Source organism: Pseudofrankia sp. EUN1h (assembly GCF_001854645.1).
GTDB lineage: Bacteria > Actinomycetota > Actinomycetes > Frankiales > Frankiaceae > Pseudofrankia > Pseudofrankia saprophytica.
On record NZ_MBLN01000077.1, the window covers coordinates 57672 to 115342 of the forward strand.

Sequence of the window (57671 nt, forward strand, 5' to 3'; positions counted from 1 at the left end):
ACTTCTCAGACCCACCGGGACTTCTCAGATCACTTCTTGGCTCCCACGGAACCTCTCATGATCCCTGGGAACGGACATGATCTCGCGCCGACCTTCCCGGCGCCCGCGACGGCGGCAGAACCGCTCCGGACCGGCATCACCCGGCGCCTCCCGCGGATTGGCCAACTATCCCGGCCGGTGGCCATCTACTGGCCAACCATCACGGTGAGTGGCCATCTGTCCGCGATCCCTACACCCGCACTTCCTGAACCTCGGCCGGACGGCGGCCAACGCTGGTCGCGCCGGCTTCCCATGGTCGTGGTGCCGGTCAATCTCCCGGCCACACGCCGGTCGCGCGCCGGAAGCCGTGCGCGCCGAGGCGGTTGACGGCCGCGCTGGTCGCGGCGAACACCGCGCCCTGCAGAGCGGCGGCGAGGACCACCTCGACGAAGGTGTGATCCAGCCGCAACGCGCCAGGAGTCTCGTCCTCGCCCGCGGCCTTCGACCACACCCTCCGGACGATGGCTCCGGACACGGCTCCCGCCAGCAGGCCGCTGGCCATGCCGACAGGCTTGTAGGCGATCTTCTTCCCCACGCTCACACGCGCTTCCTCCTCACGGCCAAGATCAGGACGACCGCCGCGCCGGCCACGGCCGCGCCCTTCTGGGCGGCGGTGAGCTTGCTGCCGGTGCGCTGGTCGAGCTGGGCCGTGAGCTCGGCCGTCTTCTGCCGGGCTGGCGCGGTGACCTCGGCGACCTTGTGCATCGCCGGGGCGGTCACCTCGGCCGCCTTGTGCCGAGCCGGCGCCGTGGCCTCCGCCGCCTTGTGCATCGCCGGAGCGGTCACCTCGGCCATCTTGTGCATCGCCGGGGTCGTCACGTCGACGGCCTTCTGCCGGGTGGCCGCGCCGAACTGGGCCGCCTTCTGGCCGACCTCGGTCGCCTTCGTCCGGGCCTGGGTCCTGACGTCGAGCTTGCCGGTCAGAGCGTCGACGGTCTCGCCAAGCTCGGCGCGGGTCCGGTCCCGGTCTGCGCGCAGTACGTCGGGATCAGTAGCGGACGCGGTCTGGTCTGTCATCGCTGTCGTGCCTCCTTGACGGTGTGAAGATCGTCCTTGACGCCCTCGATGGCGTCGACGGGCAGCGGCKGGGTCGCCTGGCTGACTTCCTTCTTGCCGGTCAGTGCGAGGCCCGCGGCGATCGCGACCAGGACGGCACCCACGATCAGCGCGGCCAGCCACGCGGAGACCGCGGTCGCCAGACCGAGGACGGCGGCCGTGATCAGCACGCCGGTGCCGAACACGCTCACGACTCCGGCGCCGCCCAGCATTCCGCCGCCCAGCGCCGCCTTCTTTCCCTTGCGGGTCATCTCCGCCCGTGCGAGCGCGAGCTCGTCGTGCACGAGCCGGCTCACCTGTTCGGACAGGCGAGACACCAACTCCCCGGCGGAGGCATCGCTGACCGGGGCCCGGACCTCGTTACCGACTGACATGGCGGACCTCGACACTCCTGGCTGGTATGAACAACATCTCGATGATCGGGCTCTGCCCCGAGCGAACCGTGATACACCTGCTAGCGCCGGATTGGGCCCCACCGGGCCGCCGGACCCACCGATCGGGCCAGTCCATCGGCCACCCGGCGGCCCGCGACTCCCAGCCGGCCGGCCGCCGCCGTTTCGGCCAGTCGAACCGGGCTGACCAGCGCATGTTCACCCGCGCTTCATCAGTCAGTTCTACGGTTCTGGGATGACTACCGCCCACCACGTGCCCAGCTGGATCGAGCTAGCCGGGGCCCACAACGTGCGGGACCTCGGCGGGCTGCCCGCCGCCGGGGGGACCGTCCGCCCTCGCGTGCTGCTGCGCGGCGACAACCTGGACGGCCTCACCACCGAGGACATCGCGTTACTGCGTGACGACATCGGGCTGCGTGGCGTCGTGGATCTACGCGCGCCCTTCGAGAACCCCAGGGCGGCCGAATGGTTTCCGCGGCTCGGCGTCACCTGGCTGCACGAGCCGCTCCTGGACCTCACCGGTCTCTCGGACCAGCAGGCGCTGCGTAGCCGCATCGGCGACGACTACGCCACGTTCTACGCCTTCATGCTCGAAGGGGCCGGCCCTGGACTGGCCCGCATCCTGGAATTCCTCGTGTCGGGCCCGCGCACGCCCGCTCTCGTGCACTGCGCGGCCGGCAAGGACCGCACCGGCATCGTGACCTCGGTCCTGCTCGCCGTCGCCGGCGTCGACCGCGACGCGATCGTCGCGGACTATCTCGCCACGGAACAGCGGATCCAGGCGGTCCGGGAGGCGCTGGTCCAGCGGGAGGAGTACCGGCACCTGCGCGAACGGGCCGCTTCGGACCAGTCCACCGGATCCCTAGGGTCTCTCGCGCTCGACCCGCGCGCCATCATCCGCATCCTGGACATCGTCGAGGCCGCGCCCGGCGGCGTGGCCGGTTTCCTCGTCGCGAACGGCGTGACCGAGGAGCAGATCAGCCGCTGGCGCGACATGATCATCGAGCCGAGCTGACCGGAGGAGAACTCCGTGGCCGGTTTCCGCGGCGGGTTGCCGCCAACCCGCCGTGTCATCGGCCACGCCCGGGCGGGCGCGCTGCCCGCCCGGGCCCGGCCGGACCGCGCGGGAGCCGGCCGTACCCGCCCGCCGCGGGTACCAGCCGCGTGTTTTAGTGGCCAGGTGACCGACTCGACCGACAACGCGGTCCGTTTCGTGGCCGTGTCGCTGGACTGCGCCGATCCGCAGGAGCTCGCCAGGTTCTACCTCGAACTGCTCGGCGGCACGCAGCTGTGGAGCAGCGAGAGCAGCGCCGGCGTGCGGGTGCCGGGCGTCGTGCTCGTTCCGCAGCGGGTGGCCGGGTACCAGCCACCGGTCTGGCCGGGCAGCTCGATCGTGCACCTCGACCTGTCCGCCGGCCCGGACCTGGACGAGACCGTCACCCGCGCGGTCGCACTGGGGGCCCGCGTGGCGGAGCCGCAGTCCGATCCGCGCTGGCGGGTCATGCTCGACCCGGCCGGCCATCCGTTCTGCTTCACCACCCTCGTCCCACCAGACCTGTAGAGGTCGCCGGCCAGGGCGAACATCGCGCGGACACGCTCCCGGTGGATCGGGCATTCGGACCGGTGAACCGTGCTCCGATCATGGCGACTCTCGGTCCTCCGCGACCCTGATGATCGTCTTGCCGGKGGTGCGTCGGTCGGGGGCGAACGCCCAGGGGGCTTCCTGGAGTGTCCGCACGGCCCCGACGATCGGCTTGAGGCGTCCGTCCCGGAGTCGCTGGGCGAGGTCCGCGAGCCGGGCGCGGTCCGGTTCGACGACGAAGAAGACAGCCCGCCCGTCCCGAGGTTGGGCCCTGGGTGGCGCGGCGATGGTGACAAGTGTGCCGCCGGCGCGCACCAGCGCGACCGAGCGGTCGAGGACGTCGCCTCCGATCACATCGAACACCACGTCGACCTCGCCGGCGTCTCTCAGTTGATCAGACCGCAGGTCCAGGAACACATCAGCACCCAGACCGAGCACGGTGTCCCTGTCCGCGGCCCGCCCCGTGCCGATCACGCGGGCACCCACCTCGCGCGCGAGCTGCACCGCGATCGAACCGACACCGCCCGCGGCACCGTGGATCAGGACGGTCTGGCCCGTCGCGAGGCGGCCGTGGTCGAACAGGCCCTGCCATGCGGTCAGCCCGGAGATCGGCAGCGCGGCGGCCACGATGTGGTCGACGTCCGCCGGAAGCGGAGCGAGATTGCGGGCCTCCACCGCGGCGTACTCGGCCAGTGAGCCGTCGCGGGTCCAGTCGGTCAGTCCGAACACCCGCTGGCCAACGGTAAGGCCGGTGGTTCCGTAGCCCAGCGCGGCGACGACGCCCGACAGCTCATGTCCAGGCACGCTCGGCGTCCGGTCGCGGCCGGCGCGGTCAGTCCAGGTTCCCGGCCAGTCAAGCTCCCCAGGGGTGAACCCGGCGGCATGCACGCGCACGATGACGTCGTTCTCGGCGGCGTGGGGGTATGGCATCTCCGTCAGGGAGAGTCCGCGGGCGCCGGCGGCGCGGTCTCGAACGGTGATCGCTCGCATGGCAGTCCTCTCAGCGGTGCGGGTCGTCGCCTGCCCGCCCAGCGCCGATATGCCGGGCGTACACCGGCTGACTCGTCCGGTGGCCCGGGAACGGGGAAGGCGACCCGCGGACGACAGGAAGGGGTGCCCCCCGTGTTTCCGGTGACTCCCGCCGCCGAGGCCGCGCTGTCCGTGGCCACCCGTTTCTACTCACCCGCGCTGCGCAACCACTCCATCCGGTCCTATCTGTGGGGAGCGATGTACGGCACGGCGCACGGCATCGCCTTCGACGACGAGCTGTACTACGTCGCGGCGCTGCTCCACGACCTCGGGCTCACGGAGACGTTCGACGGCCACAGGCTGCCGTTCGAGGAGGCTGGAGGGCAACTGGCCTGGGTCTTCGGCGTGGCGGCCGGCTGGCCGGCGGAGCGGGCCGCCCGGGTCTCGGAGATCATCGTGCTGCACATGCGCGATGACGTGGCCCCGGCCGACGACCCCGAGTCCCACATGCTGCAGGTCGCCACAAGCTGGGAGGTAGTGGGCCGGCGGCCGGAGGAGTTCCCGTCGGACGCGAGGGCCGAGATGCTCGCCCGCTATCCACGGCTGGGATTCGGCGTGGAGTTCCTGGCGTGCTTCGAGGACCAGGCGAGGCGCAAGCCGGGCAGCGCCGCCGCCGCATCCGTCGACAAGGACGCGGCCCGGCGGATCGCCGCGAATCCCCTCGAGAGCGACCCACCCGCCTGACCGGATCGCCGTGGGCCTGTCGTCGCCGTCGCGACCTGGCCGGATCCGCGACGACGACCCGGAAGTAGCGATCCGCCGGTTGACCTCAAGCTCACTTGAGGTTCTACGGTGAACGCATGATCTTCAGCGACGCCGAGCAGCGGTTTCTGCTCCGCCAGCCTCGAGGCCATCTGTCGACCATCGGACCGGACGGCGTGCCGCAGGTCAAGCCGCTCGGTTTCACCTATAACCCCGTTCTGGGAACCATCGACATCGCGGGGTACGCGATGGCGTCCAGCGCCAAGTACCGCAACGTCCAGGCCAATCCGCGGGTGGCCTTCGTCGTCGACGAGGTGACCGAGCCGACCATGCAGGGCGCGCACTTCCTGGAGATCCGCGGCGTCGCCGAGACCGCCAGCCACCCGCCCACCGACGCGCATCTCGCCACGGAGATCATCCGGATTCATCCGCGGCGGGTGGTCGCCTACAACGTCGATCCGGACAGTCCCGGCCTGCACACCCGCGACGTCACACAGGACGGCACGCGCGACGGCGACCTGCCTGGCCGGGTGTGAGCACATGCGCGCGATCGAGGTGTCCCGCTTCGGCGGCCCGGAGGTTCTCGTACCCACCCAGCTTCCCGACCCGGTTCCCGGGGCGGGTGAGGTCCTCGTCGCCGTCACCGCCAGCGACGTGATGTTCGTCGACATCCTGGTCCGGTCCGGGGTGGGCAAGGACTTCTTCCCGATCCGGCCCCCTACGTGCCGGGCAACGGGGTCGGCGGACAGGTCGTCTCGGTGGGCGACGGCGTCGAGGACGGCTGGCTGGGGCGTCGGGTCATCACCCACACGGGCGGCCCCGGCGGATGGGGAGGTTACGCCGAACGGGTCGTCGCCCCGGCGGCGGAGCTGGTGGCCGTGCCCGACGGCGTCGACCCGCTCGACGCCGTCGCGGTGCTGCACGACGGACCCACCGCCCTGCGCATCACCGAGCTCGCCCGCGTCGAGCCCGGGCAGCGGGTCCTGGTCCTGGGGGCCGCCGGAGCGATGGGCATCCTGCTCGTCCAGCTGCTGCGCGCCCGCGGCGCGCGGGTCATCGGCGCGGCCCGCGGCACGGCGAAGCTCGACGCCGTCGCGGCCGCGGGCGCCGAGGCCGTCGTCGACTACAGCCACCCAGGCTGGACCGACCAGGTACTGGAGGCGACGAGCGGCACCCGCCCCGACGTGGTGCTCGACGGGGTCGGCGGCGGCCTCGGCCGGGACGGCTACGGCCTCGTCGCCGACGGCGGGCACTTCTCCGCCCACGGCACGCCCAGCGGCTCCTTCGCCCAGATCGACCCGGACGACGCCCGCCGGCGCGCCGTGACGACCAGCGGCATCGGTGACCTGCAGATTCCAGCCGCCGAACGGACCCGCCTCGTCCGCGAGCTGCTGCCCGACCTGCGTCATCGGCTGCGACCCGTCATCGGGCAGACGTTCCCGCTCGCGCAGGCGGCGCGGGCCCACGTGGCGCTGGAGAACCGAGACGCGATCGCCAAGACGGTGTTGACCGTGGACTGAGGACCGAACGCTGGTCAGGTCGGCGGCAGCCGCGGCCCGCTCCCACGGAGAGGGAGGAGCACGGTGACCACGGCGCCGCCGTCGGGATGGTTGGCGGCGGTCACGTGGCCGCCGTGAGCCGTCGCGATCGCGGCCACGATGGCGAGCCCGAGACCGGCGCCGCCGTCGACGCGGCCGCGAGCGGCGTCGGCGCGGGTGAACCGTTCGAAGGCGCGCGGAAGGAAGTCCGGTGGGAAGCCCGGGCCACGATCCCGAACCTCGATCATCACGGCGGGCGCGGCGGGCGCGGCGGGCGCGGCGGGCGCGCCGTTGCCGCTGAGGTCGAGGGGACCGACGCCGGTCGCACCGACGCCGGTCGCACCGAGGTCGGTGAACTCGACCCGGACGTCGATGGCGGAGCCGGCGGGCGTGTGCCTGATCGCGTTGCTCAACAGGTTGTCGACCGCCTGCCGGACCCGGTCCGGGTCGACGTCGAGGACGACGGCCTGCGCGGGGGCAAGCCGAAGCGTGGTCCCGGCGCCCCGGGCCGCGGGCATGGCGGCCCTGACGGCGCGTTCCAGAAGCGGCGTGAGYGGCGTCCGCTCCCGGTGGACGAACTGGTCGGGATCGGCGTCATAGCGGGCGAGCGCGAGCAGCGTCTCGGCCAACCGGATCAGGCGGTCGGTCTCGACGGCCGCGTTGGACAGTGCCTCCGTCAGGTCCTCACGGGTCCGGCCCGGCCGCAGGGCCAGGTCCACCTCCGCCTTGAGGTTGGTCAGCGGGGTGCGCAGCTCGTGGCCCGCGTCGGCGACGAAGGCCCGGTCGCGCGTGCGCGCGGCGTGCAGGCGATCCAGCAGGTCGTTCATGGTCGTGGCCAGYGCGGCGAGCTCGTCGCGGGTGGGCGGGATCTCCAGGTGGCCGCCGAGGTCGGCCCCGCCCATCGCGGCGGCCTGCTGGCGCATGCGCTCGACGGGTCGCAGCGCCGCGCCGGAAAGCCACCACGCCGCCAGGGCGGACAGCGCGATCAAGGGGGCGCAGGCCACCACCATCACGTCACGGATGCGGTCTTCGGCGTCGTCGGTGATGTCCTGGGGCGCGCCGACGACGAGCACCACCCGGCCGGCCGACGCGAGGTCGACGGGCTCCGCGAGGAGCCTCGCCTTCTCCCCCTGTATCCGAACGGTGACCAGGATCGTCCCGCCCTGGGCCTCTCTGATCACGTCGGTGCCGACCAGCGGCCGCATCTGCGTGGTAGGAGACGCGGCGAGCACCCGGCCGTCCGTGCTGACCAGCTGGGTGAGCGGACTCGCGGGCGCCAACGCGCGTTCCGGCGACGTGTTCGTCCCCGCGATCCGGGTGCGCAGCGCCTCCGCCCGGGCCGACAGCGTCGCGTCCAGCGACTGCGACAGGCTGGCCCGCAGCTGCACGTAGAACAGCACGCCCGCGCCGGCGAGCACGAGCGCCGTGCCCAGCCCGAACAACGCCGCGAGCCGGATCCTAAGAGGCATCGCCCGACCGGTCAGACCGGCCGGGCGCCGGGCGGCTCGGCGCCGGACGGCTCGGCGCCGGGCGGCCGTTGCCTGGTCCATGCCCCGTCATCCAGCAGCATGCTCGCACGATAGGACCACCGAGATGTGGATTCGATGTGGACGCGGATCGGCCAGCCGGTGCGGACACTGGTTCGACGCGGTCCGTTTCGAAGTGGTCCGTCGCGGCGCCCAGGGCCCTCACACGGTCCTCACATCCCCGGCCCGCTAAGTTCCCGGTTCATCACGACGAGGCCGCGCGCCTCGTGGCGAGGACGTCTGGCGGGCCGTCGCGCCCATGAACGTCCGCGTCACGACCGCGCCACCGCCATACCGCGGACGCCTCGCCGCCGCGAGCGCGTGGCGCGAATACACCTGAACCAGCGGAGGACCCGATCACGTGAGTGCGATCAGTGCCGGCCAGGCCGTCGTCCTGGGGATTGTGGAAGGGCTGACGGAGTTCCTGCCGGTATCTTCCACCGGCCACCTGAAGATCACTGAAGGGCTGATGAACATACCGGTCGACGACACGTCGGTCGTCGGCTTCACCGCGGTGATCCAGGCAGGCGCGATCCTGGCCGTGCTCGTGTACTTCTTCAGCGATATCCGGCGCTTCGCCGTCGCCTGGGGGCGCGGCCTGGCCAGCGCTCCCGCCCGGAGCAATCCCGACTACAAGTTCGCCTGGTGGGTCGTCCTGGCGACCATCCCGGTCGTGCTCGTCGGGCTCGCGGCCAAGCCGCTCATCGACGGCCCGCTCGGCTCGTTGTGGGTGGTGGCCGGTTCGCTCCTGGTCGGCAGTGTGTACATGTGGGCGGGTGACCGATTCGGTCGGCACAAGCGCGGCGAGCTGGACATCCGACTACCCGACGCGATGATCGTCGGATCGTCGCAGATCCTCGCGCTGCTGTTCCCCGGGTTCTCGCGATCCGGCGCGACCATCAGCACCGGGCTCTTCCGCGACCTCGACCGGGTCGCGGCCACCCGGCTGTCGTTCTTCCTCTCGATACCGGCGCTGACGGGCGCGGGGCTGTACGAGCTCAAGGACGCGACCGGCGGCTCGGTGTCCACCACCGCCCTCGCGGTCGGCACCCTGGTGTCCTTCGTCGTCGCCTACGCGTCCATCGCCTGGCTGCTGAGGTTCGTCGCCGGCCACACGTTCCGCGCGTTCGTCGCCTACCGCGTGGCCGTCGGGGTGCTCCTCTTCGGGCTTCTCCTCACGGGGACCCTGAACGCCTGACCACCCGAACGCCCGACCACCGCGACGCGCCCGAACCGGCCCACGTACCTGGCCGTCGTTCCCGAAAGGACATATCCCATGCCAGGCCCACTGGCCGTCAACGTTCTCGATCCGGCGTCGCTCGCCTCGGCCTTTGGCCTGACCGGGCTCATCCTGGTCATCTTCGCCGAGACCGGGCTGCTGATCGGGTTCTTCCTGCCCGGTGACTCGCTCCTCTTCCTCGCCGGCGCCTACAGCGCGACCGCCGCCGGCGGTGACCGCCCGCACTTCCACATCGGCGCGGTGCTTCTCGGTGTCGCCGTGGCGGCCCTTCTCGGCGCGCAGACCGGCTATCTCATCGGCCGGCGGACCGGCCCCAGGCTGTTCAACCGGCCGGACTCGCGGCTCTTCAAGCAGGAGAATGTCGCCCGCGCCCAGGAGTTCCTGGAGCGGTACGGCTACGGAAAATCGATCATCCTGGCACGGTTCGTTCCGATCGTCCGCACCTTCATGAACCCCGTCGCCGGCGTCATCGGCGTGCCGGCCCGCACCTTCCTGATCTACAACATCGTCGGCGGCCTGGTGTGGTCGCTGGGCGTGACGCTGCTCGGATACAGCCTCGGCCGGTCGATTCCGATCGACCACTACATCATCCCCGTCACCCTGGTCATCGTCCTGCTCTCCGCCATCCCCGTCCTGAAGGAGCTGGCCAGCCGGCGCTCGGCGAAGGGCAAGCACCGCTCCCCCGAGCACACCGACGACATCGATCGCCAGCCGGCCAGCTGACCACCCCGGTCAGGAGGCCATCAAGAACGTGAGGCCCGGCCTGTCGTCGCCGACGGACCGGGCCTCAGGACAGACGGTGCGGGCGAGCGGAGCACCTGCGCCGAGGAACCTCGCGTCGAGGATCCAGTCTGGGCCGGCGAGGCATCCCTGGCCGGTCAGAGCGCCCGTCGCCGGACGAGCACCGCGCACACGACGGCCGACGGGGCCAGCGGCAGCCACACGGTGACGAGGCGGTAGCCGAGGACGGCGGCGAGCGCGGTCGCGGTCGGCGCGCCGACCGCGGTGAGCAGGGCGACCAGGCTGGCGTCGAGCGAGCCGAACCCGCCGGGTGAGGGTACGAGGGCCGCCGCGGCGCTCGCCGCCAGGTAGGCGACGGCGACCTGCCCAACGCCCAGGGACACGTGCAGGGCGGCGCAGACGGCGCACAGCGTGGCGGCGTGCAGCAGCGGGATCGCGGTCGACCCGCACCACAACAACGCACACCGGGCCCGGCTGCCGCCGCCGCCGAGCAGGTGACGCTGGCGAGCGACCTGGCGGCGCACCCATCCGGCGACGCGGCGCCCCGCTGGCAGGAAGGCCGCGTCGGCTCACATCGAACTCACATCAGCCCGGTCCTATCGTGCGCCTATGCGGGTGCTGGTGGTCGAGGACGAGACGCGCACCGCCGMGTTGCTGCGCCGGGGCCTGGCCGAGGAGGGGTTCGCGGTCGACATCGTCGCCGACGGCACCGACGCGGTGTGGCAGGCGGGCGAGGTGACGTACGACGTGATCATTCTCGACCTGATGCTGCCGGGGCTCGACGGGTTCGAGGTGTGCAAGCGCCTGCGGGCAGCGGGCCGCTGGGCGCCGGTGCTGATGCTTTCCGCCCGGGGTGACGTCACCGACCGCGTCCGCGGGCTGAACGTCGGCGCCGACGACTACCTGCCCAAGCCCTTCAGCTTCGACGAGCTGTCGGCCCGGGTACGCGCACTGATCCGACGCGGCTCCCACGAACGCCCCGTCGTGCTCGACGTCGGCGGGCTGCGGCTGGACCCGGCCGGCCGGGCCGCGAGCCGCGACGGCGTCGGCCTGGACCTGTCCCCGAAGGAGTTCGCGCTCCTGGAGTACCTGATGCGCCATGCCGGTGAGGTCCTCAGCCGCACGGCCATCCTCGAACACGTCTGGGACTTCGCCTACGACGGCACCTCCAACGTCGTCGACCAGTACATCGCCTATCTCCGCCGAAAGATCGACAAACCCTTCAGGGTCTCGCAGCTGGAAACCGTGCGCGGAGCCGGCTACCGCCTCAGGACGAGCGCCCAGCCCGACTGACCCGCCGTCCGCGGCCGAGGGCGGCGCGGCCGGTCAGTGGTCGCGCAGCGCACGCCATTCTCTTTCCAGGATCGCAAAGTCGATCTCGGTGCTCCATCTGCCCTTGAACCACTCGTTCTCCACCAGCACCGCCTCCCGCCGCATTCCGAGCTTCGTGAGCACCGCCGCCGAGGCCGGATTCTCGGCGTCTATTCGGGCGGTCACCCGATGCAGCCCGAACTCGTCGAAAAGCAGCGCGAGCAGCGCCCGGGCAGCCTCTGTCGCATAACCCCTGCCGTGGTGATCCGGGTTGATGATGTAGCCGATCTCACYGCCGCGGTGCTCAGTGCTGCGCCAGAAGATGACCAGGTCGCCGATCAGCTCCCCCGTCTCCTCGAGGACGACGGCGAGCGCCAGCACCTGCCCCTCCCGCTCGAGCTCCGACCGGACGAGGTCCGGGTTGGCGAGCCGTTCGGCGAGCTGCTCCCGGTTCATCGGCTCCGGCGGGATGTAGCGGCACACGTCCTCACGGGATCGGTAGGCGTGCATGGCGTCGACGTCACCGACAGGATCGATGGGACGCAGCAGCAGCCGCTCGGTCCTGATGGGGTAGGTCGGCCGGAGCGGCCCGAGCGCGGAGCTGGATGAGGTCATGGCGGCGACCCTAAAGACTGTCGCCGCGGCGACGGCGGCCGGGTTTCGGAACGCTCACGACCAGACCTCGGGAGGCCCTGACCGCGGCGGTGGCGTACCGTCACGATCCAACGACACAAACAAACAACGCGGAAAGCCGGGAGGACGTCCCGAACATCGCCGTTTCCGACTCTCGAAAAGTCCGGGTTGGGGCGGCCGCCGCCGGGTATGACAGCAGTATCGTCATAGGAGGATGTTATGGCTCTCATCGTCGCGGTACTGATCCTCGCGTTGCTCTTCGGCGGGCTGGGATTCGCCGTGCACGCGCTGTGGATCGTCGCGCTCGTGGTTTTCGCGGCCTGGGTCCTCGGTTTCTTCATGCGCAGCGCCAGCGGCAGCGGAAGCAGTCGTTGGTACCGCTGGTAGATCCTTTCCCCGTCCCATGGTTCCAGGGGAACATAGTTCCAGGGATTTCTTTCCGCTCGACGACCCCATCGCACGTTCCACCCGGCACCGCACCGACGGCGCGGTGCCGGGCGGTGCCGCGGTCAGTCCGAACGGGCCTGCTCGATCGCCGCGGCGCCGACCAGGACGACGGCGAGGGCTCCCATCGCCGTCAGGCTCTCGATGCCGGCGGCGAGGGGGGCGCACCCGAGTACCACCACCGCCACGGCCAGCGGCCACCAGGCCCGGTGGCGCCGGACCCGCGCGCAGCAGGCGGCCAGGCCGGCGAGAAACAGGGCCGGGCCGCCACAGGACACGAGGGCGCCCGCCAGGTGCAGCTCGTCGTGGGGGTGGGCGATCACCAGCTCGAGGCCGACGGCCGAGAGCACGATGCCGGCGATGATCGGCAGATGCAGGTAGGTGTAGACGTCCCGGCCGAGCTGGCCGGCCTCGGTCGGCGCGCTGCGGCCGATCCGCCGCGCCACGACCTCGGAGACCTGGCCGAAGTACAGCCACCACAGCGCCGTCGACAGGATGAAGGCGACACCGAGAGCGACGACGACCGCGACGGTGAGGTCCGACTCGGACGCGGTCGCCCCGGCCAGCACGATGCTCTCCCCGAGCGCGATGATGACGAACAGCTGGAAGCGCTCGGCGAAGTGGTTACCGTCGACCTGCCACTGGCTGGTGGGTGTCGATCCCATCCCGGGGATCCAGTACAGGACGAGCGGCGCGATCAGGTCCACCAGCAGCGCGGCTCCCCACGGCGCCCAGCGCGCGTCGCCGTCGACGAACCCGCCCACGATCCACAGCGGCGCCGACAGCACACTCCAGGCCAGGATCTGCACGAAGTTGCGGTGGAACGCGCCGGCGGGGGTGACCGCGACGACGAAGACGTTGCGGCCCAGTTGCAGCGCCACGTAGCTGGCCGCGAACAGCAGCCCACGCTCGCCGAACGCGTCCGGAACCGCGACCGCCATGAGCAGGCTCGCCAGCATGACGAACACCAGCACCAGGCGGACGGCGACCGTGCTCGGGTCGAACCAGTTCGCCATCCAGGTCGTGTAGTTCCACGCCCAGTAGATGACGACGAGCATGAACGCGGTCCGGGCGGCGCCCGCCCAGGTCAGGTCCGCGAGCAGATGGTGTGAGAGCTGCGTGACCGCGAGGACGTAGACGAGGTCGAAGAACAGCTCGAAGAACGTCGCGCGCTGCTCCCCGCCAGTCCGCTTGCGGATCAGCCGGATATCCGGGACGACCAGCTCGGAGGCCGCCACGGGAACCCTCGGCCCCGGGACGGCCGCGTCGCCGGCGCGATCCTCGCCAGGCCGCGGGCCTGGATCCGCCGAGAACGTTGCCGGCGAAGCCGGGTCCTGACCCATGTGGCCGAGCATACCCAGCCAGTGATCTTCGCCGCACCCAGTGGGCGGGATGGCCGAATGTGACATAGCCAGGTCCTTGCTGCCGCCCGGAGCCGGTTGCGAGGCTCGGACACCGTGGACAGCGTGGTTCCCGCCGGTCCGGCCCCGGCTCTGGCTCCGGCCCCGGCTCCCCAAGGGGCGCCGGCTCGGCAGGTGATCGTCGCGGTGTTCGACGGCGTCGAGCTGCTGGACGTCACCGGGCCGGCGGAGGTGTTCTCCGTCGCCGACCGTCTTCGAACGCCGGGCTCGCCCGGGTACGTCGTCCGGCTGGCCGCGGTGCGCCGCGGGCCGGTGCGCACGTCGAGTGGTGTGCGGCTCGTCGCCGACGTCGGGTTCGGCGCCCCCATGGGCGCGGTCGACACCGCCATCGTCCCCGGCGGCATCACACCGCAGACGGCGGGCAGCCTGCCGATCGTCGAACCGGCGGTGGTCGGCTGGGTGGCCCGCCGGTCTGCCGCCTGGCGACGGGTGGCGTCGGTATGCGCCGGCGCGCACATGCTGGCGGCCGCCGGTCTCTTGGATGGCCGGCCGGCGACGACCCACTGGTTCACCGCCGGCCGGCTGGCGGCGGAGTTCCCGGCCGTCGCCGTCGACCCGGACCCGATCTTCATCCGGTCCGGCCGGATCTGGACCTGCGCGGGGGTGAGCGCGGGGATGGACCTGGCGCTGGCCATGGTCGCCGAGGACCACGGCGACCAGCTCGCCCGCGAGGTCGCCCGTTGGATGGTGATGTACCTGCGGCGGCCAGGTGGGCAGAGCCAGTTCAGCGCGCCGCTCGCCCCGGCGGCGCCACGCACCGACCGCATCCGGGACGCGATCGCGTGGATCGTCGAGCACCCCGGGCGGGACCTGTCGGTCCCGGCCCTCGCGCGGCACGCCCATCTCAGCGAACGCCATTTCGCCCGGCTCTTCGCCCGGGAGGCGGCGACCACGCCGGCGGCCTACGTCGAGACAGTGCGCGTCGAGGCGGTCCGCCGGGCGCTGGAGGAGACGGACGACACCCTCGACGTCGTCGCGGCCCGGTGCGGGTTCACCTCGGTCGAGACCCTGCACCGGGTGTTCCGCCGCCGGCTCACCGTCATCCCCGACGACTACCGGCGGCGTTTCCGGCTTCCGTCCGCCGGCTGACCCGAATCCGAGCCATACGCGACCACGGCGTCCTCTCCTACCCACTACCCGGCCTACCTGGTGACCGGCCCTGCCCCTGGTCGACTCGCCGTCCGCACCGCACTCGCACCCCGACCGCTGGAGGCATCCTGTGCCGTCGCCCCTGCCGACCCTTCCCGACAGCGCGCTCGCCGTGGCCGCCGACGAGCTGCTGACGACCTGTTCACCGCCGCCGCTGGTGAACCACTGCCGGCGGACGTACCTGTTCGGCACGGCGCTGCTGGAGAGCAGGCACCGGCCGTACGACGCCGAGGCGCTGTATGTCGCGGCCATGCTGCACGATCTGGGCCTGACCGAGCTGTGGGGCGACGAGGTCACGCCCTTCGAACAGCGCGGCGCGCTCGTCGCGGAGATCACCATGCTCGAGCGGGGGGCGAGCCCGCGGTTCGCAGGGCTGGTGCGGGACGCGATCGCGCTGCACCTGGAGCTCGACACCGCCAAGGATCCCCGTCCCGAGGTCGCCGGCGTGCATCTCGGCGCCGCCGTCGACGTTCTGGGTCTGCGGCTGGACCAACTGCCAAAGGACCTGGTCGCCGATGTCCTCGACGGTCTCCCCCGGCTGGGCCTCAAGGACCTCCTGACCACCGTCCTGCGGCACGAGGCCGAGGCGAAACCCACCTCCCGCATCGCCGGGCACGTCGCCCAGCTCGACTTCGTCCGGCTCGTCGCCGCGGCCCCCTTCGACGGCTGACGTCCGCCTGCGGGTCATCAGCCGCCGCCGCCGGCGACCTTCCCGCGCCGCCCAGCACGCGCGCCGGGCCTCGTCGCCACCGGCGTCGAGCGACGCCGCGGACGGCTCACCGGTCACCGGTCACCGGCGGCGGCGCGGGTCGCGCGCTCGGCGACGGCGTACTGGTCGGTGCGCGCGTCGTAGGACCAGAAGCCGCGCAGCCAGGCCGCCGTCGCGCCGACGCCGACGACGCAGGCGAGGCCGCCGGAGGCGATGCTCCCGCGGACGCTCCACAGATCGGCGGTGACACCGGCGCGCACCTGTCCGCCGAGCGGGCCGAGCGAGTAGGAGAGCAGCTCGATGCCGGCCAGCCGGCCGCGCATCGTCTCGGGAATGGTCTGGTTCCAGATGGTCGAGCGGAAGACCCCGGAGATCATGTCGGCGGCCCCGGCCGCGGCCAGGGCGCAGGCTACCAACCACAGCGTGGGCAGCACGCCCGCCAGGGCGATGCACAGGCCGTAGACCGCCGCGGCCGCCGCGATCGCGCGGCCGTGGTGGTGCACCCGGCTGGTCCAGCCGGACAGCGCGGTCGCGACCAGGGCACCTACCGTCTCGGCCGAGTAGAGCAGGCCGAGCAACTGCGGCTGATGGAAGGTGCGCTCCGCCAGCGCGGGGAAGAGCACCACCGGCATCGCGAGCAGCATCGCGGCGATGTCGACCAGGTAGGTGCCGACCAGGTCGCGGCGGGACACGGCGTAACGCAGGCCCTCGGCGACCGCCGCCAGGCTCGGCGGCGTGGTCTCGGCCCGGTGCGGGTAGCGGCGCATCAGCGTGTACAGCAGGCTGGCGACGAGCAGGCCGCACACGTCGATCACGAAGCACCACCCGATGCCCGCGTACGCCACCAGGAGGCCGCCGAGGGCCGGGCCGGTGAGCATGCCGGCCTGCAGGCCCATGCTGTCGAGCGCGCTCGCCGCGGGCAGCTCCTCATGGGCGACGGTGCGCGGGAACAGGGCCTCGCGGGAGGGCCGTTGCAGGCTGCTCGTGCTCGCCAGCGCCGCGGCCGCCACGAAGATCACCCACGTGCTTGGATGGTCCCGGAAGGCGTTGGCCGCGAGCACCGCCGTGACGGCCGCCTGCGCGAGCCCGCACAGCACCAGGAGGCGGCGGCGGTCGACGTGGTCGGCCAGTGCCCCGCCGTACAGGCCGAAGACGAGCAGGGGAAGGAGCTCCACCGCGCCGACGGCGCCAACCATGGCGTTGGAATGGGTCAGGGCGTAGAGCTGGTAGGGAACGGCGACATAGGTGACCATGCCGCCGAGGTAGAAGACGGTGCCGGCCATCAACAGCAGGCGGAAGTCACGCGAGGTGCGCAGCGGTGTCGTGTCGACGCGCAACGCCCCGAAACGGTCGAGCCAGGTCACGGGAGGACATCCTCGCAACGTGCCGGACTCGGGCGGTCGTCGCGGGATCCCGCGGCCCGGCCGCCGACGGGGACCGGGCTCCACCGGTCTGGGTGATCGGGCCGGCTGATGGGTTCGTCTCGGTAGCGGTACCCGGTCAGCGTCCGGCGCGCGTCAACTCGCTGGTTCGGCCGGAGATCTCGGGTGAGGATGAGCGACGTGCTGGAGGTACGCCTGCTCGGCGCGTTCGAGGTCCGTTCGGGCGGGACGCCCGTCGTGATGACGTCGCTGCGGGCGCAGTCGCTGCTGGCATATCTGGCGCTGCGCCGCGGCGCCCCGCAGCGGCGTGAGCAGGTCGCGTTCCTCCTCTGGCCCGACTCCACCGAGCAGCAGGCCCGCACGAACCTGCGGCACGTGCTGCACACGCTGCGCGCCCTGCTGCCCGCCGCCGACCGCCACGTCGAGGTGACCGCGCAGACGCTCTCACTTCGCGAGTTCTCCGCGGACCTCACGGCGTTCGACGCGGCCGAGGCAGCGTCTGGCGCGAGTGCCGGGTCCAGCGCGACGGGGTCCAGCGCGACGGCTGGGTCCGGCGAGACCGCCCACTCCGGCGAGGACGACGCCGACGCCGACGCGCTGGAAGGGCTGCGGCTGGCGGCCGACCTGTACGCGGGCGACCTGCTGGACGGCTGGTACGACGAGTGGCTGATCGCGGACCGCGAGCGGTATCGCCAGCGGGTCATGGCGGTCCTCGCCCGGCTCGTGCCGCTGCTGGAAGGGCGCGGCGAGATCGACGCGGCGGTCGGCTACGCGGAACGCGCCCGCCAGCACGACCGTCTCGCCGAGCCGCCCTACCGGTGGCTGATGCGGCTGTACGACGCGCAGGGCGACCGGGCCAGGGCGGTGAACGCCTACCACGAGTGCGTGGCCACCCTGGCGGACGAGCTCGGTGTCGCACCGTCCGCGCGGACCAGGGCGTTGTACGAGGCGCTGCTGCCGAAGGCGCAGGACGCGCCGAGAACGAGCGGCGCGGCGGCGTTCGTGGGGCGCCGGGCGCAGCGGCAACGGCTGACCGAGCTGTGGCGCGACGCCGGCGCCGGCGTGCCCCACCTGGCCGTGGTCACCGGCGAGGCCGGCATCGGCAAGACCCGGCTGGTCGAGGAGCTGCGGCACTGGGCCACGCGCCACGGCGCGGTCACCGCGCACGCCCGGTCGTACGAGGCGGAGGGCGCGCTGGCGTACGCCCCCGTGGTGGCCTGGCTGCGCGACCTCGGCGTGGCCCGCTGGCGCGGGCGCCTCACTCCCACCCAGCTCGCGGCGCTCGCTCCGCTGCTGCCAGAGCTGGCGAGATTGCCGGAGCTCGCGACCGAGCCGCCGCCGGCCCAGGCGGGCTCGCGCCTGCGGCTGTTCGACGCGGCCGCGCACGCCCTGGCCGCCGCCGCCGGCGCTGGCGGCGGCCCGGTGCTGCTGGTCGCGGACGACCTCCATGCCGCCGACGCCCCGACCCTGCAGTTCCTGCATTACCTGGTACGCGCCGACCCACCGGCGCCGCTGCTCGTCGCCGGGACGGCCCGGCTGCTCGACGTGGACGCCGGGCACCCGCTGCACGGCCTGCTCACCGGCCTGCGGGCGCTCGGCCGCTGCACCGAGCTGGCGCTGGGCCGGCTGGAGCGGATGGAGACGGCCGCGCTCGCCGGGCGGCTCGGGCACGACCTGGACCGCGCGGACGCCGACCGCCTCCACGACGAGACGCAGGGCAACCCGCTGTTCGTGGTGGAGGCGCTGCGGGCGGGCTGGCGCGGTGACGAGCCGAGGGTGCTCACGCCGCGGGTGCAGGCCGTCCTGGAGGCGCGGCTGCTGCCGCTGACGGACAGCGCCCGGGACCTGATCGCCGTGGCGGCCGCGGCGGGATCGTCGGTCTCCGTCGACCTGCTCGTCCGGATCCACGGGCGTGGCGAGCACGAGGTCGCCCGGGACCTCGACGAGCTGTGGCGGCGGCAACTGCTGCTCACCAGCGGCGGCGACACCTACGACTTCAGCCACGGCCGACTGCGCGAGGTCGCCTACCGGATGATGTCACCGGCCCGGCGCCGCCACAGCCACCTGCTGCTCGCCCGGGCGCTCCAGGACATCCATGCCGGCCGGTGGGACGAGGTCGCCGGGCAGATCGCCGCCCACCTGCACCAGGCCGGCGCCCGCGACGAGGCGGTCGACTGGTACGCGCGCGCCGCCCAGGCCGCGGGGCGGCGTTACGCCGACGCGGACGCCGCGGATCTGCTGCACCGGGCCTGGGAGATCCTCCGGTCCGCGCCGGAGTCAGCGGCCCGCGACGAGCGCGAGCTGGCGCTGCTGACCTCGCTTCCCGGGCCGCTGAGCGCGGCCGACGGGTACGCGTCCCCGCGGCTGCGCACGGCGCTGGACCGGGCGTTCGCCCTCGCCGCGCGGCTCGGCGCCGAGCCGGCCGCGCCCCTGCTGCGGGCACGCGCGATGGCGGTGCTGTCGCGCGGGGAGTTCGACGCCGCCGTCGAGTACGGCGGTCAGCTGCGTGCCCTGGGCGAGGACGACGACGTGCTCGCCGTCGAGGGCGACTTCGTCCGTGGCGTCGCGGCGGCCTGGCGTAACGAGGCCGCGTCGGCCCGCGATCATCTGCGCGCCGCCGTCGCCAGGTACCGGGCCGAGAACCGGTCGGCGCATCTGCTGGCCTACGGTCAGGACCCGCAGGTGCTCTGCCTCGCCCGGCTGGCGCACGTGCACTTCTGCCTCGGCGACGTGGCCGAGGCGCGCCGGTGCCAGCACCGTTCGCTCGAGCTCGCGCACGCGGTCAACCACCCGTTCACGCTGGCCGGGGCCCTGCTCTTCGCCGCCATCCTCGACCTGGACCTGGCGGACCTGCCGGCACTGCGGCGGCGGGTCGCGCAGCTCGCGGCGATGCGCCAGCGGGTCGAGGCGTCGCCGATCCGGGTGGTCGCCGAGGCGATGACCGGCTACCTCGATCTGCTGGACGGCGCCACCGAGCCGGGGCTGGCCCGCATCGACGCCGCGCTGGCCGATCCAGGCCGTGACACCGCTCCGGGCGTGCCCGCGATGCTGCTGCGCGTCCGGCTGGCCGCCGCGCGGGCCGCCGGGCTCGAGGACGAGTGCCGCGACACGGCCGAGCGGCTGCTGGCCGACGGGGTGCGCATCTGGGACGCCGTCGCGCAGGCCGAGCTGGGCGCCGGGCGGCCGGACACCGGCCGCTGAGGCCAGCGGCGCCCCGCCGACGACGGGCGGGCCGGCCGGCCGGCGGACCGGGCAACCGCTGAGGCCACCAAACGCTGAGCCCACCAACGCCGAACCCGCCAAACGCTCCGCCCGGCGTCGAGGAACGCTCGTGGAACGCCGCACCCCGCACCCTGCTCGCATGACCACGACAACTGTGCACCGCGATCCGCCGGACGCGCTGCGCCGCCACTTCCGCGGGACGGTGCTGCGACCGGGTGAAGAAGGCTATGCCGAGGCCCGCCGGGTCTGGAACGGCGCCGTCGACCGCCGACCCGCCCTGATCGCCCGCTGCGCCGGCGCCGACGACGTCCAGGCGGCGATCCGGTTCGCCCGCGAACGCGACCTGCCGGTCGCGGTCCGCGGCGGCGGCCACTCCGTGCTCGGGTACGGCGTGTGCGACGGCGGCATCGTGATCGACCTGTCGCAGCTCAAGGCCGTCTCGGTCGACCCCGCCGGCCGCACCGCGCGGGCCGCGGGCGGCCTGACCTGGGCCGAGTTCGACCTCGCCACCGGGCGGCACGGCCTGGCCACCACCGGCGGCTCGGTCAGCTCCACCGGCATTGGCGGGGTGACGCTCGGCGGCGGGTTCGGGCACCTGATGCGCCGGTACGGGCTGACCGTCGACAACCTGCTGGCCGCCGACCTGGTCACCGCCGACGGCGACCGGCTGCGCGTCGACGCCACGACCGAGCCGGAGCTGCTGTGGGGGCTGCGCGGCGGCGGCGGCAACTTCGGCGTCGTCACCGCGTTCGAGTACGGCCTGCACCCGGTCGGGCCCGTGGTCCTCGGCGGGCCGGTCTTCTGGCCCCTGGATCAGGCCCCCGAGGTGCTGCGTTTCCTGCGCGAGTTCGCGCCCACGGCGCCCGACGAGCTCGGCGTCGCCCTCGTCGCCATGCTCGCTCCCCCGATGCCCTTCCTGCCGGCCGACCGGTACGGCACCCCGGTGCTCGGGCTGCTGCCCGTCTGGTGCGGCGATCTCGCCGAGGGCGCCGCGGCGCTGGCGCCGCTACGCGGAGTGGGGACGCCGATCGGCGACCTCGTCCGCCCGGTCCCCTACCGGGCGCTGCAGTCGCTGCTGGACATCAGCGCCTCCCCCGGGAACGGCTCGTACTGGCGTTCCCACCGGCTGCCCGACCTGTCCGACGCGGCCATCGACGCCATCGTCGACGCCGTCGCCTCGATCACCTCGCCGTTGTCGCTGCTCAACGGCTGGATGATCGGCGGCGCGGTCAGCCGGGTCGCGCCCAACGCGACGGCCGTCGGTCCCCGCGAGCCCGGGTTCGAGCTGCGCCTGATCGCGAACTGGCGCCCGGGCGACCCCGCCCCCGAGCGGCACCTGGCCTGGGCACGGGACGGGTGGGCACGGCTGCGACCCGAGAGCGCCGGCCAGTACGCCACCTTCCTGTCCGACGAGGGCCCCGCCGGCATCCGGGCCGCCTACGGCGACCGCCTCGGGCGGCTCACCGCCCTCAAGGACCGCTTCGACCCGTCGAACGTCTTCCGCCTCAACCCGAACATCCCCACGAGCAAGGGAGTGACCCGATGAAGATCCTGGTGACCGGCGCGACCGGTACCGTCGGCCGGCACGTCGTGCGCGGCCTCGCTGAGGCCGGCCTGCCGGTGCGGGCGTTCGTCCGCGACGCCGGCGCGGCGGCCGGCGCTCTCGGCCCTGGCGTGGAGCTCGCCGTCGGCGACTTCGCCGACCGCGACGCGCTCGCCCGCGCCCTGTCCGGCGTCGACCGGCTCTTCCTCGCCTGCGGCAACGTCCCCGGGCAGGTCGGGCACGAACGCGCGGCCATCGACGCGGCGGTGTCGGCCGGCGTCGGCCGCGTCGTCAAGCTGTCGGGCCCCGACCCGTACCCCGCCTCGCCGCTGGTCTTCGACAGCTGGCACGGCGTGATCGAGCAGCACCTCGCCGCGTCCGGGCTGCCCGCGGTGCTGCTGCGCCCGAGGACGTACCTGACCAATCTGCTGGCCTACGCCCAGGCCATCGCGAGCATGGGCATGCTGTTCGCCCCGGCCGGCACCGCCGAGATCTCCTTCGTCGACCCGCGCGACGTCGCGGACGTGGCCGTCGAGTGCCTGGCCGGCGACGGGCACGAGGGCCGCGCCTACGCGCTGACGGGACCGGAGGCGATCACCTTCGAGCGCGTCGCCCGCGAGCTGGGCACGGCCACCGGCCGCTACGTCCGCTACGTGAACGTCAGCGACGACGACGCCCGGCGGGCGATGACCGCCGACGGCGTGCCAGGGGCGGTCGCCGACGCCATCGTCGCGATCTTCGCGGCGCAGCGGACGGGGTGGATGGCGACGACCACCACCGACGTGCGGAACGTCACCGGCCGGGCACCGCGGTCGATCGCCGACTTCGCCCGCGACCACGCCGAGCTGTTCGGGCCGGCCAGCGCCGGCGACGGGCGTGGCGGCGACGGGCGTGGCGGCGAGGACGGCGGCGCCGAAATTGCCTTGGCAAAGGCGGGCGACCTGGCATAGAGATTCTCTCGATGAATCTCTCCAGGTACGTCTCCGCCCGAGTCTGACGGCGTAGCGACGCGGTGCCAGCCCGGCCCGGCTCGGTCATCCGAGCCCGGCCGGGCCACCGTCCCATGCCCTGACCTGGAACGACGCGGGGCGGGCGCCCAAGGCGCCGCCCGGAGACGAGACAACCCATGGATCTTCACGAATACGCGTGTCACGACGCCGTCGGCCTGCGGATGCTGATCGCGAAGGGCGAGGTGAGCGCCGCCGAGGTCGAGGCGGCGGCGCGGGAGGCGCTGGCGTGGGCGCACGACCGGTGCAACGCTCTGGCCGCCCCCCTGTTCGGCCCGGCGCTGGCCCACGACCCGCGCGGCCCGCTCGGCGGGGTGCCGTTCCTCATCAAGGACGCGGGGCCGATGGCCGCGGGGGTGCGGTTCCGGTGCGGCAGCCGGAGCCTGGGACCCGGGGTGCCGGCCCAGGCCGACCATGAGCTGATGCGCCGCTTCCGGGCCGCCGGCCTGGCGACGCTCGGCCTGACGATCTCCCCGGAGCTCGGGCTGAGCTTCACCACCGAGCCGCTGCTGCACGGCCCGGTCCGCAATCCCTGGGACCCGTCGCGCACCGTCGGCGGCTCCAGCGGGGGCGCCGCCGCGCTGGTGGCGGCCGGCGCCGTTCCGCTCGCCCACGCCAACGACGGCGCCGGGTCGATCCGGGTGCCGGCGTCCTGCTGCGGCCTGGTCGGGCTCAAGCCGAGCCGCGGCCGGACGCCGACGGGTGCCGGGCTCGGCGGAGCGGTGTTCGGCATGCTCTCCGAGTTCGCGCTGACCCGCACCGTCCGGGACGCGGCGACGCTGCTCGACGCGGTGCACGGGCCCGCGGCCGGCGGCGCGTTCGCCGCACCCGCGCCCGCACGCCCGTACGCGGACGAGGTACTGCCCGGCGCGTGGGCCGACGGGCCGTCCCGCGGCGGCCGCCTGCGGGTCGCGGTGGCGACCAGGGCCTGGTCCGGCGCCGCGGTCGACCCCGAGGTGGCCTCGGCGGCCGAGCGGGGCGGCGAGGCGCTCGCGGCGCTGGGGCACCACGTCGAGGAGGCGTCGCCGCCGCTGGCGTGGGACGAGGTGATCCAGGCCTGCGTGACCGAAGCGATCGGCGTCGCCGCCCCGTTCCTGCTGGCCCCCCGCCAGCCTCCGGCCGACCGCCTCGAGGCTGTCTCCCGGCGGGTCCTGGCCGACGCCCGGGACGGCGGAGCCATCGACCTCGTCGCGGGGCTGGACGCGGCTGGCCGGGTCGGACGGGACCTCGACCGCTTCCTCGCCGGGTACGACCTGCTGGTGACCCCGACGCTCGCGCGCCCGCCCGTGCCGCACGGCACGCTGAACTACGACGACCCGGGCCACACCGTCGAGAGCTGGCTTCGCGCGATCTTCGACTTCGGGCCGTTCACCAGCGTCGCCAACGTGACGGGCGTGCCGGCGATGAGCCTGCCGCTCGGGCGGAGCGCGGGCGGCCTGCCGATCGGCGTGCAGCTCATCGCCGCCCACGGCCGCGAGGACCTGCTGCTGCGCGTCTCGGCCGCGCTGGAGGAGGCGATGCCCTGGCGAGGCCGTCGGCCGGGGCTGTTCGTCGGCCAGGGCTGACCCCCGCCGGTGCGGCCGGTCGCCAGGGGGCCCTGGCGACCGGCCGCACCGGCCCTCGACGTCAGCCGGTCGCGCGGCGCAGGCCGGGGACGGGCGGGGTCAGCACGTCCTCGACGCGGGCGAGCAGCTCGTCGACGTCGACCGGCTTGGTGACGTACTCGCTGGCCCCGGCGTCGAGGCACTTCTGCTGGTCGTCGGGCATCGCCTTCGCGGTGACCGCGATGATCGGGATGTCGGCGAACCGGGGCATGGCCCTGATCGCCGCCATGGTGGTGTACCCGTCCATCTCCGGCATCATCACGTCCATCAAAACCAGGTCGGTCGACGGGTTCGCCAGCAGCTTCTCGATTCCCTTCCGGCCATCCGGGGCGTGGTCGACGGTCGCGCCGTAGAACTCCAGGATGCTGGTGATCGCGAACACGTTGCGGACGTCGTCGTCGACGACCAGGACCGACCGCCCGACCAGCACGTCGTCCTCGTCCTCGTCCTCATCGTCGTCCCGCGCGCCCACGGGCCCGTCGGCGGCCGGGCCGGGCACGACCGGCCGGATGTCCGCGTGCCCGTTGCGCACCGGCGCGTCGCCGGCGACGGGGCCGCCGCCCGGGGGCGTCGCCGCCGTGGACGGGCCCGAGACCAGGGCGCCTGGCGCGAGCGAACCCGGCGCGAGCGAACCCGGCGCGAAGAGTCCGGACGCCAGCGGTCCCGCGGCCGCCGGGTACGGGTCGGGCGAGGGTGGCCCGGCGTCCCCGGCGACGGCTTCGTCTGCGCCGTCCGCCAAGGCGGCCGGCCCTGCCCCGCGCACCAGCCCGGGGGCGAGCGCCGGCTCCTGATCACGGGGCGGCTCGGCGCCGGTCAACTCGGCGGGCGGTGTCGTCGGCAGCCGCAGGGTGAAGGTGCTGCCACTGCCGTAGACGCTGCGCGCGCGGATCTCCCCACCGAGCAGGGTGGCGACCTCGCGGCAGATCGACAGCCCGAGGCCGGTGCCGCCGTAGCGGCGGCTGGTGGTGCCGTCGCCCTGCTGGAAGGCGCCGAAGATCCGGTCGAGGTTCTCCTCGGCGATGCCGATCCCGGTGTCGGTGACGGCGAACAGGATGTGGTCGCCGTCGGGGGCGCCCGGCGCCGAGGTCATCGTGATGGCCAGGTCGACCCGGCCCTGCTCGGTGAACTTGACCGCGTTCGAGAGCAGGTTGCGCAGGATCTGCGCGAGCCGGTGCCGGTCGGTGAGCAGGCGGTCGGGCACGTCCGGCGCGATGTCGACGGTGAGCCGCAGGCCCTTCTCGATGGTGACGGGCGCGAACGTGGCCCGCAGGTCGTCCAGCACCGAGGCCAGCGCGACCGGCTCGACGTGCAGGTCCATCTTTCCCGCCTCGACCTTGGACAGGTCGAGGATGTCGTTGATGAGCTGCAGCAGGTCCGAGCCGGCCGAGTGGATGACGTGGGCGTACTCGACCTGCTTGCCGGTGAGGTTGCCCTTCGGGTTGCGGGCGAGCAGTCCGGCCAGGATGAGCAGGCTGTTGAGCGGCGTGCGCAGCTCGTGCGACATGTTGGCGAGGAACTCGGACTTGTACTTCGAGGCGAGCGCGAGCTGGCGGGCACGCTCCTCGAGCTCCTGGCGAGCCCGCTCGATCTCGCCGTTCTTGACCTCGATGTCGTGGTTCTGCGCGGCGAGCAGGTCCGCCTTCTCCTCCAGCTCGGCGTTCGAGCGCTGCAGGTCCTCCTGCCGGGACTGAAGCTCCTCGGACCGGTACTGCAGCTCGCCGGCCAGCCGCTGGGACTCGACCAGCAGGGAGTCGGTGCGGGCGTTCGCGACGATCGTGTTGACGTTGACGCCGATCGTCTCGGTGAGCTGGTTGAGGAACGCGTGATGGACCCCGGTGAACGGGGAGAACGACGCCAGCTCGATGACCCCCAGCGCCTGACCCTCGAAGACGATCGGCAGCACCACGAGGGCTACGGGCGCGGCCCGGCCGACGCTCGAACCGATCGTGATGTAGTCGACGGGAGTCTGGTCCACCACGATGGTGCGCCGGGTGCGGGCGGCCTGGCCGATCAGGGAGTCGCCGAGGCCGAACCGGCGCGGTGTCGCCCGCGAGGGCTGGTAGCCGTAGCTGGCGATGAGGGCGAAGGCGGGCTCGTCGACCGAGGAGTCGACCAGGAAGAACGTGCCGTGCTGAGCGCCGACCAGCGGGGTCAGCTCGTCGATGACGAGCTGGGCGACGGTCGTCAGGTCACGGTGGCCCTGCATCAGCCCGGCGATGTGCGCCAGGTTGGTCTTCAGCCAGTCCTGTTCCTCGTTCATCCGGGTGGTGTCGCGCAGCGAGCGCACCATCGCGTTGATGTTGTCCTTGAGCTCGGCCACCTCGCCCTGCGCGTCGACGGTGATCGAGCGGGTGAGGTCGCCGGTGGCGACCGCGCTGGTCACCGCCGCGATGGCGCGGACCTGGCGGGTGAGGTTCCCGGCGAGCTCGTTGACGTTCTCCGTGAGGCGCTTCCAGGTGCCGGACAGGCCCTCGACCTCGGCCTGGCCGCCGAGGATGCCGTCGGTGCCGACCTCCCGGGCCACCCGGGTCACCTCGGCGGCGAAGGACGAGAGCTGGTCGACCATCGTGTTGATGGTCTCCTTCAGCTCCAGGATCTCCCCGCGCGCGTCGACGTCGATCTTGCGGGTGAGGTCTCCCTGGGCGACGGCGGTGGTGACCTGGGCGATGTTGCGCACCTGGCTGGTCAGGTTGTTCGCCATGAAGTTGACGTTGTCGGTCAGGTCCTTCCAGGTGCCCGACACGCCCTTCACGCTCGCCTGGCCGCCGAGCTGGCCGTCGGTGCCGACCTCGCGGGCGACTCGGGTCACCTCGTCCGCGAAGGCGCCGAGGGTGTCGACCATCGTGTTGATGGTCGACGTGAGCGCCGCGACCTCGCCCTTCGCCTCGACGGTGATCTTCTGGGAGAGGTCGCCGCGGGCGACGCCGGTCGCGACCTGCGCGATCGAGCGGACCTGCGCCGTCAGGTTGGACGCCATCACGTTGACGTTGTCGGTCAGGTCCTTCCAGGTGCCCGACACGCCCCGCACGTTGGCCTGGCCGCCCAGGTTGCCCTGGGTGCCGACCTCCCGGGCCACCCGGGTCACCTCGTCGGCGAAGCCCGAGAGCTGGTCGACCATCGTGTTGATGGTCTCCTTGAGCTCCAGGATCTCCCCACGGGCGTCGACCCGGATCTTCTGCGACAGGTCACCCTTCGCCACCGCGGTGGTCACCTGCGCGATGGACCGCACCTGGTCGGTGAGGTTGCCGGCCATGACGTTGACCGACTCGGTCAGGTCCCGCCAGGTGCCGGAGACGCCCTTCACGTTGGCCTGGCCGCCGAGGCGCCCGTCGGTGCCGACCTCCCGGGCCACCCGGGTCACCTCGTCCGCGAACGAGGACAGCTGGTCGACCATCGTGTTGATGGTGTTCTTCAGCTCCAGGATCTCGCCGCGAGCCTGCACGGTGATCTTCTGGGACAGGTCTCCCCGGGCGACCGCCGTCGCCACCTGGGCGATGTCCCGGACCTGGCCGGTCAGGTTGCCGGCCATCGCGTTGACGTTGTCCGTGAGGTCCTTCCAGGACCCGGACACCCCCGGCACCTCGGCCTGGCCGCCGAGCTTGCCCTCGCTGCCGACCTCGCGGGCCACCCGGGTCACCTCGGAGGTGAACAGCGCGAGCTGGTCGATCATGCCGTTGAAGACGAGGGCGATCTCGTCCATCAGCTCGTCGCCCACCTGGGGCAGCCGGGTACCGAAGTCACCCCCGCGCACCGCGGTGAGGCCGGCGAGGAGCTGGCGCAGCGCACTGTCGTCGGGCCTGACCGGCGAGCCCTTCGAGGGAACCAGGGTGTCGCTCACCGACGTCCTCCCTGCACATGTTCAGACGCCGGCACGGCGCGGCGACAGCGGTAGCACATTGGCAGCCATCATGCCTTCGGATGGCCACAGAGTGTGTAACAATGATCTTCCTTCGCACACCCGGCGGCCGTGTCACCCGGTTATGAATGGCACCCCAGTAGGGTAAGCGGCGCCATGGCGGCCGCAGGTCGGAAGCCTGAACAGGGCAAGCAAGAGGAGAAGGGTGGCCCGAACGCCGCAGGAGCCCGAACAGTCACCGGAACGCCGCAACCGGCTCCTCGACATCGTCATCCGGCAACGGCAACGGATCTTCGACCTGGAGGCCCGGGCCGCCGACGCCCACCTCGTCGACCTGGCCGTCGGCCTCCTGATGGCGCGTCTGGGCGCCTCCCCCGCCGACGCCGCCGACCAGCTCCGGCTGCTCGCGCACACCGCCGGCGTCGGCGAGGCCGAGTTCGCCGCCGAGCTGCTGGGCGAGCCGCGGCCCACCATCACGGCCCTCGCCGCCGCCCCGGCGAAGGCCAGGGCGTGGCGGCGGCTCTGGCGGGCCGCCACGGTCGCGGACCACGCCGCGGACGGCGACGCGGTCGCCCAGGCCGTGCTCCGGGAGGGCCTCGCCACGCACGGCGCCTGCGCCGTCGCGCTCTGGATGCTCGAACCGGACGGCGCGCTCACGCTGGTGGGACAGCACGGTCTCAGCGCGCTCGACGCGAGCCGCTGGCGGCGGGTGCCTCCACAGCTCGACTGCGCGGCCAGCAGGGCCGCCGCCCAGGGACAGCCGGTCTGGTGGCCGGCCGGAACGCCGCCGCTGGACGCCGACGCCGGGCCGCCGCCAACGTCGCCAACGCTGCCACCGCCGTCCGCGAGGCTGGGCCCCTGGGACGGGGCCAGGGCCGCGCTTCCGCTGCTGAACGCGGGCACGCTGGTCGGCGCGGTCGAGATCTGCTGGGACCGGCCGATGGATGCCGACGGCACCCGGCTGCTGCGCGAGCTCACCGCCCTCGCCGACGTCTGCCAGCGCGCACTGCGGCCGCGCGCCGAGGAGGGCGACGGCCCGGCCGAGGCCGCGGCCGACGCCGACCCGGCCGGTGGTGGCGGCGGCGGACGGGTGCCGGCCGCGTGGCTGCCGGCCCTGCTGGACGGCCTGGCCGGCTCGGTCCTGCTCGYCCGGGCCATGCGCGACGGGGCCGGCGAGGTCGTCGACTTCCAGATCACCTTCGTCAACAGCGACTTCGTCGACCCCGCCGGGCTGTCGGCGGACGAGGTGCGCGGCGCGCGGCTGCTCGACCTCTATCCCCTGATGGGCGCGGACGACGGCCTGTTCGGCCACGCCGTCGACGTGCTGCGGACCGGGGCCCCGTACGCGGCCGACCGGACGGTGCTGCTCTGCCTGGTCGGCGACGCGCTCGTCAGCCGGGAGATGGACATCCGCGTCACCCGGCACGCCGACGGGGTCGCGATCAGCTGGCGGTTCACTGACGGGGCGGACGCGCCGGCCTCGCTGGGCGCGCACGTCCAGCGGCTCGGCGGGTTCGGCGGCTGGCAGGAGGACGTCGGCAGCGGGGCCATCCGGTGGACGGACAACACCTACGACCTCTTCCACCTGCCGCGGTCGGCGCCGCCGATCTCGCTGGAGGACCTGCGCGGGCACGTCCACGCCGAGGACCGGGACGCGTTCGACCAGTTCCGGGCCGCGCTGCCGCGGCTCGGCCGGGCGGCAACCGCCTCCTTCCGCGTCCTGCTGCCGGGCGGCGGGCAACGGCACTGGCGCACGTTCGCCGAGCCGGTCACCGACACCGCCAGCACCCTGGTCGCCGTCCGCGGGGTCTATCAGGACCTGACCCACCAGTACCGGACCGAGCTCGTCCTGCATGCCACGCAGAGCCAGCTCGCGGACTCCGAGGCGCGGGCCGCGAGCCAGCACCGGCTCGCCATCGCCCTGCAGAAGGCGATCCTCCCGGAGGCACAGCCGCTGCTGACCACGAGCGGTCTCGCCGTGGCCGTCCGCTACCGGCCCGCCGAGCAGGAGAGCCTGGTCGGCGGCGACTGGTACGACGCGATCGTGCTGCCCGACGGGCAGATCCTGCTGGCCGTCGGCGACGTCGCCGGCCACAGCATCCGGTCGGTCGCGGGGATGACCGCGCTGCGCAACGGCCTGCGGGGGCTCGCCGTCACCGGCGCCGGCCCCGGAGAGTTGCTGCGGTGGCTGAACAACGTCGCCTGCCACCTCATGGACGACATCACCGCCACCGTCATCTGCGGCCTCTACCGGCCGCAGGACCGGGCTCTGCGCTGGGCGCGGGCCGGGCACCTGCCGCCGGTGCTCGTCCGGGACGGCCGGTCCGCGGTGCTCGCCGCGCCCGACGGACTCCTGCTGGGAGTCATGCCCGACGTCTCCTACGAGGAGACCGTCACCCAGCTCACACCCGGCGACGCGCTGCTCCTCTATACCGACGGGCTCGTCGAGCGGCGGGGAACCGGCCTGGACGAGTCGCTGCGTGACCTGCGCCGTCTCGCCGCCATGCCCCACCCCGACGTCGGGCGACGGGCTGACTTCCTGCTGGCGCACTGCACGCCGGACACCGACGACGACACCTGTCTGGTGATCATCGAGCTGCAGCCGTAAATGCGGGGTGATAGCGCCGTTCCGCCGGGTACGACCCGCATCGGCATCTTTAAGACGGATCGAGAAAAGGTGGACGCGCCGTGAGTCTGACTGTCCCACCGACAGGCGAGCCGCGCTCTCGGCGATCTTCCCAGAATCCCCCGCGGGGCGCGGTGCTCGACGTCTTCACGGTGCCTGCCAGTCCTCAGTCGGCCCGGGTCGCCCGGCAGCGGGCCACCGAGGTGCTGACGCGTCACGGATGCGCGCCGGACCTGGTCGACGACGCGATCCTGCTACTCAGCGAGATCGTCACGAACGCCGTCGTCCATGCGGACAGCGCGGCCGAGATCGAGGTCCGGGCGGACGACCTGGTGATCTGGTTCGGCGTCCGCGACACCGACAGCCGCCGGTGGCCGGTCCACTGGCCGGTAAGCCTGGGCGCTTCCGGCGGACGAGGCCTTCACCTGGTCGCGACGCTCGCGGCGGGATGGGGCACAAACATACACAGCGACGGCGGGAAGACCGTCTGGTTCTGGCTCGGCCGCTAACCGCTAACCGCTAACCGCCAGCCCCGACGCGGCCGGCGATCTGTCGGCCTTCGGACACAGCGCGGTTCCGCGAGGGGAATCAGAACGGTCCGGCTCGGCGACCCCGGGTGCGGACTACGGCGTGACCCGAGCGGCCTCGGTGTTCCCGCGGTATCTCCGAAGCCGGGCGGGGCGCGCCGGCCGAACACCACGTCACGCCTCGATGCGTCAATCGTGACGCCAGCCCCGTCCACCACGCATCGCGATAGCAGAATGTAAAGGATCACGGACGCCTCGAAATCGAAACCGATGCCGGGCACCCTCGCGCACTCGAACTCCGTTGCGTAACAACCGGTGACACGATCGGTAAGTGCTAGCACGTAGGCGGCGCCCCGCGGCGGTCTGTCCGACCATCGGCGCAGGTAGAGTTTCCCCGGGCCGAGAAGCCGTGGTCCGGCGGCGCGGGGAAGGAGCGGCCTTGGAGGCATTGGGTCCGCACGACCCGACAACGGTTGGTACCTATCGCCTCGCGGCCGTACTGGGCAGCGGCGGTATGGGACGGGTCTATCTGGCCTTCTCGCCGAGCGGTCGCCGGCTGGCCATCAAGGTTATCCGGCCCGATCTCGTCCAGGAAACACACATCCGTCAGCGCTTCGCCCGCGAGGTGGCGGCATCCCGGGCCGTGAGTGGATTCTTCACCGCCGGCGTCGTCGACGCCGACATTGAGGCGAATCCACCCTGGCTGGCCACCGCCTTCATTCCGGGCCCGTCTCTCAACGCCGCGATCCGTGACGCCGGCCCGCTTCCGGTCCCGTCGGTGCGAGCACTCGGAGCCGCCCTGGCCGAGGCGCTTTCCGCCGTTCACGCCGCCGGCCTCATCCATCGGGACCTCAAACCCGCCAATGTGCTGCTCGCACCCGACGGTCCCCGCCTGATCGATTTCGGGATCTCCTCGCTCGGGGACTCGGGAACCCTCACCCATGCCGGCACCATGATGGGCTCGCCTGGATTCATGTCGCCGGAGCAGATCCAGGGCAAGCCGGTCGGCCCGCCGACCGACGTCTTCGCGTTCGGCGCGGTTCTCACGTTCACCGTCACCGGGACCGGCCCGTTCGGCGTCGGGTCCGTGCCCTCGATGCTCTACCGGAGCGTGCATGCTCCGCCGCAGCTGTCGCTGGTACCAGACGAGCTGCAGCCCCTGCTGGCCGCCTGCCTGTCCAAGGACCCCGCCCGGCGGCCCGGTCTGGACGCCATCCTGCGGGAGCTGACCGGTGGCCGGGCCGGCGCCGACATGTTCCCGCCGGGCTGGCTGACCACTGCCTTCGCCACGGCGCCGGTCACGATCGCAACACCGCCACCCCTGGTAGGGCCGACGCCAACCCCGCTGGGAACGACGCCCATCCCGCCGACCCCCTCGGCAGACAGCCCAGCCCGGGAATCCGCCCCATCCGGGGCGCGCCGCCCGGCGGACCTGGCGACGCGGGAACAGAGCCTCTCCCCCACGCCCATCCCCGTCGCGGGCCAGCCGACGCTCCGCCAGGAGCCAGCGGAGCCCACGCACCTGTCCTGGGGGCGCACGACTCCCGAAGAACCGCCGGACCAGCCAGCCGCGCAGCCGCGGCCCAGCCGCCGCCGACTGCTGGCCGGTGTGATCGGCGCGGTCGGCGCGGCGGGCGTCGCCGCCGCCGGAGCGACGACCTGGCTGCTTCTCGACGACGATGACGATGCTCCCGCCGCCAGGACCCTGCGTTGGAAGTTCCGCACGGTCGGCACCACGTTCTCCCGCCCCCGGGTCGCGGGCGACCTCGTATATGCGTCCAGTAACGACGGCACCCTGTACGCGCTCCGGACGTCGACCGGGGCGCAGGCGTGGAAGTTCACGACCAAGGCCGCGCTCGGGTCCGCTCCCTTCGCCCTCGGCGGGGTGGTCTACCTCGGCGCCGACGACACGAATCTGTACGCCATCGATGCCATCACCGGCCAGCAACGCTGGGCATACCCCACAGGAGGGATCGTGCACTCCGCGGTGGGGGGCGGGGGCATCGTGTATGTCGGCAGCGCCGATTTCCACCTGTACGCCGTGGACGCGGTCGCCGGCACGCTCCGGTGGAAATTCGCCACCGAGAACGACACACACTCACCGACCATGGCCGGTGAGACCGTGTATGTCGGCAGCAGCGACACCAACCTCTACGCCGTGGATGCCTCCAGCGGAACCCAGCGATGGAAGTTCCCCACCTCCGACGCGGTGTCCGGTATACCCGCCGTGATGGGTGGGATGGTCTACTTCGCCAGCGGCGCACGCCTGTACGCCGCCGAGACCGGTAGCGGAAACAAGGTCTGGACATTCGACGGAGTTTCCGTCGGCGCCGGGCCGACCATCGCGAACGGCGTCGTCTACATGGGCGGCAGCGATCGAACCCTGCACGCGCTTCGCGCCACAACCGGCGACAAACTGTGGACCTTCCGCACCTCTGGGGACGTCAGCGCGCCGACGGTAGTGGGTGACACCGTCTACATCGGCAGCAGCGACGCCAACCTCTATGCCCTGGACGCGGCCACCGGAGCCCAGCGGTGGGCGTACCTCGCCACCAGCGGCGTGCACACGGTCGCGGTCGTCGACGACACCGCCTACTTCGGGACCGATGACAACGAGCTCAGTGCAGTGCGCGTCGGATGACCTCTCCAGGTGATCACGGTTTTCCTTCCGTGGATACCGTGTGGCGGCGCCTGCCTCCGCCCGGAGCCCGATGGGCAGAGGAGCTATGCCGACGGGCAGGGGAGCTATGGCGGTAGCCGGGCGGAAACCCGCGCGGCCGGTGGCGAAGCACGCTCGCCGTAACCTCACGGTGCGGGATGCCTATACGCGCTGCGCCGAGGTATGTGGGCCCCTGACCGCTGCGCGGGGCGAGAGCCCGCAGGTGGAGTTCCGCTCCGTCGTGCCGCCGGGCCGCCGGTTCGCCCTCACCCTCCTGTTCACTTTCACCACCCTCGTGGACCTGCTGCTCATCGGCTGGCTGCTGCTGCCGGACCACGTACCCGGGCCCGGTGTGATCGGAATCGGCGACTGGCGGCTGACCCTGGCCCGGGTGAGTTTCTGCCTCGTCATCCTCGTCGAGGTCATCAGGCTCGTTCAGGTCACTGTCATCTGGATACTCGCCTGGAACGCCAAGGACCCCGTACCGCTCACTCCGCCCTCAGGGCTGCGGGTGGCGGTGCTCACCACGATCGTTCCGTCGAAGGAACCGATCTCCGTCGTGGCCAAGACTCTGCGGGCGATGCGGGAGATCTCCTACCCCGACGGTTTCCTGACACCGTGGATCCTGGACGAGGAGGACGATCCGGAGGTCCGGCGGATCGCGGACGAGCTGGGGGTCCTGCACTTCAGCCGCAAGGGGCGCCCGGAATACAACCAGCCCGACGGCGAGTTCCGGGCCAGGAGCAAGGCCGGCAATCACAACGCCTGGCGCGCCGAGCATGAGAGCGGCTATGACGTGGTGGCTCAGATGGATCCCGACCACGTGCCGCTGACGTGCTTCCTGGAACGCACCCTGGGCTACTTCCGCGATCCGGACGTCGCCTTTGTCGTGGCGCCCCAGGTCTACGGGAACATGCGCGAGAACTGGGTGGCGCGCGGGGCCTCGATGCAGCAGTACCTCTTCAACGGTGTGATCGAGCGGGGCGGGAACGGCCTGGACGCCCCGCTGCTGATCGGCACCAACCACCTCTACCGCCCGGACGCCTGGCGGCAGATCGGCGGCTACCAGGACTCGATCATCGAGGACCACCTGACCAGCATGCGGGTGCAGGGAACGGTCAACCCCGCGACCGGGAACCCCTGGAAGGGCGTCTACACGCCCGACGTGATCGCGATCGGCGAGGGGCCGACCACCTGGACCGACTACTTCAACCAGCAGAAACGATGGGCGTACGGCGTCTGGGACGTGAAGCTACGCCGCCGGGCGAGGGCTGGGATCAGGCTGCGTGCCCGCCAGCGGCTGGTGTACGGAATGGTGCAGTTCTACTATCCGAGCGTCGCCATGAGCCTGCTGTTCGGCAGCCTGGCGACGATCGCCTACCTGATTTTCGGCGCCACCGCGATCAGYCTGCCCGGTGATCCGTGGCTGACGCTGTGGTCGGCGAGCCTGGCCAGCTGGCTCAGCGTGTGGCTGTGGCTGCGCCGGTTCAACCTCGCCGATCACGAAAGGCGTGAGGCCGGGATGGCCGGCATGGCCCTGACGCTGTTCGCCGGGCCGATCTACGTGTCCGCCGCGTTCGCCGCGCTGCTGCGCCGGCCACTGGCCTATGCCGTCACCGCCAAGGGGGAGCTACGCAGCAGCGAGTCGCTGCGCACGTTCCGTCTGCACCTGGGCTGGGCGATCAGCGCCGGGGCTCTGCTGGGCGTCAACCTCACCGTCCACCGTCACTACGCCACTCCGCAGGCCTGGGCGCTTCTCAGCCTCGTGGTGGGAATGTCCCCGCCCCTGATCGCCGTGGCGGGGAGGATCGCCGCGCGCGGCGGGGACGGGACGACGGGTGACCTGCCCTCCGCGGCGGCGCGCATACCCGCACCCGCCGCCTCGGACCGGGTGGAGAACCAGCTCCGGCTGGCCCCGCGACTGGCCGAGCAGACACTGGCCGAACAGACACCGGGCAAGGAAGGCGCACGGTGAGACTCGCGGTGCCGCGGGTGCTCGGCGTGGTCCTGGTGCTCGCACTCGCCGGCTATGTCTTCCGGGTGGCGCCGAACCTGGCCGGAGCCGAGACGCCGGCGGCAACGCTGTCCGGCGACCTGCCCGCCGATCTCATGCCGCCTTCCGCGCGCCCCGGGTCCGCGGGCCCCGCGACGCTCTTCCCCGACCAGGGAAAGGTCTTCATCGGCATCATGACCGCGGAGGGAGTCCACGACTTCGGCGCCGCCGCGGACTTCGCCCGGACGACAACCTACCGGCCTCGGGCCTATCAGTTCTCCCAGGGCTGGGCAGCAGATGGTTTCAGCGCCGATGCCCTGAACAAGGTCGCGAGTCTGGGCATGATGCCGATAGTGGCGTGGGAGCCGTGGGACTTCACCGTCGTGCCCAAGAGCGACGATCTCCGCGGCGAACAGCCGGAATACCGGCTCAGCCGGATCATCGACGGTTCCTTCGACTCCTACATACGGTCCTGGGCACGCGGGGTCAGGAGTCTTGACTACACGATAGCCATCCGGTTCGCGCATGAGATGAACGGCTACTGGTACCCATGGTCCGAACAGGCGAACGGCAACCGGCCGGGAGAGTACGTCCGGGCCTGGCGCCACGTCCATGACATCTTCACGGCAGAGGGGGCGACCAACGTCGTCTGGATCTGGAGCCCGAACATCAGCTACCAGAACTCCACCCCGTTGGCTGAGCTCTATCCCGGCGACGCGTATGTGGACTGGGTGGGCTTCTCCGGCTACTACGGCACGGCGGGCCTCGAGGCCTACCGGTCCTTCGACGAGCTGTTCGACAGCAGCATCGCCGAGGTCACCCGGATCACCCGGAAGCCGATCGTGATCACGGAGACCGGCGCGGCCGACGGGGCGGGGCGCAAGGCGGAATGGATCGCCCAGCTCTTCCAGTCCCTGCCTCGGCACCCCGAGATCATCGGCGTCATCTGGCAGGAGGCCGTGAAGGAGACCGACTGGCGGGTTGCCGTGTCCCCCACCGCCGCGCGGGCCTTCGCCATCGGTGCCGCCGATCCACGCTACGACGTGAACTGGCAGCGAGGAAGCAGGCCCCGGCTGACCTTGGCGCTCCGCTGACCTTAGGTTTCTCCGCTGATTTGGGTTCCTCGCCGACCTGGTTCCTCCTCGCCGCCCCTGGTCGATCTCGGCGCAGGTCGGCGAGGCCGAGGCAAGGTCAGGGGGCGACCCGGCGCCAGATCGTCCAACCGCTCGGATCCGGCACCTGCGCGACCTGGCGATACCTCGTCGGGTCGTCAAGGACGTCACGGATCTGCCGGTCGAGCGCCGCGGTAGGGCCGTAACGCAGCACGACGATGTCGTAGTAGCGGTCGGTCAGGGCCGCGCGGTATGCGTCCACGCCGGTGACTGCTTTTCCTGTGTCCGGGTCCACGTAATAGAGGTAGTACGTGTTGTCCCACTGCCCGGACGCCGTCCGGTCCTCCAGGTAGTAGCGGGGAACTTCCGACTCCTCGACCAGATAATGGTCCGATGGATTGCCGACCTGGCTCCTGAGGAACGCGACGAGGGGGCGGCTGTCCGCCCACTGACCGAACAGATCGTGCGCGGTCCGTGCGCCGCTGTACAGCAGCACGAGGCCGGCCGCCGCGGCCAGGAGAATGCTGAGCGGCAGAATCCGCCCGGGATTGCGGGCGCCCAGCCACGTGACCGCGCCCGCGACCCCGGCGCCGGCCAGCGGGGCCGCGAAGGCAAGGCCGAAGGCGACATGCTTGTGCAGGGACGTCAGCTCACCGGACCGCGCCTGGAAGATGATCGGAAGCAGGGAGGTGATGAGTAGCAGACCGGCCAGCACCGGTCGCCGGCGGCCGACCAACGCGACCGCCAGGACGGCCACCAGCAGGGTCGGCGCCGCCCACCGGAGACCGTGCTCGAAGACATCGAGCCGACCCGTGGTGACGAACGGCGTGCGGGAGATGGTGGTCGTCCTCATCCCGGAGAGCTGTCTGGTGCCGGTGAGCCCGAGCCATACGCCGGCAGTGGCCGCCGCTCCGGCCGCGCCGCCGAGGGCGAGCGCCGCGAGCCGCGCCGAGAGTCGGAACCCCCGGCCGCGGGCTCGCCGTGTCGGCCTCCGGTGGCTTCCGGTTGCCGACGCGCCCTCGGCCGGCGGCCGCCGCGCCGGGGACGGTGTGCCGGGCGCTTCCGCGCTCCCGCCGGACAGCGACCTCGACGTCCGAATGGTCATGGCGAGGACGACCAGGCAGACGGAAGGGACGAACAACGCGACCATGTACTTCGTCGCGACCGCCCCCGCGAGAAGGACGCCCGCGACGGAGGAAAGCAGCAGCGCGGTCCTGGTCCGTTCCGCGACCGCGGCCCGGAGCCCGACGGCCAGGCCGCCGGTCAGGAGCATGAGCGCCATCGCGTCGTAGGTGGCGAATCCGCCGAGGAAGAGCACCGGGCCCCCGCAGACGAACGCCGCGGCCCCGGCCACGCCCGCGGTCCGGTCGAACAACGTGCGGCCTACCGCCGCGACGAGGACCGTGGTGACGAGAGCGAAGACCAGGCTGAGCAACCGCGCGCCGGCAAGCCCGGCGACGCCGTCCGCGAGGGCGCCGAGCGGTGGGTAGATGTACGGGGAGCCCGAGAAGTAGCCGGCGAAGTCGTCGTAGTCCGGTCCGCCGTGAATCCAGGAGTTGAGAATCTGCCGGCCGGCGTGCAGGTAGAGCGCCTCATCCTCGAAAGCCGTGGCCGAGAGACTGAGGGTGACCGCCGCCTGAACGGCCAGCACCGCTATCAACCCGGCCGCCAGCCCCGCGCGGGTACCCACGACGAACCGCGGCCGCCAGCGGCGCGGGGCGCGGGTGCCTCTGGCGGCCGGCGCCCGCGGAGCCGCGGTGTCTGTCATGACGGGGAGATCCTAGAACCGCGGGCCGTTGCGCCGCAGCTCGGCCAGCCATACGGCGGCGTTCCCGTCGGAGGGGGCGCGCCAGTCCCCACGCGGCGACAGCGTGCCGCCGTAGGTCACCTTGGGGCCGTTGGGCAGCGCGGACCGTTTGAACTGGGAAAGCTGGAAGAAGCGCAGGAGAAACTCCTCCAGCCAGCGCGTGATCGTCGGCAGGTCGTAGAAGTGCCGCCGATCCTCCGGAAAGCCGGCGGGCCAGCGGCCCGCGGCGGCGTCGCGCCACGCGTGCCAGGCCAGGAACGCGACCTTCGACGGCGGCAGCCCGTAGCGCAGGATGTAGAAGAGGAAGAAGTCGTGCAGCTCGTAGGGGCCGATGCGGTCCTCCGTGCTCTGCATAGCGCCCGTCTCCTCGTCGGCGGGCACCAGCTCGGGTGAGATCTCCGTGCCGACGATCTCGGTGAGCAGCTCTCCGGTCGTCTCGTCGAACTGCCCGGAGGTGATGGTCCAGCGGATGAGGTACTGGATGAGCGTCTTGGGCACGCCCGCGTTGACCGCGTAGTGGCTCATCTGGTCGCCGACGCCGTAGGTGCACCAGCCGAGTGCCAGCTCGCTGAGATCACCGGTGCCGATGACGAACCCGCCGCGCTGGTTCGCCAGCCGGAACAGGTAGTCGGTACGCAGGCCGGCCTGGACGTTCTCGAAGGTCACGTCGTACACGGGCTGACCCGCGGCGGCCGGGTGCCCCAGATCGGCGAGCATCTGGTTGGCCGCGGGACGGATGTCGATCTCCGCCGCCTCCACCCCGAGCGCGCGCATCAGCGCCCAGGCGTTCGCCTTGGTCTTCTCCCCCGTGGCGAACCCGGGCAGGGTGAACGCGAGGATGGACGAGCGCGGGATCCCGAGCCGGTCGCACGCCTTCGCCGCGACGATCAGCGCATGCGTCGAGTCGAGGCCGCCGGAGACGCCGATGACCATCGTCTTCCCGCCCGCCGACCGGAACCGCCGGGCGAGGCCGTGCACCTGGATGTTGAACGCCTCGTAGCAGTCGAGGTCGAGCCGCTCGGCGGTGTCGGGGACATAGGGAAATCGACGCTGCCGGCGCCTGAGCCCCACGTCGCGCCGGTGCGGCCGGTGCTCGAACCCGACGGTCCGGAAGCGGCGCTCGGGATGGTCCGCCTGGATCGCGTTGTCGTTGAACGTCGGGGTGCGCATGCGTTCCAGCCGCACCCGCGCGAGGTCGACGTCGGCGACCAGCAGCTGCGGTGTCTCGGCGAACCGTTCGGACTCGGCGAGCAGGTCGCCGAGCTCGTGGATCGTGCCCTGGCCGTCCCAGGACAGGTCGGTGGTGCTCTCACCGGTACCCGCCGCCGAGTAGACGTAGGCCGCCATCGCCCGGGCCGACTGGGCGGCCGACAGCAGGGCGCGCTCGGCGGACTTGCCCACGACGATGTTCGACGCCGAGAGGTTGGCGAGCAGCGTGGCGCCGGCCATCGCCAGGTAGGACGACGGCGGGATGGGGCCCCAGTAGTCCTCGCAGATCTCGATGCCGACCACCAGGTCGGGCAGGTCCGTCGCCGCGAAGATCAGGTCGGTCCCGAAGGGCACCGTCTGGCCGGCGACCGAGATCTCCTCACCGACGATGCCGGCCCCGGGCGCGAACCAGCGCTTCTCGTAGTACTCCCGGTAGTTCGGCAGGAACGTCTTCGGTACCACCCCGAGCACGCGGCCGCGTGAGATCGCCAGCGCGGTGTTGTACAGCCGGCCGCGCCGGCGCAGCGGCGCGCCGACGAGCAGCAGCGGCCCGAGGTCGCGGGAGGCGTCGCGCACCTGGGCGACCGCGTCCTCGACGGCGTCCAGCAGGACGTCCTGCAGGTGCAGGTCGTCGATCGCGTAGGAGGACAGGCCGAGCTCCGGGAAGACGACGACGTCGACGCCGTCCGCGTCCGCCTCGCGGGCCAGCGCGACCGTCGCGTCCGCGTTGCGCGCCGGGTCGGCGGTCGCGACCAGCGGGGTCGCCGCCGCGACCCGGACCAGCCCGTGGCTGTGGATGGCCCCAAAGTCGCGCTGACTCACATCATCTCCAGGTGGTGTCACGGGTCCGGCCCGGGCGCCCGAGCAGCGGGCGGCCTGGCCGGCCTACCTCTTACCTCCATCTTCGCGAGTCGGGCCAGCCAACCAGGCCCTAGTGGTCGACGAACCGTCCGGAGCGTCCACGAACTGCACCATCGCCGCCGCCACCACGCCGATCCGGACATCGTCAAGACCGGCGTCGAACTCGTGGCGCCGGACCGAGGCGCCCGTCGGTGACGAGATCGCACGAAGACCTCGCCACCGGATGTTCGGAAAAGGGTTGGCGGGTGATATTGACCGGTCACCGTGGCGGCGCTCTTAGCCTGCCCGGTTCCTGACGGGGAGGTGTTTGAGGGCGTTGACGGATGTGGAGCGGAGATATTCGGGCTGGCCGGTGATGTCGAGGTGCGGGAGTTGGTGAAGGAGTTCTCGATACATGGCGGTGAGTTGGCTGCGGGCGAGGTGGGCGCCGAGGCAGTAATGGGGGCCGGCGCCGCCGAAGGCGAGATGGGGATTGGGGGTGCGAACGAGGTCGAGGTGGTGTGGGTTAGCGAAGACCGCAGGGTCGTGGTTAGCGGCCGGATAGTAGAGGATGATCTTTTCTCCGGCGGCGAGGTGCTGTCCACCCAGGGTCGTGTCACGGGTGACGGTACGGCGCATGAACGCGACCGGGCTGGTATGGCGCAGGAGTTCCTCGATGGCGGTGGGGGCAAGGCGTTCGTAGTCGGCAGCCCATTCCCGGCGGGCGGCGGGGTTGCGGTGGAGGGCGAGATAGCCGAGGGCGATGGTGTTGCGGGTGGTCTCCTGGCCGGCGAACGTGAGCAGGGTAACGAAGGCAGCGATCTCCGCGATGGTGAGGCGGCCGCCGTCCACCTGTGCATGGACGAGGGTGGTGACGAGGTCGTCGGCGGGGTGATGTCGACGGTGTTCGGCGAGGTCAGTCGCGAGGGCGGTCAGGGTGCGGCCGGCGTCTAGGAAGGCGATGACGGGGTTGGTCTGGTCAGGGATCAGATCGGGGTCACCACCGGAGACGATGACGTTGGAGGCGGCCAGGACCTCGGCCCGATAGCTGTCGGGTATGCCGAGCAGGTCACAAATGACGGTGAGAGGGAACGGGGTGGCCAGGTCGGTCACGAAGTCGAACTCACCGAGGGCGACGGCGGCGCGGACCGTATCGGTGGCGGCCTGTCCGATGTGATGGTGTAGGGCCCGGATGGCGCGGGGGGTGAACGCGGTCGCGACAATGCGGCGCAGCCGGCTGTGACGGGGGGCGTCCATGCTGATGATGGACCCGTAGAGCTCGTTGAGGTCGGCGGGCAGGTCGTTGATCCACAGTGTGCCGTGGGCAGAGGAAAAGTCGGCGGGGCGCCGAGTGGCGTCGACGACGTCGGCGTGGCGGGTGACTGCGAAGTAACCGCCGCCTTTAGGGAGGCCGGGGATCGCGGGTTCGTCGAAGTGGGCCAAGCCGGACTGGTCGCGGATCTCGGCGAGGTGGACGAGTTTCTCGGCGGGGGTGGCGTCGCGGAAGCGGCGGCTGGATGGCCACACCAGCCCCGCCCGAGCCGCCCTGGCGCCGGCGGGCCCATGGGTGTGGCGGGTGAGCATTTCAGGCCTGATAGGTGTAACGGATGGCGGGAGGCTGGCCGAAGAAGGAGACGATCGAGGTCAGCCGACCACCGGGGGTGAAGTGGACGATCTCGATGCCAGCGAGGACCGTCTGACCGGCGCGGTCACGCAGGGCCCATTCGTAGCGGGCAGCGTCGTGGTGGGCGTCGACGCCGGAGGTGCGGGTGGGCAGATAGCCGGGGTAGGCCGCGGTCAGTTCGGAGATCAGCTCGGACAGGGCCTGGACACCGCGGCAGTTGCGCAGCGGATTGGCGTAGGCCACGTCGTCGGCGCAGATGTCGGCAAGCAGGGTGACACGGCGGCCGGTGTCAGTGACAGCCCACGCTTCGTGGACCTTGCCAGCCGCGCTGGCGACCGTCTGGGCAAGCTGTTGGGTGATGCCGCCGCCGACGGCGCCGGTCTCATGGCGGGTGACCGTGCCGCGGTTCACCGTTCTTCTCCCCACAGCTTTGCCGCTTCGGCGCGCCGAAGCTTGCCGGACGGCGTCTTCGGAACCGACCCCGGTGGCACGGCGCGGACGGCGGGCCGCACGCCGACGGTGGTGGCGACCGCGAGGACGACCTGCTCGCGCACGGCTGACTCGTCGTGGCCGGGGCGGATCTCGAAGACAATCGTCACCGCGTCGGTCGCCGATCCGGTGTGGCGGGTCGCGAACGCGACGACGTTGCCAGGCCGGACCCCAAGAACCTGGGCAGCGGCCTGTTCGATCTCCTCGGGGTGCAGGTTGCGACCACCAACTATGATCACATCCTTGGCGCGGCCGCAGACGACGAGCTCATCGCCGACGAGGTAGCCCAGATCTCCGGTCGCCAGCCAGCCGGCCGCGTCCCACCGCACCTCGACACCCGCCTCGCCGTCGCCGACGTTGGCTGGGACTGGAAGGTAGCCCGCGATCGACGGGCCGGACACGTGGATCTCTCCGACCACCCGCTCCGCGCATGCGGCACCGGTCACCGGGTCGACGATCCTGACCCCGGCGCCGGGGACTGGCCGTCCCAGCAGTGCCAACCGGCGGGCCCGGCCGCCCGGCCGGGCAGGAACCGCGACCTGCTCCTTCGCCAGCCGATCGGCGTCGACGGTGTCGACGCGCAAACCCAGATGGGGTTCGGGCATAGTGACTGCGAGGGTCGCCTCGGCCAGGCCGTAGGCGGGTAGAAACGCCTCCCGCCGTAGACCGTGCCGCGCCGCCGCGTCGAGAAACCCCTCAATCGCTGCCGGTTCGATCGGCTCACCACCGCACAGCGCAACCTCGACCGACGACAGGTCCAGCACCGGCCCGTTGTCCAGCAGCCGACGCGCGAGCGCATATGCCGACGCCGGCCCGACGACGACCGTCGCACGATACCTGGACACGTTGTCCATCCAGGATCCCGGCGCCTCGAGATAATCCGTCGGTGAGCTGATCAGCAGGTCACAATGCCCACAGGTCAGGTGCAGCGCAAATGCCCCCACCAAACCCATGTCGTGCGAGAGCGGCAGCCACGTCAGCATCCGGCCGTGGACCTCGTCATGCCGAGCCCGGTCCTTGATCGCCACGATGTTCGCGGCGAGGTTCCCGTGGCCAACCTGGACGATCTTCGGCGCGGCCGTGGTGCCACTGGTGAACTGCAGCACCGCCGGATCGCTGTCCACGAGGTCGGGCGGCTTCCACGCCCCAGCCGGCTCTGCCGTTACAACGTCGACCAGGTCGTCCACTCGGGCACCGCCCTCGGCAAGCGCCCCCGCGAGCCCGTCGAAGGGCGGTCCGAGCAAAACCAGCGGATCGCCTAGCGCGGCCACCCGCTGCCGGGTCTGTTCGACGAACAATGCCAGGTCCGTCGTGCGCGCCGGCGTTGGCGCGCACGTCACCGCCCCACCCGCCAGCCACACGCCGACGACCGCCGTTACCATCTCCCGCGACGGCAATGCCAGCACCATGATGCGGCTTCCCGGTCCCACGCCCCGAGCATTCTGCAACCAGGCCGCGACCCGTTCCGCCTCACCGAAGAAGCTCCCCCAGTCCAGCTCGCGGTCCGCCGAGCCCGCTGCCCCCAGGAACACCACTCTGCCAGGCCCGAGCCTCGCCTCGAAAATCCCGTCCAGGAGACCAACCACCGAACGAATGCCCCTATCTGTGAGAAAGAAAGCTCGCCCGCGCCCGAGGCAGGAAGGAAGCACCGACACGGGCGAGTTCAATCAATGGCGTATCGTCGCGGCACGCGGCGGAAGCGCCCTCAGCGCGCCAGCCCGACATGGTGCCGGCGGAGAGCTAGCAGGTACTCGTCCCAATAGCGGCCGCTGTAGTAGCTGTGCTCGGTCAGCCGGCCTTCTACGTCGAAGTACCGGCCGGCGCCACTGGCGATCAACGTATAGTTGAACTCCGGAACCTCCAGGTACAGTTTCCTGAAAGGCCACACCTGAAACAGATACCGGGCGAACATCGCCATCACTTCCATGGGAAGCCCGGAGGAAATCAGGCGTGGGACGAATGCACCCCCGACGTAGCACAGCCCAAGATTGTGGTCCGCGTTGTACGCCACGACGTGCCCTACCGGCTCACCGCTCCTCCTGTCGGCTACGACAAACTGTACGTGGACGCCTCGCGAGAGCCCGGCCTGAAAGGCCTCGAAGGGTGGCACGTTTCCCCGAAACCGCCAGCGGAAGCCCACCTCCTCGGAGATCGCGAGCTGGTAGAGAAACGGCATTATTTCCGGCGTCAGCGGGCTGAGGGCGAATCGCTCGTCATGACGCCTTGTCGGTGCCGCCACCATCCAGCTCTGCGGAGTGGCGGTCGCCTCCGTCGTGTCGCCGTGCGGCCGGGTCGTCTGACTTACCAGGCCGGCAACATCGCGCACAGTTACCAGAGCCGCGACTTCGGCTGCGCCGACATCCGCTCCCCTGGTGGATAGCCAGGCCAGCAGTTCAAGTCGCTGCATGGAGTCGAGCGCCAGGTCATCGACGAGTCTCGCCCCCGGCTGGATGTCGACATCCGCGCCAAGAACCCCCCGCAGGAATGCGGCGACCTCCTCGGCCGCCGCCGCGCCGTCCACGGGCGCGGCAGCAACCGTCTCCGCCATGGTTGACGTGATGCTCACTTCGGCGGTTCCACCCCGGCGACAGACTCCACGACGCCGCGCCGCTTGCTGATCGCGTTCGCGAGTGCGGAGTCGGACAGGTCCGTCACGTTGATATCCCCGGACCGGGGGACCAGCGTGTGAAAGCCGAGCTCCTTGTTGTACCTGGTCGAGAAGATGTAGGTACCCCCGGCCGAGAGTGGCAGGTCGTCCGCGAACAGAACCAGCCGGCTCTGTTCCGGGTCGTAGCCGCCCTCCTGGTTCACAGTCACCTCGGCAGGAAGGGTTCCCTTAAGGTTCTCCTTGACCTTCACCTTGAACTGGACCTCGAGCCCGTCCACCGCCCTGCTGCCAACTCGTTCGACGACCTGCCCAACGAAAACGTTGTCCGCGAAGACAGTGACCTGCTTCTCGTCGTCGATGTCGAACGCAAACGAGCCGTGCGCCACGTCGACCTGGAGCTCACGGCTACCGGCGGCGGTGGAATCGTCGCCGTCCGGGCCCCAGACCAGGAAGGCACCCGCTGCTACAGCCGCGCCCGACACAAAAATACCGGCCTTGATGATCCACTCTTTCGGGGTCATGGCGAAGAGTTCTCCTAGAACCAGAGGGTGTTGTAGTCGTCCCAGTCGTGCTGCGTCGGCGCCTGGATTGGGGGCGACGCGATGGTCTGATACATGAGGATACCGGTTGTCTGCGTGTGGTCGTTAATTCCCAGGGCATGGCCGAGTTCATGGGTCAGTACCGAGTTACTCTTGTCGCTCACCGACGGCCCCAGAAAGTATACGTTCAGATCGATCTTGTCTGCGGCTATGTTATGCGACCACCTACCCAGCCAGGAGACGTCCGAGCGGTTCGCGTCCCCGATTTCGAGGTCGGTTATGCTGAAGATGTCGTCATAGCCGAACTTAATGCCGCCGTCCTTGTACCATGCGTTGATCGCGTGCGCGACCGACCCGCTGTATTGGGTGTATGATTCGTAACGAATCCAGTCGCCGTCGACCGAGCTAACTCCACCCGGATTGAAATGGGTCTCGGCGTGAGCCGTTCCGGCCAGACCGGCACCGGCGGCCACGGTCGCGACCGACGTGATTGCCACCTTTCCGGTGACGCTGTTGAAGAAATGAGTAGGCAAGGCGGAGCCCTTCCGGGAAAGCCTGYGGCCTGGCTCCGCCATTACGCGGGCGCCAAGAGAACGTTCAGGCAAGTGGAAAGTAGTAGTTCGCCCATGGGTTGGGCGAAGGTCCGCGTGCTGTCTCACACGACTGTAGTAGGTCGACGAACGCTATGGGCGCAAAGGTCGAAAAACACGCTGGGTGCCTGTTTGACTACCGGGAGACTGGCACCGCGCCGGGATCCTGCCCGTCCAGGTGACCCGGTGGACTTGGCTCGTCGACGTCCTGCGGACGCTGGTCTCGATGTGACGGCCGCCGGCAGGATGGCGTCGGCCAGCCTGCGGCCGATCAAGACTGGCACCCACCACCGAGGTTCACCCCTCCGCGCGGCCGCGGTAACCAGGACGCCTCCGTCGGAGATCAGCCTTCAGCGGGCCGCCTGCCATGGATCTTCGTCAGCCGGGCGCCGATCCGACCGTGTATCCAGCCGGTGATCTCCGGCCGATCCGGGAGACGGACAACACCTTGGTCACAGCCGAGTATGCGTAGATCAGACAAAAGGGGCCGGTGCGCCGCACCTCATACCCACTCGGCGATCATGCGCCGAGCTTCGCCGGCCGAGGAGGAGTGATCGCTGTCTGTGCGCGGGCACTGGCGCCCGGCGGATAGGTGGTAGTCGCGCCCCAGCAAGATCCACGGGAGGCCCGGGTGGCAGGCTGTTCCGGAGCCCGTCGGCGGCGCGTCCACGAGCGTGTAAGACATCGAAGGCCGACGGGTCGAATCCGCTCATGCCGTCCAGTGCGCGAACGGCGCTCGCACAGACCTGCGACGATAGCCGGGCAGCAGCGGGTGATCTTCGAGCTTCGCTATGCCGTCAGCGGCCGCGCCGCCGGCCCGCCGACAGGGTGGTAGCGGCCCGTGCCGACGAGACGTCTCGTCGGCACCGGCGGGAGCGGCCCCTATGCGGGTACGCCGGCCCGCCGTCGCGGTCGGCAGCCCGGGTACGGATGACCACCCAAAAGGGTTAACCTGCCGAAAACGGGGAACCTGAGGATCATCGTCGCCGAAGGTCGGCGCGGTGTTCCCCTCCGGAGCACTTCCTTGTCTCTACTGGAGCGCTGACATGGGCCTGCGCTACACCCGTCGTCCCCATTACGGTCCGTTTTACGTGAACGTGAGCGAGAACGGGGTGTCATCGGTCACGCTCAAACTCGGGCGCATCTCCTGGCGGCTCTGGTCGAAGCACCGTCGGGGCGGCCTCTCCAGCGTGGACCTGCCCGGTCCGTTCTCGTACCGGCGCGAAGGCGCCTCCCGCAAATAGCAATCCGCACGGCGGTAGTTGGCGGGCGGCGTCCGGTAGTCGAGGGCACGCCCGCCGGCCACCACCCGGCCCCGGCTCCTGCTCCGTCCGTGGGCGACAGACAACGAGATCCATCGCCGAGCTGGACCGAGACTCCGCCGACGTCACCGTGAAGTACCGTGTGGCGCCGGTGTGACGGCCGGCATCGACGCGCGGGCCCGCACCGGAACACGGTGCGGGCCTTTGCGATGCGGTGGGCGCCACGACCAGGGACGGTCACCTCGCCGGACGCCGTTCCGCGACGGCGTCCGAATCAGGCCTCGCCGGCCGGCGGACGCCGATCAGCCAGCTCCTCGATCTGGGCGCTGATGAAGGCGCCGACGGCCTCGTAGTCGGACGCGATGCCCAGATCGACGTCGATCGTCATGATCTGGGTCATTCCGATCATCGCCAGCTGGGCGACTAGCGGCGGACACCGTTCTGGAGGGACTCCGAGGTCGGTGAGCGCGACCGTGAAAGCGTCGAGCTGAAGCTGGCGGTAACGCTGGTAATACTCGACGAGCGCCGACCGGATCGCCTTGCGGTGATTGGCCAGCGCCATGAACTCGAGGTTGAACCTGCTGCCGGTGACGCTGGTCTCGCGCAGTTCCCACAGCTGCCGCAGCGTCGGCTGGGAACCGAGTACTTCCCGTAGGAGCTCCAGGCCCGCGTCCGCGCGCCGGCGGAACACCTGTAGAAACAGGTCGTCCATCGTCTGGAAGTAGTAATGCACCAGCTGGGGCGTCAGGCCGGCCCGCGCACCCACCCGGCGCGAGGTGACAGCGGCGTAGCCTTCCTCCAGCAGCAGCCGCTCCGCGGCGTCGAGCAGCTGCTCACGCCTCCCCGACTCGGCTGAAGCCGTCCGACGCTGGCTTACCATCTGTCCTTCATATCGCGGCGCGACGGCCGGTTCCGCACGGTTCACGCCGTGTCGTGCCGGCCAGATTATCAGGGCACATCATGAGCCGGAGGCCAGCCGGGCCAGCCGGGCCAGCCGAGCCGGCGGAACCAGCCGGGCCCCCGCCGGCGCGGGCCCTGCCATGACGCACTCGGGCCCTGCCCCAGTCGCCTGGAGGGGCAGGGCCCGAGGCGGCCCATGGGTCAGYCGCGGCTGTCGCCCTCGACGGGCGTGAACTCGAGGTGGAGCTCGGTCAGGCCGCGCAGCACCCAGGTCGGCTCGTACTTGAAGCGCCGTGCCTCGGCCGGCCCGTGGTGCTCCTCGGAGAGCCGGATGTCGCGGGTGCGGTCGAGGATGCGCTCCAGGCTGATACGGCCCTCGACGCGGGCCAGTGGGCCGCCGGGGCAGGAGTGGACTCCCCGCCCGAAGGCGATGTGCTGGCGGACGTTCTTGCGGTCGTGCCGGAACTCGGCCGGGCACTCGAACTGCCGGGGGTCGCGGTTGGCGGCGCCGTTGAGGAGCATGACCGGTGTCCCCGCCGCCACGTCGACGCCACCGATGGTCGTGGCGCGCCGGGCGAGGCGGAAGTCGGCCTTCACCGGGCTCTCGACGCGCAGCGTCTCCTCGATGAGGTCCGGGATGAGCTCACGGTGTTCCCGAAGCTCGTCCTGGACCTTGGGGTGTTCGGCCAGGTACTTCAGCACCGAACCGAGCAGCCGGGCGGTGGTCTCCTGCCCGGCCGCGAACAGGAACGTGGCGGCCCGCACGACCGAGATGACCTCCGGGACGCTCCCGTCCGGATAGGTCGCCGCCGCCATCTGCGTCAGCACGTCGGTCCGCGGGGACTGGCGCCGGTCCTCGATGTAGCGGGCGAACCAGTTGTCGAGCCAGCCGAGCGAGTTCAGCTCCCCGTCGTGTTCGCCGCCGGCACCGATCTTGCCGGGGCTGGCGGACAGGCCGAAACCCTCCCGGAACCGCTGGTGGTCGGACTCGGGCACGCCCAGCACGTCGGCGACCGCCAGCATCGCGAACGGCTGCGCGAACCCGCGGATGAACTCGCCGCGGCCGTCCGCGAGAAAATCGTCCAGCTGCTGGTCGGCCAGCCGCCAGATGAACTCCTCGTTCTCCTGCAACCGCTTCGGCGTGAGCATCCGCATCACGAGCGCCCGCTCGCGGGTGTGCATCGGCGGGTCCATCGTGACCATGTGCTCGTTCATCGGAAGCTGGTCCCGGTAACGGTCGATGATCTCGCCGACGTCGTCGCCTTCGAGCGGCACCGGGAATGTGGCGAACGGACCGATCACCGAGTTGCACGACGAGAAGGTGTCCACATCGCGGTACACCTCGTGCGCCTCGTCATAGCCAGTCACAGCCACCACGCCGAGGTGCGGCAGCGGGAGCACCGGGCACACCGAACGCAGGTCATCGAAGTAGGCGTACGGGTCTTCCACAAGCGACTCGTCGTTGAAGAAGTCGATGGTGGTCCAGTCGGTCATCCCAGCCGCCTTCCAGGCTTCGGACACACGATATCCAGGAGTCTTGGGCGGTCGCCAAAACGGTGATTGACGAATTTTTAGCACACGCCCAGCCCGACCCGCAAGCGCACCCGGAATCACTACTCGCGCCCCACGGCTCGACCACGCCCACGCCCCCGAGCCAGCTCGACGCGCGACGGACCGGCAGAAGGACCAGGTCAGCGCGGAGGCGGTGAACGACCTCGCGACCGCGCCGACGAGCGTCGGGCCGTCGCGGGCCAGGAGTGAGCACCACGCCAGCCGCATCCGTGGCACCGAGTGCAGCAACGCGCGGCCGCATGCGAGGATCGGGCACAGCCGGCGATACGGCCGGCGCCACCGAAGTCCCTATGACTCCCGCCCACCGCGGCCATTGTCGCTTCCGCTTGACCCGACGGGAACGCGATCGCGGTTCGCAAAGGGCGGGCTTGCCGAACCAGTGGGCATGTGCTAGACACCGGGCGAGCAAAATTGGGCGACCGCACAAGATGGAGTTGGCCGAGGCCGTGATGGTCGAACCTCAGCGTCAACAGCGCGGCGGTCAGACGTTCTAAACCGAGTATCAACGCCGTCCCCCGCGGCAGAGGAGAAGATTCATGACGCTGGCCGGACGTCCCCTGCGGATCGTGCAATGGACGACGGGGAAAGTGGCCCGGGAGGCCGTCAAGGCGATCGTCGAACGCCCGGACCTCGAACTCGTCGGTGCGTACGCCTTCAGCAAGGAGAAGGTCGGCCAGGATGTCGGTGACCTCACCGAACTCGGGCGCACCCTTGGTGTGGCCGCCACCGATGACATCGACGCCGTCATCGCCTTAAAGCCTGACTGTGTCGTCTACATGCCGCTGCATCCCGATGTCGATCATCTGACCCGCCTGCTGCGCGCGGGTGTCAACGTCGTCTCGACCGCGGGCTTCATCACCGGCCGCGCCTACGGCCTCGAGACGCGCGCCGCGCTGCAGGAGGCCGCCCTCGCCGGCAACGCGAGCCTCTTCGGCAGCGGCATCAATCCCGGCTTCGCCGAGTACATCGCCACGGTGGCCTCGGGACCGTGCCGGGAGGTCAACTACGTCCGGGTCACCGAGTCGTTCAACATCGGGCTCTGGGCCGCGGACGCGAACCAGGACGAGCTCGGCTGGGGCCGCCCGGCGGGCGATCCCGGCCATGCCGAGGACATCGAGAAGGCGACCGCCGTCTTCGGCGACGCCGTCGAGTCGATCGCCGCCCACCTCGGCCTGGCGCTCGACGACATCCGCTGCGAGGTCCAGTTCGCCCATGCCACCAGCGACGCCGACGTCCCGGGCCGGGCCGTGAAACACGGCACCGTCGCCGGTATCGACGTCCGCTGGATCGGAGCCGAGGCCGGCATCGACCTCGTCGAGGCCCAGGTGCGCTGGACGGTCGCGGGCGATCTCGACCCGGCGTGGGACATCGCGATGGCCTACCTCATCGAGGTGCGCGGCACACCGCAGATCAACCTGCGCGTCGACGTCCTGCCCGCGGACATCAGCACGTTCACCCTCGAGGACGCGTCCGCGATGGGCTCGATGATCACAGCCATGCCGGTCGTCAACGCGATCCCCGCCGTCGTGGCCGCCCCGCCGGGCATCGTCACCTACGCCGATCTGCCGGCGGTAACCTCACGGCTGCGGGCGAAGCGCTGACACGAGCGACACCGGCGAATCGAGGCGGCGGGACGGCGATGAGCGAAAGCGATCCGGACAGTTCAGGCGAGTTGCCCAGCCCCCGGCGACGGCGACGTCCTGGCCACCCGCGGCGCGCGGCCCTGGCCGCCGCCGCGGTGGTCACGGCGCTGGCCGCCGGGTGTGCGGCGCCCGGCGGCGGTGCCAGCGGCGGCGCCCGCGCGGCCTGCGGCACGCCCGGATATACCGACGACGAGATCCGGCTGGGCTTCGTCTACCCCGACAGCGGCGCGGTCGCCGCCCCGCTCGCCGCGTCCATGAGCGGCTTCATCGCGCGGATCGGGCAGGCGAACGCAGCCGGCGGGATACACGGCCGCAAGCTGGTCTATTCCTGGCGCGACGACGCGAGCGAGAGCGGCCAGAACCTGGAGGCCGCGCGCGATCTCGTCGAGAGGCAGAAGGTCTTCGGGCTCGTCGAGGCGTCCGTGAGCGCCTCCGGCGGGGCGGACTACCTACGCGAGCACGGCATCCCGGTGGCGGGGATAGCCGCCGAGTCCTTCTGGGCGGACCCTCGCTACCGCAACATGTTCGCCTACACGTACCTGTTCACCAACGGCCCGTCCGTCTCCACCTTCGGCGACTACGCGAAGACCCAGGGCGGTACCCGGGCGGCCGTGATCCAGAGCGACGTCACCTCGACCGGAGGTGACATCGGGTCGCGGATGAGCGTCAGCCTGGCGGCCGCGGGCATCCCGACCGTGCCCGGCCGCTTCGTCTACAACCCCAGCGTCACCAACCTCGCGCAACTGGGCCAGCAGCTGAAGCAGGCCGGGGCCGACGTGGTGATCGCCGTCCTGGCCGGCAGCAACCTGGCCGATGTCATGCGCGGCATCCGGGAGGCCGGCGCGCCGGTGAAGGTCGTCCTCGCGCCCAGCGGCTACGACAAGGCGCTGATCGACCAGTACGGCCAGACGCTCAGCGGCCTGACCGCGGCGGTCACCTACGCCCCCGCCGAGGTCGGTGGCCAGGCCCACCAGGTCTACCTGGACGCGATGGCCGAGTACGCCCCCGAGTTGCGGCCTCCGGACCAGGAGCTCGCCTTCGTCACCTACATCATCACCGACCTGTTCCTCACCGGGCTGGAGAAGGCCGGCGACTGCCCGACCCGCGCCCAGTTCATCGACGCCCTGCGCGCCACCAAGTACGACGCCGATGGCCTGCTGCCCGGTCCCGTCGACATGACCAAGGACTTCGGCCAGATGGCCCTCTGCTACACCTTCATGCGGGTCAACGCGACTGGCACCGGCTACGACCCTGTCCCCGACCCGAACGCCGACCCCGCCACCCCCAACCGGTGGTGCGGCCACCGACTGGAGCAGTAGCCCCCGATGTGGGGTCTACACGCGACGTGTCCGAGCGCCTACTTTACGTTTGGACGTCGCTGACACACAGTCGCTCCATGCGCCGTACCAGATGCTCACGCGCCGCGACCGGAATGATCATCGGACTCGTCCCGCTGGCGCTCGCCGCCTGCGGCTCCTCGACGAGCCCGCCGGCCGCCGCCGCGCAGACCTCGATGTCCCCCACGGCCTCCGCCTCGGGCGCGACGGCCTCCCCGTCGTCGCTGCCCGCCCTGTCCGCCCCGCCCACCGTGGTGCTCGCCGAGTTCACGAAGTACAGCCCGGACACCAGGGCCATCACCTACGATCCAGCGCGCGTCCCGGTCGGCTCGGACGTCGCCGTCGTGTCGGTGCAGGCCAACGGCCAGACCCTGACCCTGCTCGCGGTCCGCGGGCTGCCCCCGAACCAGCACTTCGGCGCGCACGTGCACATGAACGCGTGCGGTGAGAACCCGGAGGCGGCCGGCTCGCACTACCAGAACCGGGTCGACCCCACGCAGCCGTCGGTGAACCCCGATTACGCCAACCCACAGAACGAGATCTGGCTGGACTTCACCACGGACGCGGCCGGGTCGGCCCACGTGGAGTCGAACGTCGGCTGGACGTTCGGCGCCCGGCCGCACAAGTCGATCGTGATCCACGCGGAGCACACGTCCACCGAACCGGGCCACGCGGGCACGGCCGGCGCCCGCCTGGCCTGCGTGAACGTCTGACCGGAGCTGCCGGGCCGGGTCACGTCGTCGGTTGACGTTGTCGGTTGACGTTGTCCGGACCGCGGTCGCGTCGGCGACTGCCGGCGCGACCGCGGTCCGTCAAACTGCCCGTATGACCAACTTGATCAGCAACCTGATGCGGCTGTGGTCCCAGCCCTTGCCAACCGACGACGACGCGGCGGAAGCAGCCTTCCGCCAGCTGTACACCGACCCGGTGACGATCAACGGGGCGAAGACCACGGCCGTCGATCTCGTCGTCCGGGCCCGGGCCCTGCAGGGCGCCTTCGAAGGCCTGGCCCACGAGCTCGTCGACCGGGTCGAGGCACCCGGAAAGATCGTCATCGGTTTCTACCTGCGTGGACGGCACACCGGCCCCTACCCCACACCGCTGGGCATCGTGGCGCCGACCGGCCTGCCGATCGAGGTCCGAACGACCGACATCCTCACCGTCACCGACGGTCTCGTCAGCGATGTCTGGGTGGTGAGCGAGGAGCTCGGGCTGCTGACCCAGCTCGGCGCCGTCGCCCTGGCGAGTGCCGTCGGCTGACGTCCACCCCGGCGCCAGGATGTCACCCTCGGAGTCCCCAGGCCGCGGCGGCGTCACGGACGCGGACCTTCTCCGCACAGCCCCGCCTCGACCAGGCTGCACGCACGGACGGGTGAGGTAGGCCCGTCGGGCCCCGCCCCACCCCTGCGCAGGCATCACCGACCCGCGCCCGTGACCAGCCTCTGGCGCAGCCCGCTCCTAGGAGCAGACCGTGCCAGGCCTGGGCGGGACGAGGTCGAGAAGGTAGTGGTCGACGGCGGTATAGATGCAGCTGCTCGGTCCGGTGTACGCGCCGTGGGTGTAGGAGCRCCAGGTCAGCAGGACGGCGCTGGCCATCTGGCTGGCGAGGGACCGTGCCTCCGAGTACGGGGTCGCCGGGTCACCGATCGTGCCGACGAGCAGGATGGGTGGGGCGCCCTGGGCACGAAACGGCCCGGTGTAACGAGAGGCCGAGTGAACCGGCCAGCGGGCACAGGCCATCTCGCCATACGCCATTGTCGGGCCGAGGCGCGGGGCCTCACGGCGGAGCCGGTCGGCGAAACGCTGGTAGGCCGCGAGGTCGGTCGGGTAGGTCCCGTCGGCGCAGCGAATGGCGATGTAGGCGTCATTGGAGTTGTCGGAGCTCTCGCCAGGGCGCCGGCCCGAGCTCAGGTCGTCGCCCAGGTAGACGCTCAGGTCGTCGCCCTCACTGGCCAGTGACAGCAGCATCGCGCCGTTGTTGTCCTCGTCGGCCTGCTGCAACGCCTGCGCCAGTATTTTCCAGTTCTGCTGGCTGTACAGCGCCTCGATGACGCCCCAACGAGCAATGTCCGCGGTGATCGGCTGCGACTTGTCGACGTCCTTTCCTTCGGCTCGGATCGGGCGGCGCTCGAGCCGTGCCATCAGGCGATCGTAGGCGCCAGCCGGGTCGCCGCCGCCGAAATGGCACGCGGGGTCGTGCGCGCAGTCGGCGAGGAAGGCGTCGAGCGCCGCCTCGAATCCCTCGGTGTGCACCCGCAGCCTTTCCAGCGGTTGGTTGATCGACAGTGCCGCGTCGACGACCGCGTCGAGGACCAGTGCGCGGATGTGAGTGGGGAACAGGGCGGCGTAGGTGGCGCCGAGCTGGGTGCCGTACGAGCTGCCAAAGGCGGTCAGCTTCTTGTCGCCCAGCGCGGCGCGCAGCAGGTCGACGTCCCGGGCAGCCGCCTCGGTGGACAGGTAGGGCAGCAGCGTCGGGGTGTACTCCTTGCACTGCTGCGCGGTCTCGCTGGCGAGCTTGGCCGCGTATCGGAAATCGGCCAGCGGGTCGGTGGAGTCCAAGGACGAGTGGCCTTCCCCGTCCGCCCGGGAACCAGAGACGGACGGGCGCACCGGTGCCCCCTTGGCGTCAGAGGACTGGGTGGTGGCGTTCTCCTGGTCGGACGAGCAGCTGACGGCCGGCCTGCTACCACCGACGCCTCGCTGGTCGAAGCCGACGATGTCGAACCGATCGCGCACAGGGGGGTCAAACCATTCCGAAGACGATTTCATGACGTCCACTCCGGACTGCCCCGGCCCGCCCGCCAGAAAAACGAGCGAGCCGATGCGCCGAGCGGTGTCTCGCGCCGGGCGGCGGGTCACCGCCAGAGTGATCGTTCCGGCGGCGGGCCGCRCATAGTCCAGTGGGACAGGCAGCGTCGCGCACTGCGCCCCATCGCCACACGCGGTCCACGGCGAGAGCCGGCCCACTCCGACCAACGTCGGTGACACCGCGACCGCCGGCTGCGCCGGGGCGGCAAGGCCGGCCACCGACAGCGAAAGCAACGCCAAGGTGCCGGTAAGGCGGCCCCGGACTGGACCGGTTCGCGCCGTTCGGCGGGCCGCCCTGCCCGGATCGCCGCGCTCGAGCCGCCAAGACTGGTTCATGAAACCTCGCCTTCGGCCGGATGGTGCCGGATCTGGAATGAAAATCCGCACGCCCATCGCCAGCACGGTCACTCTCCGTAACCGTCATCGGCTCAGTCCCCACCMGGCGGGAAGCGGTAACCGTCGGGAACCAGCGACGGCGGGAGCCACCCACGCCAGGCGACCCACACCCAGACCGCGGCCTTTTAGTCAGATACTTCTGCCGTTCCTCGGCATGCCGGGAAACCCGATTGCGAGACTCGTGCTCGCCGTCTGGCCACAGGGCCAGTTCGGCGGGTGCATGCCCCACCGGCGGCGGTCCCATTGCGTCCGGGGGGCCGTCCGCACATGCTTGGGGCACATGGACTACCGCGTACTCGGCCGCACCGGCGTGCGGGTCTCCCCGCTCTGCCTGGGTGCGATGATGTTCGGAGCCTGGGGCAACCCGGACCACGACGACTCAATAAAGATCATTCACCGGGCGCTGGACGCCGGCGTCAACTTCATCGACACGGCGGACGTCTACTCCGCCGGTGAGTCCGAGGAAATCGTCGGCAGGGCGCTCGCCGGCCGCCGCGACGACATCGTGCTCGCCACCAAGCTGTACATGCCGATGGGGCCCGGCCCCAACCAGCGTGGGCTGTCCCGCCGCTGGATCGTGGCCGAGGTGGAGAACAGCCTGCGCCGCCTCGGTACCGACTGGATCGACCTCTACCAGGTGCACCGGCCCGACCCGTCGGCCGACATCGACGAGACGCTCGGCGCGCTCACCGACCTCGTCCGGGCCGGCAAGATCCGCTACTTCGGCAGCTCGACGTTCCCGGCGCACGAGGTGGTCGAGGCACAGTGGGCGGCCGAGCGCCGCGGCCGCGAGCGGTTCGTCACCGAGCAGCCGCCGTACTCGCTGCTCGTCCGGGGCATCGAGGCCGACCTGCTGCCGGTGGCCCAGAAGTACGGCCTCGGGGTGCTGCCGTGGAGCCCACTCGCCGGCGGCTACCTGTCCGGGCGCCACACCCGCGACGGCGGCGAGGTCACCAGCACCCGGATGGCCCGCATACCCCACCGGTTCGACCTGTCCGTGCCGG

At 71.3% G+C, this 57671-nt stretch carries 47 protein-coding genes (1 of these 47 only partly in view); 26 read left to right on the plus strand and 21 right to left on the minus strand.

Annotated elements, in window-relative coordinates; genetic code table 11:
* Window positions 1–307: 307 nt before the first annotated feature.
* The 3 genes from BCD49_RS30850 to BCD49_RS30860 are packed head-to-tail and all read right to left on the minus strand — an operon-like array spanning window position 308 to window position 1469.
* Window positions 308–580 carry a DUF4235 domain-containing protein gene (locus tag BCD49_RS30850; protein ID WP_007512161.1) on the minus strand — a complete coding sequence of 91 codons (273 nt, stop codon included), beginning with the start codon at window positions 578–580 and terminating at the stop codon, window positions 308–310.
* Window positions 577–1056, minus strand: coding sequence for a DUF3618 domain-containing protein (locus BCD49_RS30855; protein ID WP_007512162.1), 480 nt, complete (start codon window positions 1054–1056; stop codon window positions 577–579). The genes BCD49_RS30850 and BCD49_RS30855 overlap by 4 nt, the downstream gene beginning before the upstream one ends.
* Entirely contained in the window at window positions 1053–1469 is a 417-nt protein-coding gene (locus BCD49_RS30860; RefSeq protein ID WP_071042204.1) for a phage holin family protein, read from the minus strand. The genes BCD49_RS30855 and BCD49_RS30860 overlap by 4 nt, the downstream gene beginning before the upstream one ends.
* 253 nt (window positions 1470–1722) lie before the next feature.
* Here BCD49_RS30860 and BCD49_RS30865 point away from each other — a divergent pair, with 253 nt between their 5' ends.
* Both BCD49_RS30865 and BCD49_RS30870 read left to right on the plus strand, forming a co-directional pair.
* A complete protein-coding gene (locus tag BCD49_RS30865; protein WP_007512164.1) occupies window positions 1723–2502 on the plus strand; it encodes a tyrosine-protein phosphatase in 780 nt (259 codons plus the stop codon).
* A 15-nt stretch (window positions 2503–2517) separates the two neighbouring features.
* Window positions 2518–3048, plus strand: coding sequence for a VOC family protein (locus BCD49_RS30870; protein WP_007512165.1), 531 nt, complete (start codon window positions 2518–2520; stop codon window positions 3046–3048).
* Window positions 3049–3126: 78 nt separating this feature from the next.
* Here the strand turns inward: BCD49_RS30870 and BCD49_RS30875 are convergent, their stop codons facing one another.
* Window positions 3127–4059: an NADP-dependent oxidoreductase gene (locus tag BCD49_RS30875; protein ID WP_071042205.1), complete on the minus strand. Its 933-nt coding sequence runs from the start codon at window positions 4057–4059 to the stop codon at window positions 3127–3129.
* 132 nt (window positions 4060–4191) lie between these two features.
* Here BCD49_RS30875 and BCD49_RS30880 point away from each other — a divergent pair, with 132 nt between their 5' ends.
* From BCD49_RS30880 to BCD49_RS30890, 3 genes are all read left to right on the plus strand, one after another.
* Window positions 4192–4782, plus strand: a complete 591-nt coding sequence (locus BCD49_RS30880) for an HD domain-containing protein (protein ID WP_007512167.1) — start codon at window positions 4192–4194, stop codon at window positions 4780–4782.
* Window positions 4783–4898: 116 nt separating this feature from the next.
* Window positions 4899–5336 (plus strand): PPOX class F420-dependent oxidoreductase, encoded by a 438-nt coding sequence (locus BCD49_RS30885; RefSeq protein ID WP_007512169.1) that lies wholly within the window; start codon window positions 4899–4901, stop codon window positions 5334–5336.
* 186 nt (window positions 5337–5522) lie between these two features.
* Entirely contained in the window at window positions 5523–6320 is a 798-nt protein-coding gene (locus tag BCD49_RS30890) for a zinc-binding dehydrogenase (RefSeq protein ID WP_007512170.1), read from the plus strand.
* A 14-nt stretch (window positions 6321–6334) separates the two neighbouring features.
* On the opposite strand, the gene BCD49_RS30895 is transcribed toward BCD49_RS30890, so the two are convergent.
* Entirely contained in the window at window positions 6335–7807 is a 1473-nt protein-coding gene (locus tag BCD49_RS30895) for a sensor histidine kinase (RefSeq protein WP_035928801.1), read from the minus strand.
* 418 nt (window positions 7808–8225) lie between these two features.
* Between BCD49_RS30895 and BCD49_RS30900 the strand changes: the two genes are divergently transcribed.
* Window positions 8226–9062, plus strand: coding sequence for an undecaprenyl-diphosphate phosphatase (locus tag BCD49_RS30900; RefSeq protein WP_007512172.1), 837 nt, complete (start codon window positions 8226–8228; stop codon window positions 9060–9062).
* Between the two features lie 78 nt (window positions 9063–9140).
* Complete coding sequence (locus BCD49_RS30905) at window positions 9141–9827, plus strand: DedA family protein (protein ID WP_007512173.1); 687 nt, start codon at window positions 9141–9143, stop codon at window positions 9825–9827.
* Between the two features lie 155 nt (window positions 9828–9982).
* Here BCD49_RS30905 and BCD49_RS30910 read toward each other — a convergent pair whose 3' ends face one another.
* Entirely contained in the window at window positions 9983–10399 is a 417-nt protein-coding gene (locus BCD49_RS30910) for a lysylphosphatidylglycerol synthase domain-containing protein (protein WP_083401797.1), read from the minus strand.
* A gap of 55 nt (window positions 10400–10454) precedes the next feature.
* On the opposite strand from BCD49_RS30910, the gene BCD49_RS30915 reads away from it, so the two are divergent.
* Entirely contained in the window at window positions 10455–11138 is a 684-nt protein-coding gene (locus BCD49_RS30915; RefSeq protein WP_071042206.1) for a response regulator transcription factor, read from the plus strand.
* Between the two features lie 33 nt (window positions 11139–11171).
* Here BCD49_RS30915 and BCD49_RS30920 read toward each other — a convergent pair whose 3' ends face one another.
* Window positions 11172–11771 carry a GNAT family N-acetyltransferase gene (locus tag BCD49_RS30920; RefSeq protein WP_071042207.1) on the minus strand — a complete coding sequence of 200 codons (600 nt, stop codon included), beginning with the start codon at window positions 11769–11771 and terminating at the stop codon, window positions 11172–11174.
* Window positions 11772–12008: 237 nt separating this feature from the next.
* Here BCD49_RS30920 and BCD49_RS30925 point away from each other — a divergent pair, with 237 nt between their 5' ends.
* Window positions 12009–12176, plus strand: a complete 168-nt coding sequence (locus BCD49_RS30925) for a hypothetical protein (protein ID WP_007512178.1) — start codon at window positions 12009–12011, stop codon at window positions 12174–12176.
* 122 nt (window positions 12177–12298) lie between these two features.
* On the opposite strand, the gene BCD49_RS30930 is transcribed toward BCD49_RS30925, so the two are convergent.
* Window positions 12299–13471: a low temperature requirement protein A gene (locus BCD49_RS30930; protein ID WP_007512180.1), complete on the minus strand. Its 1173-nt coding sequence runs from the start codon at window positions 13469–13471 to the stop codon at window positions 12299–12301.
* 300 nt (window positions 13472–13771) lie between these two features.
* On the opposite strand from BCD49_RS30930, the gene BCD49_RS30935 reads away from it, so the two are divergent.
* Entirely contained in the window at window positions 13772–14743 is a 972-nt protein-coding gene (locus tag BCD49_RS30935; protein ID WP_027140779.1) for a GlxA family transcriptional regulator, read from the plus strand.
* A 130-nt stretch (window positions 14744–14873) separates the two neighbouring features.
* Window positions 14874–15473, plus strand: a complete 600-nt coding sequence (locus tag BCD49_RS30940; protein ID WP_007512183.1) for an HD domain-containing protein — start codon at window positions 14874–14876, stop codon at window positions 15471–15473.
* A 113-nt stretch (window positions 15474–15586) separates the two neighbouring features.
* Here BCD49_RS30940 and BCD49_RS30945 read toward each other — a convergent pair whose 3' ends face one another.
* Window positions 15587–16876 carry an MFS transporter gene (locus tag BCD49_RS30945; RefSeq protein ID WP_007512185.1) on the minus strand — a complete coding sequence of 430 codons (1290 nt, stop codon included), beginning with the start codon at window positions 16874–16876 and terminating at the stop codon, window positions 15587–15589.
* 198 nt (window positions 16877–17074) lie between these two features.
* On the opposite strand from BCD49_RS30945, the gene BCD49_RS30950 reads away from it, so the two are divergent.
* From BCD49_RS30950 to BCD49_RS30965, 4 genes are all read left to right on the plus strand, one after another.
* Window positions 17075–20095 (plus strand): ATP-binding protein, encoded by a 3021-nt coding sequence (locus BCD49_RS30950; RefSeq protein WP_158072977.1) that lies wholly within the window; start codon window positions 17075–17077, stop codon window positions 20093–20095.
* A gap of 160 nt (window positions 20096–20255) precedes the next feature.
* The gene (locus tag BCD49_RS30955) at window positions 20256–21662 is read left to right on the plus strand and encodes an FAD-binding oxidoreductase (RefSeq protein WP_051466319.1); all 1407 of its coding nucleotides are present in this window, start codon (window positions 20256–20258) and stop codon (window positions 21660–21662) included.
* The gene (locus BCD49_RS30960; RefSeq protein ID WP_007512190.1) at window positions 21659–22609 is read left to right on the plus strand and encodes an SDR family oxidoreductase; all 951 of its coding nucleotides are present in this window, start codon (window positions 21659–21661) and stop codon (window positions 22607–22609) included. Before BCD49_RS30955 ends, BCD49_RS30960 begins: the two co-directional genes overlap by 4 nt.
* 176 nt (window positions 22610–22785) lie before the next feature.
* Window positions 22786–24231 carry an amidase gene (locus BCD49_RS30965; RefSeq protein WP_007512192.1) on the plus strand — a complete coding sequence of 482 codons (1446 nt, stop codon included), beginning with the start codon at window positions 22786–22788 and terminating at the stop codon, window positions 24229–24231.
* Window positions 24232–24292: 61 nt separating this feature from the next.
* Here the strand turns inward: BCD49_RS30965 and BCD49_RS30970 are convergent, their stop codons facing one another.
* Window positions 24293–28096, minus strand: a complete 3804-nt coding sequence (locus BCD49_RS30970; RefSeq protein WP_442960535.1) for a HAMP domain-containing protein — start codon at window positions 28094–28096, stop codon at window positions 24293–24295.
* Window positions 28097–28331: 235 nt separating this feature from the next.
* Between BCD49_RS30970 and BCD49_RS30975 the strand changes: the two genes are divergently transcribed.
* The 5 genes from BCD49_RS30975 (at window position 28332) to BCD49_RS30995 (ending at window position 37025) form a co-directional block, all read left to right on the plus strand.
* On the plus strand, window positions 28332–30734 hold the full coding sequence (locus BCD49_RS30975; RefSeq protein WP_083401798.1) for a SpoIIE family protein phosphatase: 2403 nt from the start codon (window positions 28332–28334) through the stop codon (window positions 30732–30734).
* Window positions 30735–30904: 170 nt separating this feature from the next.
* Entirely contained in the window at window positions 30905–31261 is a 357-nt protein-coding gene (locus BCD49_RS30980) for an ATP-binding protein (RefSeq protein ID WP_051467045.1), read from the plus strand.
* Window positions 31262–31718: 457 nt separating this feature from the next.
* Window positions 31719–33920, plus strand: coding sequence for a serine/threonine-protein kinase (locus tag BCD49_RS30985; RefSeq protein ID WP_007512199.1), 2202 nt, complete (start codon window positions 31719–31721; stop codon window positions 33918–33920).
* Window positions 33921–34161: 241 nt separating this feature from the next.
* Entirely contained in the window at window positions 34162–35913 is a 1752-nt protein-coding gene (locus BCD49_RS30990) for a glycosyltransferase family 2 protein (RefSeq protein WP_232794091.1), read from the plus strand.
* The gene (locus BCD49_RS30995) at window positions 35910–37025 is read left to right on the plus strand and encodes a glycoside hydrolase family 26 protein (protein WP_007512202.1); all 1116 of its coding nucleotides are present in this window, start codon (window positions 35910–35912) and stop codon (window positions 37023–37025) included. The genes BCD49_RS30990 and BCD49_RS30995 overlap by 4 nt, the downstream gene beginning before the upstream one ends.
* A 97-nt stretch (window positions 37026–37122) precedes the next feature.
* On the opposite strand, the gene BCD49_RS31000 is transcribed toward BCD49_RS30995, so the two are convergent.
* From BCD49_RS31000 to BCD49_RS31035, 8 genes are all read right to left on the minus strand, one after another.
* A complete protein-coding gene (locus BCD49_RS31000; RefSeq protein ID WP_007512204.1) occupies window positions 37123–38811 on the minus strand; it encodes an ArnT family glycosyltransferase in 1689 nt (562 codons plus the stop codon).
* Between the two features lie 12 nt (window positions 38812–38823).
* Complete coding sequence (locus BCD49_RS31005) at window positions 38824–40881, minus strand: NAD(+) synthase (RefSeq protein ID WP_007512206.1); 2058 nt, start codon at window positions 40879–40881, stop codon at window positions 38824–38826.
* Between the two features lie 315 nt (window positions 40882–41196).
* Entirely contained in the window at window positions 41197–42483 is a 1287-nt protein-coding gene (locus BCD49_RS31010; protein WP_007512208.1) for a cytochrome P450, read from the minus strand.
* 1 nt (window position 42484) lies between these two features.
* Window positions 42485–42934, minus strand: coding sequence for a hypothetical protein (locus BCD49_RS31015; protein WP_007512210.1), 450 nt, complete (start codon window positions 42932–42934; stop codon window positions 42485–42487).
* Entirely contained in the window at window positions 42931–44598 is a 1668-nt protein-coding gene (locus tag BCD49_RS31020; protein WP_007512212.1) for a long-chain-fatty-acid--CoA ligase, read from the minus strand. Before BCD49_RS31020 ends, BCD49_RS31015 begins: the two co-directional genes overlap by 4 nt.
* Window positions 44599–44717: 119 nt before the next feature.
* A complete protein-coding gene (locus BCD49_RS31025) occupies window positions 44718–45578 on the minus strand; it encodes a phosphopantetheine-binding protein (RefSeq protein ID WP_051466320.1) in 861 nt (286 codons plus the stop codon).
* A complete protein-coding gene (locus BCD49_RS31030) occupies window positions 45575–46141 on the minus strand; it encodes a hypothetical protein (protein ID WP_007512216.1) in 567 nt (188 codons plus the stop codon). The genes BCD49_RS31025 and BCD49_RS31030 overlap by 4 nt, the downstream gene beginning before the upstream one ends.
* A 14-nt stretch (window positions 46142–46155) precedes the next feature.
* Complete coding sequence (locus BCD49_RS31035; protein WP_157845238.1) at window positions 46156–46692, minus strand: matrixin family metalloprotease; 537 nt, start codon at window positions 46690–46692, stop codon at window positions 46156–46158.
* A gap of 1103 nt (window positions 46693–47795) precedes the next feature.
* Between BCD49_RS31035 and BCD49_RS41240 the strand changes: the two genes are divergently transcribed.
* Complete coding sequence (locus BCD49_RS41240; protein ID WP_007512219.1) at window positions 47796–47993, plus strand: DUF4236 domain-containing protein; 198 nt, start codon at window positions 47796–47798, stop codon at window positions 47991–47993.
* Window positions 47994–48285: 292 nt separating this feature from the next.
* Here the strand turns inward: BCD49_RS41240 and BCD49_RS31045 are convergent, their stop codons facing one another.
* On the minus strand, window positions 48286–48891 hold the full coding sequence (locus BCD49_RS31045; RefSeq protein ID WP_007512221.1) for a TetR/AcrR family transcriptional regulator: 606 nt from the start codon (window positions 48889–48891) through the stop codon (window positions 48286–48288).
* 221 nt (window positions 48892–49112) lie between these two features.
* Window positions 49113–50405, minus strand: coding sequence for a cytochrome P450 (locus BCD49_RS31050; protein ID WP_071042210.1), 1293 nt, complete (start codon window positions 50403–50405; stop codon window positions 49113–49115).
* 614 nt (window positions 50406–51019) lie between these two features.
* Here BCD49_RS31050 and BCD49_RS31055 point away from each other — a divergent pair.
* The 4 genes from BCD49_RS31055 (at window position 51020) to BCD49_RS31070 (ending at window position 54723) form a co-directional block, all read left to right on the plus strand.
* Window positions 51020–52084: an NAD(P)H-dependent amine dehydrogenase family protein gene (locus BCD49_RS31055; protein ID WP_007512225.1), complete on the plus strand. Its 1065-nt coding sequence runs from the start codon at window positions 51020–51022 to the stop codon at window positions 52082–52084.
* Between the two features lie 38 nt (window positions 52085–52122).
* Window positions 52123–53445: an ABC transporter substrate-binding protein gene (locus tag BCD49_RS31060; RefSeq protein WP_083401799.1), complete on the plus strand. Its 1323-nt coding sequence runs from the start codon at window positions 52123–52125 to the stop codon at window positions 53443–53445.
* A 113-nt stretch (window positions 53446–53558) separates the two neighbouring features.
* Window positions 53559–54176, plus strand: a complete 618-nt coding sequence (locus BCD49_RS31065; RefSeq protein WP_007510373.1) for a superoxide dismutase family protein — start codon at window positions 53559–53561, stop codon at window positions 54174–54176.
* Between the two features lie 112 nt (window positions 54177–54288).
* Complete coding sequence (locus BCD49_RS31070) at window positions 54289–54723, plus strand: ester cyclase (RefSeq protein WP_007510372.1); 435 nt, start codon at window positions 54289–54291, stop codon at window positions 54721–54723.
* A 198-nt stretch (window positions 54724–54921) separates the two neighbouring features.
* On the opposite strand, the gene BCD49_RS31075 is transcribed toward BCD49_RS31070, so the two are convergent.
* Window positions 54922–56664, minus strand: a complete 1743-nt coding sequence (locus tag BCD49_RS31075; protein WP_335341727.1) for an alpha/beta hydrolase — start codon at window positions 56662–56664, stop codon at window positions 54922–54924.
* Between the two features lie 283 nt (window positions 56665–56947).
* On the opposite strand from BCD49_RS31075, the gene BCD49_RS31080 reads away from it, so the two are divergent.
* Window positions 56948–57671, plus strand: the 5' portion of a protein-coding gene (locus BCD49_RS31080; RefSeq protein ID WP_027140783.1) for an aldo/keto reductase. It continues 299 nt past the right edge of the window; the window shows 724 of its 1023 coding nt (coding positions 1–724); it begins with the start codon at window positions 56948–56950; its stop codon lies beyond the right edge, outside the window.

Excerpts from the sequence above, each read along its gene's own strand:
- BCD49_RS41240 (WP_007512219.1), top strand. The coding sequence starts at position 47,796 with ATGGGCCTGCGCTACACCCGTCGTCCCCATTACGGTCCGTTTTACGTG.
- BCD49_RS31065 (WP_007510373.1), top strand. The coding sequence starts at position 53,559 with ATGATCATCGGACTCGTCCCGCTGGCGCTCGCCGCCTGCGGCTCCTCG.
- BCD49_RS31045 (WP_007512221.1), bottom strand. The coding sequence starts at position 48,891 with ATGGTAAGCCAGCGTCGGACGGCTTCAGCCGAGTCGGGGAGGCGTGAG.
- BCD49_RS31060 (WP_083401799.1), top strand. The coding sequence starts at position 52,123 with ATGAGCGAAAGCGATCCGGACAGTTCAGGCGAGTTGCCCAGCCCCCGG.
- BCD49_RS31030 (WP_007512216.1), bottom strand. The coding sequence starts at position 46,141 with ATGACCCCGAAAGAGTGGATCATCAAGGCCGGTATTTTTGTGTCGGGC.
- BCD49_RS30885 (WP_007512169.1), top strand. The coding sequence starts at position 4,899 with ATGATCTTCAGCGACGCCGAGCAGCGGTTTCTGCTCCGCCAGCCTCGA.
- BCD49_RS30960 (WP_007512190.1), top strand. The coding sequence starts at position 21,659 with ATGAAGATCCTGGTGACCGGCGCGACCGGTACCGTCGGCCGGCACGTC.
- BCD49_RS31070 (WP_007510372.1), top strand. The coding sequence starts at position 54,289 with ATGACCAACTTGATCAGCAACCTGATGCGGCTGTGGTCCCAGCCCTTG.
- BCD49_RS31000 (WP_007512204.1), bottom strand. The coding sequence starts at position 38,811 with ATGACAGACACCGCGGCTCCGCGGGCGCCGGCCGCCAGAGGCACCCGC.
- BCD49_RS31055 (WP_007512225.1), top strand. The coding sequence starts at position 51,020 with ATGACGCTGGCCGGACGTCCCCTGCGGATCGTGCAATGGACGACGGGG.
- BCD49_RS30865 (WP_007512164.1), top strand. The coding sequence starts at position 1,723 with ATGACTACCGCCCACCACGTGCCCAGCTGGATCGAGCTAGCCGGGGCC.
- BCD49_RS31010 (WP_007512208.1), bottom strand. The coding sequence starts at position 42,483 with ATGCTCACCCGCCACACCCATGGGCCCGCCGGCGCCAGGGCGGCTCGG.
- BCD49_RS30855 (WP_007512162.1), bottom strand. The coding sequence starts at position 1,056 with ATGACAGACCAGACCGCGTCCGCTACTGATCCCGACGTACTGCGCGCA.
- BCD49_RS30905 (WP_007512173.1), top strand. The coding sequence starts at position 9,141 with ATGCCAGGCCCACTGGCCGTCAACGTTCTCGATCCGGCGTCGCTCGCC.
- BCD49_RS30965 (WP_007512192.1), top strand. The coding sequence starts at position 22,786 with ATGGATCTTCACGAATACGCGTGTCACGACGCCGTCGGCCTGCGGATG.
- BCD49_RS30925 (WP_007512178.1), top strand. The coding sequence starts at position 12,009 with ATGGCTCTCATCGTCGCGGTACTGATCCTCGCGTTGCTCTTCGGCGGG.
- BCD49_RS30955 (WP_051466319.1), top strand. The coding sequence starts at position 20,256 with ATGACCACGACAACTGTGCACCGCGATCCGCCGGACGCGCTGCGCCGC.